Genomic DNA, 57,671 nt, shown 5'->3' on the forward strand with positions numbered 1-57,671 from the left:
TATAGTAAATCTTAGATAAAACCGATACAATATTTATAACCAATTCATTTAGTGAAATAAACGATGACCTATTCAATCGACTTTCGCAAACAAGTGTTACGAAGCATTACCGATGGCATGACCATTCGAGAAGCAGCTAACTTTTATCAGCTTAGCACAAGCTCGATTCATAGCTGGCAGCAGAGCTTAGTTCCTAAAACAACCAGAAATAAAGCACCGACTAAAATATCAAATGAAGCCTTACTGAAAGATGTTAAGCAGCATCCAGACGATTATATGTACGAGAGAGCACAGCGTTTAGGCTGTAGTAAGTCAGGCATAGAAGCCGCATTAAAACGCCTTAGCATCAGTCAAAAAAAAGACCTTAAAACATCCAAAAGCCTGTTTGATAAAAAGAGCTAAGTATCTCAATCATTTAAGTAATTATATGACTCAAGGCTATCCCATCGTTTATATGGATGAAAGCGGCTTTGAGGCTGAAACTATCAGACCTTACGGCTATGCACGGATAGGTAAACCCTGTGTCGACAGCTACAACTGGCAAGCAAAGAAGCGTACGAATGTCATCGGTGCTCTCTATAAAAAAATGCTGTTTGCGCTTGATTACTTTGAGACCAATATCAATAGTAATATATTTTATGACTGGTGTAAGTTCACACTTATTCCAAGTCTTAAAACCAAGAGCGTGATTGTCATGGATAACGCTCGGTTTCATAAAAGCAGACGTATCCAAAAACTACTCAACAGACATGGCCATCGTATTCTTTGGCTGCCGCCGTACAGCCCTGATCTGAACCCTATCGAGAAGAAGTGGGCACAGGCTAAGTTTCTACGCCAAGGGTGGATGGAGAATAATCTGCCTAAACTGTTTCAGGATATGGGCTGTTCCAGTTTTATTGTGGATTGACTATAGTACTTCAAGCTCAAATGCGACCATTCCGATTACTCTGCGTACCGTCACCAAGCGCATGGGGGTTGATAACTCAGTAGCGTCTTTTACCGTGCCTTTTGGTGCCACCATCAATATGGATGGTACAGCTATCATGCAAGGAACGGCGACCATTTTTATTGCCAATATTTACGGCATTAACTTGGGAGTTACTGAGTACTTAACCGTGATCCTGATGTCAGTATTGGCCTCTATCGGTACTGCCGGCGTGCCTGGCGTTGGTCTTATTATGTTGTCTATGGTCTTTGCACAAGTGGGCTTGCCTATCGAGGGTATCGGGCTTATTTTGGGTGTCGATCGTATCCTTGATATGCTGCGCACCGCTGTAAACGTCGGTGGTGACGCTGCGGTGACGACTATCGTTGCCAAATCAGAAGAGAAAATGGATGTGGCTATCTTTAACGACCCTGAAGCTGGCACTAAAGATGTGTTTGATGGTCATATCGATAAAGACAGCAAGCGTGAGTTTTCTGAAGTCTTTAGCGATGGCTTGATGGGTAGCGAATACGATGACATCAATCGTCATAAATAAGCTAAGGTAAACAAAAACCCAACCACCCCAGACCCTATTGTTAAACAGATCCCCGTAAGTTACACATAATATTCGGAGATCCGTTTAACGGGCTGGGGTTTTTATGTTTAAAGATAACGTTAAATACAATCAACCAATCACATATTTGGTAATCATTGCCAGACACACCAGCACAATCACAGGGCGAATGAGCTTGCTACCACCTTTGACCACCATATGTGAGCCAAAATACGCCCCTATTATCTGTCCAACCATCATGGCAAAGCCAACTTTCCAAAGCACATTGCCCCCCAAGATAAAAAATATCAACGAGCCGATATTGGTAGATAGATTCAACACCTTCGCTGCACCTGTGGCCTCAATAATTTGCCGGCCTCGTAGTGCCACATTGCCCAACGCAAAAAACATCCCCGTACCAGGACCGATATAACCATCATAAAAGCCTATCAAAGGCGCTGCCACTTTTTGCCACTTACCCTCACTGATTCTCGGTGCTGCCTCAACCTCTCCCAGTCTGGGCGCAAATAAGGTATAAATACCGATGGCAGCAATCAAAAAGGGAATAAGCTTTTCTAATAGATCAGGCGGTGACATCTGCACAGCAATCGTACCTAAGACTGAACCCAAAAAGGCGGCAATAATGGCAACTTTGATACGTGATGGTTTAATCACACCTTTTTTAATCATCGTAATAGACGCCGCTAGTGCTCCTGAAGCAGCTTGCAGTTTATTGGTGCCCAATGTCATGACAGGTGGGATATTGGCCAGCAACATCGCTGGAATGGTCAACAAACCACCACCACCTGCAATGGCATCAATAAAACCAGCCAGCGCCGCTACAGCGGTAAGCATTAAAATAATTTCTAAGGATAATTCCATGGCATTGCCTTCAGTTTTTTAGAATGCGCAATCATAATGCGCTTAAACGATACTGTCCAATCAAGATTGGGTATTTTGCTTTTTTAGAATGCCATAAATGCGATAGATTCAATATTTTTTACTTAATAAAATAGCGGGTATCGCTTAAAAAAGAGCCATAAAAAAAGGGCTACACAACAGTGTACCCCTTTCCAATTATCATGCATGGACATTGTTTTAAAGTGGTGCGGCACTCTCAGCCCAACTTTAAGACACGGCTACTGCTCAATCAATTCAGCCAAATCAGTCAGTTTCTGCAGCACCAGATCTGGCGCATGCCGCTCAAGCTGAGCTTTGGTCTGTGCACCGCTCAAGACCCCGATACATAAACCGCAATTGGCGTTTTTGCCTTCTTCGATATCGATACCACTATCGCCGGCTTTGAGTACTTGCGTTGGGTCTTTGATTCCAAACTTTGCCATAGCAAGCGTGATCATATCTGGCGCAGGACGCCCATGGCGCACGTCATCCGCTGTGATCAAAGCGTCGATCTCACGGCCCACAGACCAACCTAAAATAGCCAATATATTGTTGGCAGTATGTGAGTCATAACCCGTATTTAACACCACTTTTTTGCCACTAGCTTTTAAGGCATCAAACAAAGCCTGTATTCCATCAAAGGCAGACAACGTCTGTGCGCTATAGGCTGTCGCCATCTGGGTTTTAAATGTCTTAAATGCTGCCGCTGTCAGACGCTCGACATCGGCAGGAGCAAGGTTTAATTCGCTCAGTATGTCGTGGATCGCTTGCTGCTTTTCTTTACCCGCACCAATCGCTAAGCAAGTCGCAAGATCCACTTTTTTATCATCAGTAGTTAGCGTCTGATTGATAGCAGTGCACACGGTTTTGTAGACCAGATTGTCTTCATCCACCGTTGTGCCAGCCATATCAAAAACACACAGTTTAATATTATCGAACTTATCTTTGATACTCATCATGTCTGTACTCATTGTTTTGACTCCAATACCAAATCAATTAACTCTTCACCAAAGGCAAAGCCTGTCGAGGCGCCCGTGCCTCCTGTGACAGAGCCAACCACCACGCCCTTTTCTGGAGCGGCTTTAAACACCACATCGTCACCACTCGGATAGACACCCAGCCAGTGCTGAACGACATCCATGTCACCAATATTGAGCACTCTTTGGCACTCATTAATAATTAATTCATCAATGCGCACATCTCTAAAAGGCAGCTCTCTGTCGCTATAGTCATGGCTGTCGCCGATGATAAGAGAGCCATCAGCAGACTGCACCACGATCAGATGCACACCTGCCTGACGCTCAGCAGCTTGTACCTTGTCCAGCAGTGAGATAAGCCCTTTTGCTTCGGGCAATTGGGCAAACCCATCGTAGCGAGCAAAGCTCAGATCCGACATCACTGCGGCATTGAGCGTAAAGGCTTGTTTGGGCATGACACGCAGCATATTGAGCGTGCAAAGCTTGGCCTGCGCCTGTGCCAACGTTTCAGGATACAAGCTATACAAATCAGCCCCTGGACAGACCACGCAATGCTCTGCCGTCAGCGTACCGCGACTGGTATAGACCTTGGGCAGCGTAACTAACTGCACACTGGTCTGGTTATAAAAATCCACGCCATGGGCGTGCTGCAGCCACGTCGCCAACTTGCCAATGGCGGTCTTGGACTCGACTCTGAGCTCATGAGGGCTATATAGCACCCCCAGCCCTTGATGAAGATAAGGCGCCTGTTTTGCGATTTCAGCTTGGCTCAATAACTGACAATCGGCCCCCATCGGTGTCTTTAAAAATGCCTCAGCCACGTCCATCGCTTCTGGACGCTGAATGAGCATGTGCAGGCCGCTATGCTCTATATCGATACCCGCTTTGGGCGCAATATCTGCCCAGACATCACGGGTATACCTCGCTCGCTGCCAGTGTGCGCCTCTTTTTTGGCCACTGACGGTGATAAAACCGAAGTTACGCACTGACGCATCTTTATTTTGTGCCTCGCGTTCAACCAGTGCCACGCTGAGTCCTTTTTTGACAGCGGCGTAAGCGCTGGCGAGGCCAATAATGCCGCCCCCGACGACGACGACATCGTATTTTTTTTCAGATAATTTGCCTGTTGACTGCACCTTAGCGACTCCTAAATATGAATGGGTATTAACAGTAAAATGAATGACCCGCCCAAAGCCCGAAGGTTAATAAAGGCTTGTTTTGGGTTCAGGCTCTAAACGGCAGAAACTCTTTGCTTAAAAAATGCCTAACTGGTCTGATCGTGAAAAAACGCCCTGTGCTTATCCAATAACTCGGCGGTGAGTGGCTCTGCATAGGTTTTGACAGTGTTTATTTGATTGTCGGGTGCGACCGTTTCACCCTCATAGACGACTGTTGGATATATCTCTAGCAGCTGCGGCCGTGCTTGCTTGACGATAATTTCGGCCATCTTCATGGCGTTTGGATTGCTGTCTGCGCCTTTATCGAGGACCGCCACAGCTTCACTGAGCGTATAGCTGCCTTCGCTTGGGTCGATGTAGTCGATAGGTAGCCCTGCCGCCTTGTGAGCCACAGCTTGATGCCGCATACCAAAGCCAATGGGCACCTCACCTGCCATGACTTTTTTGAGCGGGCCGGAGCCTGATAGCTCCAAGTTTGGCCCAGCGTTTTGCCGGATGCGATTCATAATGGCCTGCCCTTTATCCGCCATGCCATATGTCGCCGTGATATCTTGTACAAACAGCCAGCCCGTCGATGAGCCATTTGGATCTACCATGGCAATTTTGTTTTTGTAGATGGGTTTTGCCAAATCTTTGACACTGGTCGGCTGGGGAAGCTGCTGCGTGGCCATCTCTTGCGTATTTAGAATAATCGCCCCAGCAAAGCTTAAAATCGGTGCGTAGTAATTAGGGACGGCCTCTTTGGGATTAAGAGTAAAGTCGATCTCTTGAAACATCGAATGGCGAGCTTGCGCACTCTCTAAATAAAACGCACTCATGGTGACCAGATCTGCTTCTGTATTTTTGCCTTCTGCCAATAGACGCCCGCCCAGCTCCCCTGTGCCAAAGGACTGAAGGATATATTGACCTTCGTACCCTGCTGCGTCCAACACCGTTTGCATGACTTCCACGGCTTCTTGGTCGGCATTGCTATAAATAACGACCTCCTCTGCGCTGGCGTTATCGCTTGAGGACGCTGAGCTACAGCCTGCCAGTACCATCCCGCACATCAGGCTTATCGTCAGTTTTTTTAATAAAAACATTGTGTTTCCTATTGGTTTGATTGATTTTTAAAGAATTTTTATTTTTTTAACGATCTTGTTTTTAGCGATAAGGGCGCTCACGCTTATGTCGCCAACACTTGGTTGGGCGCTTTTTTGTGGCCATAAAGACGTCTGCTATATAAGTGGCGCATCAGAGCAAACAACGACAGCGCACAGATATTGGTCAGCAATATCATGAGTGATAAGATAAAAATCTCATCAAAGCGGGCAAAATGCTGCAGCTCAACGATTTTGGTGGTGAGTACCATGGTTTTGGCCCCAGAGATAAAGATCACGGCACTAATCGTCACCATAGCACTGATAAAGTAAAACGAGGCGACCTCAATTAACGTAAAAAAGGAATTGGGTAGCACGATGCGGCGCAACGACGTCAACCACGAATCCCCCAATAAGCTGGCTGTGGTCTCCCAGCCTAGGTTCATTTTGGCCAATGCGTTTTTACTCATCAAATAAGGCGTCGCAAAATAATGAATGATGTTACTTATCACGATAATAAAAATGGTATTGGCGATTGCCGTGCCCGAAAACACCATCAGATAAGCGATACCCACGACCATCCCTGGCACCGTATTGGTCACCAGCGCCGCACTTTCGATACCAAACTTACCGACCTTAAATAGGCGGGTGCGCTCGCCTAATAAGGCTGAAAAATAGGTAATCAAGGTGCCAAAGACCGCCGTCAAAACCGCAACGATAAGCGAGTTTTTGTAGACTCGCATCAGGTTGGTCGATGTCAAGACCTGACTCACCGTGTCAGTGCTAAACTGCATTTGATAGGGCCATACCTTGACCCATGGAATGATGAATATCACGGCAAACACCGTCAGCAAACACAATAAGATAGCGCTCGACGATACTGCCAAGATACGGTCTTTAATCGGTGTCGCTGGCAAGTCGATAGGCTCGGCCGTATCATAGCGAACGTTAAAGCGTGCGACATACCAGAGCAGTAGGATGCTGAGCGCTGAAGGGATAAGCATAAACAAAGCAACCACTGCCCCTTTTTCAAACGATGGTGACGCCCCTAGTATGTGAGTATAAAGCTCGATTGCGATGACTTTGTACTGCCCGCCGATAGACGCTGGGATACCAAAATCAGTAAAGGCTAAAAAGAAACACTGAATCAGCGCCGCAGCAAAAGTGCCAATCAGTGGACGCATGACGGTCATATCAAACTGGCGCAAAGGCGAGTCGCCCATCAGCTCTGAGACGATCACAAACTTTTTATCCAAATACTGAAAAGTGTTATTGAGTAATAAGAAGGCAATCGGCAAGGTATAAATGGTGTAGCCAAGCCACATTCCCTGAAAACCATAGATGTTTTCAAACAGCTGAAAACCGAGTATTTGAGTTAATAAACCTTGTTTGCCAAAGGTATAGATAATGGCAAAGCCGTAAGTCACGGTCGGCAACAACATCGGCAACAAGGCGGCAAGCTTGATGGTCTTTTTAAACCCTATGGGCAAGTGCGTCCAGTGCACGGTATAAGCTAAGACAAAAGCAAGAGTTGTAGCGCTAAACGCACTGATTGTCGCCACAAAAAAACTATTGAACAACACCTGCTGAAAACCGTCACTACTCACCATGCTTTGATAGTTATCCAAACCAATGCCATCGCCCACATTTAAGGACAGCATCAGCATTTTGGCCAAGGGTACAAATAGAAAAACGACAAACAGTATCGTCACAAAGAGCCAAACGGCTTTTATTTGGGGCGGGTTATTAAGCGTCATAAACATCCAAAACCATCAAATGATTCACGTTTTATTTGATAAAAATGCCAGTCCGTACGGCTATCAGAGCTTTAGCCACGCTATTACTTATCGGTGGCGCTCCATGCTCAAAGCTTAAACATCGGCTTTTAACGGCTGGCTGGTGGCGATATCTGCTGATGTTTTCTGATCCAAAGAGCCAAGAGCACGGGCAGGCGCAGTGTGTTGGGGCGCAGCAGCGGCATACCGTTCATGGTTTTGGGTTTGCGTGTATTTGCTCAGTGGGTCCACTGGCGCATGACCATCTGCAAACAGGCTTAGGATGTTGCGGCGTTTGATATTGAGCTGATTGAGAATGAAGTTGGTGACAAAGCCATTGGCGGGGTTGCAGATGATGTCAGTTGGCTTGGCAAACTGTGCCACCTTGCCATCTGACAACAACAAAATACGATCAGATAGCGTCATGGCTTCTTCTGGGTCGTGGGTCACGATGAGGGTGGTCAGCTCATAGCGCAGCGCAATCTCACGAATACGCTGTTTGATGGTTTCTTTGATCACGCCATCGAGGGCAGAGAGCGGCTCATCGAGTAGCAATATTTTAGGTTTGGTGACCAGCGTACGTGCCAGGGCCACACGCTGCTTTTGACCGCCAGAGAGCTGGCTAATGCGCTTGTTGAGATGAGCTCGGATATCGAGCAGATCGATCAGCTCATCGACTTCTTGCGCTGTGCTAAGATGAGGATTATTACGTAGGCCGTATTCGATGTTTTGTTTGACATTGAGATTGGGAAATAAAGCATAGTCTTGAAAGACAATATTAAACCCACGGTGCTTCATCGGCACTCGGGTAATATCTTCGCCATTGTAGGCGATCCTGCCGCCACTGATATCCGTCAGGCCCAAAATCATGTGCAACAAGGTGGTCTTGCCGCAACCTGATGGCCCCAATATCGAGACGATCTCTCCTTTATTGATTTTTAGTGATATATCTTCAAAGATTACTTTATCATCGTACTTCTTGGTCACTTGCCTGAGCTCTAACATATCCACTCACCTAATCGCATAAAAGTTTTAGTACTTATCTTGGATAGGTCAGCAGTGTAGTCGTTAGTTATGACGTTTTGATGAAGGTAATATGACAAGACGATGACTCTGCTGTCGCTATAAACACGTACAGCCAGCATCAGCAGTTTGGTAGTAACACATAAAACCCAACCATAGCGACTCAATTTACCAAAAATATCTACATAGCTTTTAGGAGATACTATCTTGTCATGGTTATATATTCTATGATGTTACTGGTAAAGTGTTTTAAAATATAAAACATACCAAACATATCAATGGCGATTCGCACTCGCTATGATAAGATAAAACACCTGACAGCAATAATAGCGTCTTCAAGGAAGAAGGCTTCTTGACCATAAACAATACATTGGTCACTAAAATGCCATCATTCATATTATGATGCCTCTGGCTTTAGTACTACAGACCAGAGGTGGATTAGCAGAGTTGGATGCTTTTAGCTTTTATATTGATTGAATTGTGAGAAACCGATGCAGTCTGTTGTTATCGTTATGATGCGTTAAAGCAGTCGCTCGAGTTTACCGTGTACTTAGTAAATGAGGATAAATATGGCAATGCGACGGATTAAAGCGTTTTTTGAACTCGAGGCATCTGGCGGTATCGTCTTAGCGCTGGCTGCTATTGCAGCAATGATTATTGCTAACACACCATTAAACACATGGTATGCAGGTTTTATTCACGCTCCAGTCGCCATTCAAGTAGGCGATTTTGTCCTCGCTAAAGACGCACGGCATTGGATCAATGATGGTCTGATGGCGGTTTTCTTTTTTTTGGTTGGTCTTGAACTAAAACGTGAAGTGCTAATTGGTGAACTCTCCAATATTAAACAAATCATTTTGCCTGCTGCTGCCGCTGTCGGTGGCATGATCGCACCAGCGATTGTTTATTTACTCTTTAACTATCATGAGCCTCAGTATATGAAAGGCTGGGCGATTCCAGCGGCTACTGATATTGCTTTTGCCCTTGGTATTTTGAGTCTACTTGGCAGCCGCGTACCAAATGCATTGAAAGTATTTTTGGTCTCTATTGCTATCTTTGATGATATTGGCGCTATCGTTATTATCGCTTTGTTTTATACCAGTGATCTATCGATGCTGTCTCTCGCTGCAGCGGCCATTTGCTTACCGATTTTATATGCATTAAACCGACGTAACGTCACCAGTATCGCACCCTACTTATTGGTCGGTATCATTATGTGGCTTGCCGTACTGCAGTCTGGCGTTCATGCCACTTTAGCCGGTGTGGTTCTGGCTTTATTTATACCACTTTTTGATCGTACTGATCCTGAGCACTCGCCATTAGAAGAGCTTGAGCATGACCTTCAAGACACGGTGTCTTATGGTATCTTGCCCCTCTTTGCCTTTGCCAATGCTGGTATATCGCTTAAAGGTGCCGGTTTTGAAGAGTTGTTTCATTCAGTACCCCTAGGTATTGCTGCAGGATTATTTATCGGTAAGCAGGTGGGCATCATGCTCATGTGTTGGCTCATCTTTAAGATGGGTCTATCCACCATGCCTAGAGGCATGAACTTTAAGCAAATCTATGGTGCAGCACTGCTATGTGGTGTGGGTTTTACCATGAGCTTATTTATTGGTGGTCTGGCATTTGGTGGCGATACACCGTTATTCGATGAGCGTTTGGGTATTATTATGGGCTCAATCGTCTCTGGTGTGGCAGGTTATCTCATGCTTAAAGCCACGCTAAAAGAAGAGGTGAGCAGTCCTTCAGTGGATCTAACGGGCAAAACATCGTAGAGGGTTAAGCGTTGAGACGCATATTAGTCAAAAGGGATGACTATGTCACGAACTGAGCAGCGATATATACGTAGCGGTGTCCTTAGCCTATCTATTATGGGAGGGGTGGTTTTGCTCTCAGGCTGTGCGACGCTCTCAAAGCAAGAGTGCCTAGTCGGTAATTGGCAAGCTATCGGCTACAATGATGGCGTTGCAGGGTATCATTCAGAACGTCTCGCTGCCCATACAAAAGCTTGCGCCAAAGCCAACATCACACCTGACTACTCAGCGTGGGAGCGTGGTCGTCAGTTAGGGCTGCAGCAGTACTGCACTACCAATAATGCTTATAACTTAGGCAGGCGTGGCCGCAAATTAAATAATGTCTGTCCGATGACAGCCGTAAACTCTCTACAAATCGCAAACCAGCAGGGGCTAGATTATTATACGCTGGAGCGGCAGATAGAGGATGACAATAGACGACTTGATGAGTACCAAGAGGAGCTCGACAGGCTCAAAGATGGTGAGATGCTAGACTTTGATAGTGAAAAAGAAGCCCGCAAACGCTTACTATATTTATCCTCTGAGCAATACGACATAAAACGCCGAATCAAGCGTATACAAAGGCAGCTTGACGCTTTAAATCAGACAGACAGACCTTATAGATGAATCTATCTAAGCAGCGGTTTCTACTAAAGGTTAGGGCCTCTAAGTAAGCTCTAATCATAAGAGCACTGAATCAATATGGATAACGATAACAGCAGTCCTATAAACCCTTTAACAGATACGTCTTATCAGCGCCATGGTCGTACCACTGCTATCGACGACCATGATGAGCTGCAAGTGCTGCGCCGAATCAAGCGTTATTTACTGCCTAAGGATTTTGTGATCTCACAGACCTTATTGAATGAGATAGTCAACGGTTATGATATCGGCGATCCCGTCACCGACAACCTGATTACCGATGGTGTACGCTTTGCCAAACCGCTACAGCAAGCCGTTATCAATGGCGATATCAATAATACGCTGGCGGATAACGCCGATTTTATGTCGCTTGTGGCCCAATTTAGTCATCATCCTGACTGGTTCGATCCCAAGCTTGCACAGATTGGGGCGACTGCCTATCGGCGCTATCCACTGATGCTCATCTGGCTACTGCGTAATGTGGCTTTGATGGCGGGCTATAGTATCCCTGCGCTCTCCTTGCCTCTGATTCAAACTGGCGCCTTGAAAAATGATGCGCTGCCGCGTCTAATGCGTACCTATGCTTATATCTTGGCGGTATCTGAGCACCCACAGCTTCAGACTTCTAGCCAGCACCCACCCCTCACGCAAGTACTGGCTATCGGCTCTGAAGGTTGGCGACAATCCATAAAAGTACGCCAAATTCATACCCTAGTGCGGCAAAACTTGCTTAGAGGCAAGCTCAAAGACTCCACAGATGAGGTTATACAAGGCACACAACACCATAACCCTGATGGCAGCTGGAATAGCGCTTATTGGGGCATCCCTATTAACCAAACCGACATGATTGCCACACACCTACAGTTTTCACTGCTGATCATGCGTGGCCTGCGCTTACTTGGTGCCCGTATCAGTAGCGAGGAGGCTAAAGGTATCTTGCATTTGTGGAATATGGCCAGCTATTGGATGGGGGTTGATTTAGATCGTCTTCCAAAAAACGAAGCCGCCTGTTGGGAATGGCTCTACACTTATTTAGCCATACAGCAACTTGACTTTAAGATGGGGCGACCGCTGGCCAAAGCCTTGCACGATTTGCCACGTCAGCTTATGGGTGAAGACAATCGCCGAGGGCGTTTTGTAGAAATGGTCAATGCCAGTGTCACCCGCACCTTGGTTGGCGACGATATTGGCGATGGCTTACAGCTGCCCAAGTCTAAGTTACGTTTTGGCATCTTGTCCTCTGTTCCCATCTTATTTGCGCTCGATACAGCACGGCATCACAACCAGACTGTGGCAGATAAACTAGAGGCGTTTCGTGCCAAGCGCCAAGATAATATGAACTGGTGGTTAAAACGCAACGATGATTATTACAAATAATCGTATATAGCCAGCCGTGTATAAATACTAGCGATATTTGACTAAAGCAATCACCCTAACGATCCAAATACAAACCTGACTCTTGCAAACGATAATACCACTCAAACTGCCGATCAAAGCCTGTCTCTAGTAAGCTTGCGATGACCTTACCCGTCAACCCCCAAACCGTCTCACCATCTACTTGCCAGCTGGGCGTCACCAGCGTTGCGGTCTGGTCTTGCATCGTATACTCAATCACATACTCAACAGTGGGCTGAGTCAGGAGCGCCTCAAAGTCTGCCCAAAAAATACGAGATATCTCCCCCAGCTCAGGCACTAAAGCCAAATCTGGGGCGATAAGTGCCACAATAGGGCGTACACTCATGCCACTTTTGGATATTTGAATGGGCAGTTGTCCCAGCAGCTGTACTTTGTTTGGTGGTAGCGCAGTTTCTTCACAGGCCTCACGTAAGGCGGTGACGACATTATTACCATCACCGATCTCAAGCTTGCCACCAGCACAGGATACCTCGCCTGCATGGCTGGTCATGTGTGCAGCACGGCGAGTCAACAACAGCTTAGGGTGACGCTCATGAGTGATAGCCACCAGTATTGACGCATCAGCAATGGGCGTCTGATATAAGCTGTCCAACAAACGCACACTGTTGGACGTACCCTCAACAGAAGTACCGTAAAGCTTGGAGGACGCTGGTATTTCAAGCGTCGGTGTTGGTGGTGCTTGTAGCGTCTTTAACGTCTCACTCTGTACCCGTTCAGCCAATTGCCTGAGTGTCGGATAACGAATAAGCTTTGGCACCGCCACTGAAAACTCATCGAAATTTACAGCAGGCTGAGTTACCCTCATGATGACTACCCTATTATTTTATTTTTTAGATACCATGATCTTATCATGCAATACGATCTGGCGTGCTGACTTGCTGGGTTAATCGAACCAGTCATTGACGTTCTCACTTGGTACATCAGCACTTTTTAGTAAACACTGTGTTTTTATGATCAGCAAACAAGGTGTTGCTGTTATCAATGCTCAATACCGCGCATTTTATGTTATCTTAGGACAACTATAATTAGAATGTATCATAAGTTGGATTATCGACGCCTCATGATAGTCCTTAGATCAAATTCGCTTTTTACCTCATCAAAATAAGGCAGTTCATATGCGCTATTGCTTACAATGCGGTCACGAAGCTGAACGCAAAATCCCGCCAACTGATAATATGCTGCGTTTAGTCTGTCCTAATTGCAACTATATTCACTACGAAAATCCAAAAGTCATCTGTGGCTCTTTAGTGGTGCACAAAGACAGAGTGTTGCTATGTCGCCGTGCTATCGAACCTCAGTATGGGCTATGGACCATTCCAGCAGGGTTTATGGAAAATGGTGAAACCATGGCAGAAGGCGCTGCTCGTGAGTGCTTTGAAGAGGCTGATGCTGTCGTACTCAATCCGCATTTATACTGTATTTATGATTTGCCAGATATTGGTCAGATTTATAGCATTTACCTAACCGATCTAAAAGACGGTGCTTATGGCGTTGGCTCTGAAAGCCTAGATTGTGCACTGTTTAGCGAAGAAGACATTCCTTGGGATAGTCTTGCCTTTGAAGCCGTACGTCGCACGTTGACCAGTTATTTTGAGGATCGTCAGCAGTTCGATACGCTTGCCGACTTCCCTATTCATCAAGATATGATTGGTAAAGACTTGAGTATTAAACGCTTTTAACTCATATTCAAAACAGCAAAAGCCAAGCATGCGCTTGGCTTTTTTTATAATGACAGGGATACCTTTTCTCTCACCCCTATCCTAGCTTTTAATCTTACAGACTTCAAAGCCTAGTGCTGTTACCGTGTCTTCTTTATCAAAAGGTGCTAAAGTGGCACGCACATGCTGCTGGCCTTGTAAATACTGACGAGCCACACGCTTTAGATCATCGATGGTTACAGCCAAGATGGACGCTCGCATTTTGCGTTGCCAATCTGCACCACGCTGATGTAAATCTGCAAAACAAGCCTTGACTGCTTCGCCAGCAGGTGAGCCTGGCTTATCCATACCTGAGATAATCCCCAAGATGGCCTCTTCTAACTGCTCATCAGTCTGTGGCTCATTGAGCAGCCACTCGATACTGGCCTCAAAGTGGGCAAAAGTCTCTGCACAGTACGGATCGCGATAGCTAAAGAACTTAAAGGCGCAGGCGTTGGCATCGTAGCCAGCACCCCCACCATAAGCACCGCCACGCTCACGAATGGCACTATGCAAGTAGCCGTTACGCAAGTAAGGCGCAAGTACCATAAGTGCTGCAGTATCCGGATGATCTGCCGCAGGTACGGTGTATGCACTGGCGTTATGATAGACGTTGGTCGCAACCAACCATGCCATATCTTGCACGATGGGGTTATGTTCAAGCGCACGAGTGGCGTCTTTTTCCCCATTTAGAGCAGGGTCTAATGTTAAATCTGCAAACTCACTAGGCACATTGGACTCGACATCATCAGCGCTGATCGTTTGCTCTGACGCTTTACTGTCTTGCCAGCTACTGACAATTAAGTCACTCAAACGCTCAGTTTGCTCAGCCTCACTGATAATCAGCGCATGTTTAGGTAAGCTGATGATACGCTGATGTAAGGCCATTAAGCTGGTCGCAAGCTCGTCCCACTGCGTGTCATCCTCACTGGCATGAGATAAAAAATCCTTGAGCGCATTTAGCGCAGGTAACCCACTACGCACATATTCTAAATGCGCTTGACGGCTCATACCACGACTGGCGGTTTGCATGGCGTAGGCATGTCCTGCACTTGCAAGACGTGATTGCCAGCTGGCGGCACGTGACTGCAAAATCTCCTTGATGCGATCGTGTTCAGTAAAGACACTGTGCTCCATCACTTCTTTGAGCAAATCAATCGCTTCTGGTTTACGGTTGAGCGCCCGGGTCGCTACCACAAAGTAGCTGCTTATGGTTTGGCTATCGTCGATACTCGTGCGCTGCGAGATACGTGCAGTCACACCCGATGAGTGCGCTGCCTGCTTGGCTTGTAGTTCATAAGCTGTCAACGAGTCCGTACCCAGCTCTGAAAACAAGCTCAAATAAATCGGCAATAATGGATGGTTGATTACCTCGTTTGCTGGCAGCGTCTCGGCATTGCCTGCGCCAATCGCATCCGTTAACGGTACGATGACTTGATAATAATAGAGACCATTGGTGCCCGCTTCATACTCAAATAAGGTACTGCTCTGCCCATTTAAAGTAATCTGCTTTTGCGTCCCTTCTTTAAAGCTAATGTCTGTCGGCACGTCTTCTAAACCAACTTTTGGCAATAAGCTTAAATCATCAGGAGCTGCTTGCCGTGCTGCTAGATCAAGCGCTTGTTTGCGCAAGATGTCTTTATCATCAGCCGTAAGATCCATAGCGATGGTATCGAGGCGAGTCTGCTCAGCCGCCGCCAGACGCGCTGACTTTTCACTATCAGGCGTTAAAGTCACTCGCACACGGTGATTGTTATCCAATAAGTGCGTTTTTATCAAATTGGGCAACCACTGCTCGTCTTTAACCTGCTCACGCAACCAAGCCAGATGCTCATCGACCTCCCACACATCGATGGGATTACCATCATGAATGGCGGTACTAAAACCCTCAAGCATTAGATTTAGCCCGTAGGGTATACTGTCGCCGCCGATATGGCGCTGATCAATCTCTATTTGATGCAGTATCGTCTCGATAGTGTCATCATCGATAGGCTGGCTGGCCACTTGCGCCAGCAAGTCCATGATGCCTTGCTCTACCGCTTCAGCGTGCTCAGGGTTTGAGCCTCGCAGACCAGTATAAAACACCATCTCATAATGGCTGTCATCCAGCCCAAGCAATGGGCTTGGCGCTTTGCCCAGTGGATGACTGTCTAAGTACGCCCGTAGTGGAGAGCCGGCATGCTCGACCAACACGCCCTCTAATAGACGGAGCGCCAGACGCTGCTTGGGATCGGTAATCGATGGCAATAACCAAGCAACCACATGATGGGTTTGATCAGGGCCCGCTTCATCAGCGGTATAGGTATCGGTAGCACTAATCGGCGCAGACAGACGCTGCTCTGGACGTGACACATGTTTTTTGCCCGCTGTAAATCGGCTCAACACATCATCATGTAACTTCGCTTGTGTCTGGGCCACGGGGATATTACCAAAGCTCATGATCACACTGTTTGACGGATGGTAATGGCTCTGATGAAACTCAACCAGCTCCGTATGCGTTAAGTCAGGGATATCAGCAGGGTCACCGCCTGAGTTATAATGATAGGTCGTGGTCGGAAACAAATGATGGGCGACCGTATGATACAACTGATCAATCTCACCACTCATCGCTCCCTTCATTTCATTGAAAACAATGCCCTTAAACTGCGGCTTATCGTTTTCGTCCAGCTCCACTCGAATACCTTCTTGGGCAAAATCTAGCGGATGAATGTTGGGAAAGAATGCCGCATCCAGATAAACATCGAGCAAGTTAAAATAATCATTCTTGTTTTGTGTCGCATAAGGATAAGCGGTCCAGTCAGCGGCAGTCATCGCATTCATAAACGTATTTAATGAGCGCTTAATCATCGAAAAGAACGGATCACGCACAGGAAACTTCTCAGAACCACACAGGGCCACATGCTCTAAAATATGGGCTTCACCTTTAGAGTCCATAGGCTGCGTACGAAACCCTACTAAGAACGCATTTTCATCACTAGGATGTGCTAAATGGTAATGCATGGCACCAGTTTTGACATGCTGGCTGATCAGCACATCCATGGACAACGCCTCAATATGGCGATGTTCGAGCAGCTCAAATGCTGGATGCAGGGTCAAATCAGCGGTAAATGGCGTGTCAGTCATAGTTGTCCTTATCAATTATTTTTGAATATCAATATATTTGTCTAATGCGATTAGATGGGGCTAATCGCATAATAAGTCAAGGCAGTGCAGATGGCTAACGACATCAATAAAAAAACAAAATTAATAATCAGCAAGTGTCTATTATCTTAACAAAGCTTATCCATAGTGCTACTATGGAGTTATCAGCGATTGTTTTACTTGAATGACTACTTAATACCTGGCACACGAGGATTTACTCATGAATTACAAGCACGTTTTATTAGTCACTGACTTACTTTCTGATGCGGATATCGTCGCCCAAAGAGCCAAACGTGTTATCCTTGGGTTCCCTGAGGCCAAGTTGTCGGTACTGCATATTGTCGAAGACGACTTGGTACATTTTGGCCGCAAGCCAGTTACTGAGACCACACTGACCGACGATGACCCAAGTGGCCAATGGCAAGAAACCAGAGAAAAACTTGCCCGATTCATTGAGCGCAATGATCTTAAAACAACACACTCAGAGGTCACAGCAGCCATCTCCAACGATAAAGATATTGTCAAATACTGCCGCGAACAAAACGTTGATTTGTTGATTATTGGCCGCCACGAACGCCAAGGTATCGCTGCGTGGTTGATTAAGGCGACAGCAGACAGCATTTTGCCCAACGTTCCCTGTGATAGTTTGGTCGTCAAGCTTAACGAGCCTGTATTAGAGTAGCGCCTCTGACTTGTCTTGAGTGGATACGCCCAACCACACCTACTGTTTATTAAAAGGAGTACCTTATGAGCTATAAACACATATTACTGGTCACTGACTTATTATCCGATGCTGATATCGTGGCACAAAGTGCCAAACGTGTTATCGCAGGCTCCCCTAATGCCAAGCTTTCAGTACTACACATCGTTGAAGACGATATGGTGCGTTTTGGCTATGAACTGGTCCCTGCCTCTAGCCTATCGGGCGAAAGAGATGGTGAACACTGGGTTGAGGCGCGCGCCAAATTAGCAGAGTTTCTCAATCGTAATGACCTACATGCCTACAAATCCGAGGTGACAGCAGCCATCTCTAATGACAAGGGCATTATCAATTACTGTAATCAAAACGACGTCGACCTGCTGGTAATTGGCCGCCATGAGCGCCGTGGTATCGCTGCGTGGTTGGTAGGTGCAACTGCAGACAATATTTTACCCAATGCCCCTTGTGACAGCTTAGTGGTCAAGCTTGACCATCCTGTATCGACCTAATTGGCTCTTAAGCGCTGCTGCAGTCTATAGCACACGACTTAACAATAAGTCTGAGTAGTGCTATTGTTAAAAGTAACCTACCATAGTCGATACACTCTAAAAAATATCATAGCGCTACTAAGATAAGCTTTGCACAGCCTCTGGGTACACAGCACGCAAGTAAAATTTATACCAGTAGCGCATTTAAGTCCATAACAGTTTTACATTCAGCTGAATATACGAGGAACACCTCATGAGCTATCAACATATCTTACTGGTTACCGACTTATTGTCTGATGCCGATATCGTGGCACAAAAAGCCAAGCGTATCGTCGAAAATCGTCCGGGCGCTAAGCTGTCAGTGCTGCATATCGTTAAAGACACCATGGTAGGCTTTGGCTATGAGCTGGTACCCGCTTCTAGTCTCTACGATGAGATCGACGATGTACGCTGCCAAGAAGCCCGAGCAAAGCTTGCGGCGTTTTTAGAGCGCAATCAGCTCCAGGCAGTAAAGTCTGAAGTGACCACCGCCATCTCTAGTAGTGAAGGTATCGTCAATTACTGTCATAAGCATGATGTTGATCTGTTGGTTATCGGACGTCATGAGCGCCACGGCATCTCAGCATGGATCAGCGGGGCAACGGCGGACAACATCTTACCCAATGTACCCTGTGACAGCTTAGTGGTTCGACTAGATAAACCTGTCGAAAAATAGCGCTTCGTTCTTAGGTTAAATAATATCTATAAAGGTCTGCCATATCGAGCTTTGATGACGAGCGGTATGCCAGACCAGCCACCAAGTCCTAGACAAATCTATCCCCGATACCTTGACCTGTCTGAGCTGACCACTGTCTAGCTCTGCTTGAATGACATGCTGGGACAGACAACCCAAACCAATATCAGTGCTCACCATGTTTTTTAGCGCTTCTGACTGCTGGATAGCGATGATCGTCTCAGTATCAGGTAGGTGTTGCAGTAGCTGCTCATCAATAATCTGCCGTGTTCCTGAACCTGCCTCACGTATCAGTAATGGTAGCTTGGCCAACTGCTGTGTCGTCAACTCATAGCACTCATCTCTTGCGTTATATCTAGCCGTATCAGTCAGCCACTTACTATCATGCTTAGCAAACACCATAAGCGTATCCGTACGCCATGCCCGTTGTTCGATAGCTTTTATATCCGTAGGTCTTGGCATACCTTCTACTAGCGCAATATCGATATTTAACTGCTCCACCTCATTGACCACCTCTTGCGTGTTGGCGATATAGAGATCAACATGTGCGTCAGGCAGAGTCTCATATAGCTTGGCAAGTAACGAGGGCAGTACGTAATTGCCGATTGTGGTACTGGCACCGATATGAATCTGGCCTGCTTGATGCTTATGATAATGCTCAAGCGTCAGTGACTGACCCAAGATCGCTTGTGCTTGCACATAGACAGGATAAGCATTGGGATGTGGGTTTAATCCACGACCTACCCGCTCAAACAACGGCATCTGTAGGCGGGCTTCTAGCTCAGTAAGCGCACTACTGACTGCTGACTGTGATAGATGCAACGCCTCACTAGCACGACTGGTGCTACCGGTTTGATAAATACTGACAAACACGGCTAGTTGTTTTAGGGTAATTTTGGGCAGTACTTGCATCAGTTTTTTCATTAGCTGTCATTACGTCCTAATCTCAATAACCCAAATTTTCGATAGTTTGTATCTTATTAATCTGTTTTTATTATAAATCAAGTTGGCTTATACTATTTACTCATAAGCTTATGCTTATATTTACCTTAGTAATCAGTAATAGGATGCAGCCACCATGCACGCTTTTGCTCAGTCAGTTAGCCACTATGTTCCCAACAATCGCCATCTGTCAGGCTTGCTCGTCGTGCTGATTGGTAGTTTATTTTGTCTATGGCTCAATATCAGTCTAGATACTTGGTCACAAGGACGGGTGGTCGGACTGTCGTCATTGACCTTAGCTATTATACTTGGCATGGTATTTGGTAATACCTTGTATCCTAACTATGCAGACCAACTACAGGCTGGTGTCGGCTTTGCGAAAGGGCAGATTTTGCGCCTTTCCATTATGCTTTATGGCTTTAAGTTGACCTTAACGCAAGTAACAAGTGTAGGTATGCCTGCCATCATGAGTGACGCCCTAGTATTGACCTCGACCTTTTTAATCACTTATTGGCTGGGCACAAAATGGCTCAAGGTCGATAAGCAAACCACGCTGTTGATTGGCTCAGGTGCTAGCATCTGCGGGGCTGCAGCAGTCATTGCAGCAGAGCCTGTGGTCAAGGCTGAAGCACACAAAGTAACGATTGCAGTAGCTACCGTAGTGGTCTTTGGCACCATGGCCATGCTGCTCTATCCCTTCTTATACCATCTTGGTTGGTTGCAGCCATGGCTCAATGCTCAGCAATACGGTATCTATACTGGCTCGACCGTCCACGAGGTAGCACAAGTGGTGGTCGCAGGCAATGCCATTAATGGGAGTGTGGGCGACACCGCTGTAGTCACTAAGATGATTCGAGTCATGATGTTGGCACCATTTCTATTGATATTGTCTTTTGCCTTGACCAAAGGTGCCACCGATGAAAAACAAACCCTACTCACCCGTGCCAAGCAAGTAAAGGTGCCTTGGTTTGCTTTCATCTTTATCATTATCGTCCTACTGCATACTTGGGTACCGATGTCTGAGGACTTTGAGCAAACCATGGTCTTGATTGATGATGTGCTCTTGACCATGGCGATGTTTGCTTTAGGTCTGACCACACATATGAGCGCCATCAAGCAAGCAGGCATTAAACCTTTGATTCTTGGTGCCATTATGTTTGGCTGGCTGCTCGTTGGCGGTGGCCTGATTAATATCGGGGTCAGTTTGATGTAGTTATTATCAGATATTCATTTCAAAAAACAAAACGTCTACGCTATGTCTCATACTAGGGCGTGTCCTTACTTTAAAAATGGAGATAAAAGTGAGATAAACTGCCGTAAAACAAGGAAAATAACGCAGATAATATCGGGATATTACCTAGCTACTTAACGCTGTTTGGCCAGATTTAGCCATTTTTAGCCCATTCAGGTACAGTCAGTTGAAAACAAAACTGTCATAAGTTCAAAAGCGCTACTGGGATGAATTTTGTGCAGCCCCTGTGTATACAGCACGCAAGGAAAATTTATACCAGTAGCGCTATAACGTTTTTAAATTGAATCTACTATATCTTTCGATTGAATTAAGGACACACCCTAGCGTAGACGCTTTAAGTTATAATACAGCTGCTGGGCTACAGCTTACTACCCATACTCTACACAAGCACATGCAAAGTGTGAAAGCTTAACCCTCAAATTTTAAGCCAAAAAAAACGAACCCTAAGGTTCGCTTTTTAAACATCTATTTATCTAACTTTTATCTATAAAAAGATAAATTAGATAGCAACGATGTTATGTGCTTGTGGGCCTTTTTGGCCTTGAGTTACAGTGAACTCAACTTCTTGGCCTTCAGCCAAGGTTTTGAAACCTGAGCCTGAGATTTCGCTGTAATGAGCAAAAACGTCTGCGCCGTTTTCTGGAGCGATGAAACCAAAGCCTTTAGCTTCGTTGAACCACTTAACTGTACCTTTTTGAACGTCTGACATAGTCATAACCCTGATATTTAATTTATTTGTGGTCTAATGGACCGATAACGCTTGCAAATAGCTACTGAACGATAAATATTAAAACGAAGGATTATAACTAATACTACGAGGTAATGATTTGGTGCAGAACTGATCTTAAGCTTGGGCGTATTATAGGAAGATATTCACATTAGTGCAAGCCTTTAATAGAGCTTTATGTAAATAAACAACATTTATCGTCTTTTTAGGTAGATTACGGTAGCTTTTATCTCTACCTAATCTCCACTCCTAAATAAAGTTGGCATTTAGGCATTGGGTAGACGGAACAGTATGATAGCAACCACAGTGCACGCTGCTGCTATGATCCAAGCGACCCAAATCATGTCAGCTGGCAACTGTAAAAACATCATTGTGGTCGAAATGGCCATCATAATGGTCGCTAGCCATTTGGCATAATACGGCACGGCACGGCGCTCTTCCCAATCCCGCACATACTTACCAAAATATTTATGATTAATCAGCCAAAAGTGAAAACGCCGTGAGCTACGTGCCCAGCACCCTGCCGCCAGTAGTATAAAAGGGGCTGTCGGCATCACAGGTAGCAACATACCGATAATACCAAGCACAAAAAATATCCAGCCAAGTGTCACAAACGTCCAACGCACTGTTGGACTGTTAGACTGATTGGTCTTAGGCCTGTAATAAAAAGATTTTTTGTTTTTGGTCATGATGGTCGTTTCAGTAGACAGTAGCGTTTTGACAGCGGGATAAGTCTTTAAGAATGCAATATTGTGAAATGCGGTGCAAGACTATTTTTATGACATTATTACAATGAATTAATAAGTTTGGTTAATAATGGGGTATAGTCAGCTGAATGTAAAACTGTTATGGATTTAAATACGCTACTGGTATAAATTTTACTTGCGTGCTGCGTTCCCAGAGGCTGCGCAAAATTCATCCCAGTAGCGCTATGACATTTTTAGAGTGTATCGACTATACGTTGAGATAGAAATCTGTCATCAAACGGGTGTAAAAAGATCGCTACAGTCACGCTGCAGCGACCCCTAGTGTCCCTAATTCGTTTACAGGGTACAAAGCGGCTCTAAAGTTGGTTTATAGACGTAATTGTACATTTGTCCATTAGGGTAAGCCTCTTGTAGCTCAGGCGCACTGAAGCTTTGATTCAATGTTAAGTTTTGTTTAGGCGTTAATTTGACGACTTTGATTTGCGAAAACTCTGGATTGTTTTCATGCTGAAGCCCTACTGCGGTACGGTTGGGTCTTAGCTTATACTGCTCTACCCCTACTTGCTCAAAGTTGCCATCTGTATAGCATTTGAAGCGATAGTTGTATGTCATACCATCACGAAAGTTAATCACAGCGGCCTGACCGTCCATCCCTGCAGTCATTGCCCAATAGCCATCGTATATCTCTTGTGGCAGTTGGTAGTTATTATCCGTGCCACCGTTTGGCATCGATGGTGACATGCCAGTGCTGGCACAGCCTGATAAAAACAATGTGCTGCTTAGTATGGCAGCGGAAATCTTTAGATAATGGCTCATGGTTCGTCCTTTAGTTATGAGTGAGTTGAATCGTTACAACAGTGATTTATCTTATCATTTTAGATGTGGTGGTATAGATATCTTTACTTACAGCCTACTGATTAAGTCTGATGTAACAACATTAACCACTCCAATAAAAAAAACGCCATCATAAAACATGACAGCGTTCTTTGCGGACCTAGCGAATTATGCGTTAATTACAACGCTTTAAGCTCCTCCATCTGCCCCGCCATGGTAGCCAACTGCCCTTCTAACTCTTCAAGCTTCACCTTCTCAGCCTCAACCACTTGTGCTGGCGCTTTACTGACAAAGCCTTCGTTAGAGAGCTTACGACTGATGCCTTCCGCTTGCTTTTGTAGTTTCTCATAGGCTTTACCCAGACGCTTCAGCTCAGCGGTCGGATCGATGAGACCTTTCATCGGCACAAGGACACGCAAGCGCCCAACCATGCTTGATGACGATAACGGCACGGCATCGCCTTCTGCCAAAATCGTTAAGCTCTCGACCTTCGCCAACGCCTTAAACTGATTTTGAATGCGATCTAAGCGCTCGACTTGTTCGCTCGTGATATTCTCTAGCAGCACCGGCAAGCGTACTGCATTACCCAGCTTCATCTCACCTCTGATGTTACGCACACTAGCGATAAGGTCTTGCAGCCAATCCATGTCCGCCTCAACTTGCTCACTGATTTTGGCAGGATTGACCTGAGGATAGTCAGCGATGACGATGCTATCGGTGTTTTTACGCTCCAACAGCGGCGCAACAGTCTGCCAAATCTCTTCGGTCAGATACGGCATAATCGGATGACTAAAGCGCATGGCCGTCTCAAGCACATGCAAGAGCACGTAGCGGATTTGTGCTTTGCGCTCATCTGATACCGAGTCATCATTGAGGCTGGCTTTAGCAAGCTCGACATACCAGTCGCAATACTCGTTCCAAATAAACTCATAAATATCATGACTCACCATATCCAGGCGATACTGGGCAAAATGCTGATGGATATTGGCAATGGTGGAGTTCAGACGGCTCACGATCCATTTTTCTGGTAGCTCCCATACCTCGGTATTGACACCTTGGTCTATTGGCAGCGCATTTCCTTCTTTGTCGACACAGTTCATCAGTACAAAGCGGCTGGCGTTCCAGATTTTATTACAAAAGTTGCGATAGCCTTCGACACGCTTGAGGTCAAAGTTAATATCACGGCCAGTACTGGCAAGCGATGTAAAGGTAAAGCGCAGTGCATCGGTACCAAAGGCAGGAATGCCCTCAGGGAACTCTTTACGGGTTTGTTTCTCAATTTTGGCAGCATCTTTTGGGTTCATCATGTTACTGGTACGTTTTTCGACCAAGCTTTCAAGATCGATACCATCGATGATGTCGATAGGGTCTAACACGTTACCCTTGGATTTGGACATCTTTTGCCCATTGCCATCACGCACCAGACCATGCACATAGACGGTCTTAAATGGTACTTGCGGACTCCCATCATCGTTTTTGACAAAGTGCAACGTCATCATGATCATGCGTGCAACCCAAAAGAAAATAATGTCAAAACCGGTGACCAATACGCTAGTCGGGTGAAAGGTCTCAAGCACACGAGGATCAGCATTGGGATCTGCCCAATCAAGCGTACTAAAGGTCCACAGACCTGAGCTAAACCAAGTATCGAGTACGTCATCATCTTGGCGCAGCTTAATATCGTCACTGAGGTTATACTTACTGCGCACTTCCGCTTCATCACGGGCAACATAGATGCCACCCGCCTCGTCATACCATGCCGGAATACGATGTCCCCACCACAGCTGGCGACTGATACACCAATCCTGCAAGTCGCTCATCCAAGCCATATACATGTTTTTGTACTGAGCAGGGACAAACTCGATACGACCCTCTTCTACTGCGTCAATCGCCGGTTTGGCAAGCTGCTCAACTGCCACGTACCATTGATCCGTCAACCATGGCTCAACGATGGTCCCACCACGCTCGGCACGTGGCGCTTTTAGGGCGTAGTCTTCAATATCCTCTAGCCAGCCTTGTGCGCTTGCTTGCTCAACTATCAGTTTGCGTGCGGCAAAACGCTCTAAGCCGACATACTCATCTGGTGTGCTCTCAAACTCCGGCTCACGGGTTTGCAGGTCAGGGTAGACTTCCATGTTGGCTAAAATATGAGCGTGCTCATCAAAGATATTGATCAGTGGCAGCTCATGGCGGCGCCCAAGCTCATAGTCGTTAAAGTCGTGCGCTGGGGTGATTTTTACACAGCCTGTGCCAAAGTCGCTCTCGACATAGTCATCAGCGACGATAGGCACGACACGACTGGTTATCGGTAACGTAATGGTCTTACCAATGAGGTGAGCATAACGCTCATCTTTTGGGTTGACTGCCACAGCCGTATCACCAAGCAAGGTCTCAGGACGGGTGGTGGCGACGATGAGATGGTCTTTACCCTCTTGAGTGGTGACGTCGGTATCGGTGAAATAATAGCGGAAATGCCACAGCGAGCCTTTTTCGTCATGGTTTTCGACCTCTAAGTCAGATAGCGCCGTTTGGAACTTTGGATCCCAGTTGACCAAACGCTTGCCACGGTAGATAAGCCCTTCGTCAAACAAACGTACAAAGACTTCTTTGACCGCATTAGAGAGCCCTTTATCCATGGTAAAACGCTCACGTGACCAGTCCACAGAGCTGCCCAGACGGCGAATCTGACGGGTAATATTGTCACCTGACTCCTCTTTCCATTCCCAGACTTTATCAATAAAATCTTCACGGCTCATATCACGACGCTTGAGGCCTTGCGCTTCCAGTCGACGCTCAACGACCATTTGTGTAGCGATACCGGCATGATCGGTACCTGGCTGCCATAAAGTATTGTCCCCATCCATACGGTGATAACGGGTCAACGCATCCATAATGGCATTGTTAAAACCATGTCCCATATGCAAGCTACCCGTCACGTTTGGCGGCGGCAAGGCAATAGAGAACGACTCGTCTTTATCAAAAGTCGGCTGAAAATAGCCATTTTCCTCCCACTCTCGGTACATGCCGGCCTCAACCTCACTCGGGTTGTAGGCATTTTCTAATTGGCTAAGGGCCGCTTGAATAGATTGGGTCAGATTGGTATTCGGGTTACTCATAGTGAATGGTCTTTTATTAATAAGGTAAACAAAAATGAAAAAAGGATAGAATAAATAATGGATTAGGTGATTTTAACGCAGATGGCAAGATTTTGTTAGATGTTAAGGCAATTTATCAAGCGTGTGGCGTACCTATTAAAACAATTAATAACATCAGACGACCAAATGCTAAATATAATAGACTATAGGCAAACTAAGGCGCGCACACCGACGATATACCCACGGTATAACAACCCATTATAAAGTTGTACCCCCGCCTATCGAAACCCTTATCCTCTAAACAGCGAGTTTAACGTGTCTCAACATATTAAAAATAACGATTCAGCCGATACCGAGTTTTTAGAAGACAAGCGGGATCAGATCGACAGCCAAGACAGTAATGATACTCAAAACGGGCATGTGGTCGTTGTGCCTGATGAGATTGAGAATATACATGAAGATGAACCCACAAGCGAGGTAACTGAAAACCTAGATGACGAAGACTTAGAAGAGTTTAGCGAGGAGGACAAAGAGAGCATCAAAAAAGTCGCCAGTGATGACAATGCCAGTCAGGCAAAAAGCTACGCCAGCATCTTAGTCGAGCAAGTCATGCATGCCAAAGAAACCTTTGATCGCTCTCTTGGCTCGTTATTTACCAGTGCCTTTACCGCAGGTCTGGAGATTGGTATTAGCTTTTTTATGATTCTTGCTGCCTTTGCCCTACTCAGCGGCCTATTGCCTAGTCAATATGCGATCGTTTTATCCTCTTTGCTCTATCCTATCGGCTTTGTCATCGTCGTGATCGGTCAGTCATTACTGTACACAGAACAAACCTCCCTATTAAGCCTGCCTGTACTTAATAAAATTGAGCCTTTAAGTAAGCTGTTGCGCTTATGGGGCATCGTCATCGCCGGTAATCTCATTGGTGGCTGTCTATTTGCTGCCTTGATGATCGGCCTTGGTATTCAGATGCAGTTATTTAGTGCGGCTGATGTAGATACCTATGCTCAGCATGTTTTAGGTTTTAAGTGGTGGATCATATTTGGTAGCGCCGTGCTGGCAGGTTGGATGATGGGGGTAGCAGCCTGGCTAGTGACATCAGCTCGTGATACGCTCAGTCGTATCTTATTGGTGGCACTGATCACAGGTAGTATTGGGTTTTTAGGCTTACACCACAGTATCGTTGGCAATATTGAAGTATTTGCCGCTTTAATGTACGGTCATACCGTCACTATATTGGATTACTTAATCTTCTTAGTGGTGGTATTGGTAGGTAATACGGTCGGTGGCGTGGTGTTTGTCGCTGTCTTAAAAAATAGAACTTTTTTATTTCAAGTTGAAAAGGTCAAAGAGCAAGCAGAGGATGAAAAGGGCAATAAAATAGTACAAATCAATACTCGTCAGTATTAATGTGTTCTATGCCTCTCTGTACTAATCACCGCCGTGCCATAGGCAATGGCTTCGACCATACTGCCTAACTGATTGACATTGGTGACCTCAAAACGTATGCCATAAATATAATTACAGCCTTTAAGATGTGCTTGAGTACGCATACGCACCATTGCCTCACGGCGGGCTCGATCCAACAAGGTTTCATAGGTGATTAAATTAAGACCAAATAAACTCATGACCCGAGCAATTACCATCTTAAAGTAATCTTGAGCAATAACCACGCTGCCGAGTACCAGCTCACCTTCACTATTCGGTGCTATATTTGGGCGGTAAAAGCGCTCAGTTGACACAATGATGTGGTCAAGCTCTTTTTCTGAGCGCAGTAGACGCGCCAAGTGTTGACGCTCGTGACGTGCCCCAAAGTACCAACCCACCACAAACAATATAATGAGCGGCGCATAGTTGATGAGCATTTGAGTGGTAGAGTTGTTCATGACACGTCTCTTCTCATAAAAAAGCATTCATGCTTTTGAGCGCTTAACCAAAAGGATTAAAGCGTGGTAAATCATCAGTAGACACAGGCTGAGATTGACTTGATGGAGGCTGATTATCAGCAGCTGGGGTTTGGTAGGTCTGCTGTTGCACAGGCACTGCCTTGACCGCGGTACCATATACAAACAACTCTGAAGCACCTTGAGCGATACTCGAGGTCGAAAAACGTAACCCCACAACAGCATCAGCGCCCATGGCTTCTGCTTTGAGCACCATGCGATCTATCGCTTCTTGGCGTGACTCCTCTAGCAGCTCGGTATAAGCGGTTAGCTCACCACCGACGATGTTTTTTAGACCTGCAAACAAGTCCTTACCGACGTGTTTTGAGCGTACGGTACTGCCATAAACCACATCCAAACGCTCAGTGATTTGATGTCCTGGTAGATGCTCAAGATTGGAAAGTTGCACGGTCATGATTTTACCTTTTATAAACACAGCCACTTTTAAAATGAAGACACGCCCTAGTCATTGGTGTGGAACAATAAAAACAGCTCAGTCAAATTGCCTTCGATACTATTGGCCATTTGCGCCATTTTGTCTTCGTCATTACGCATGGCTCTAAGCTCTGGGTCCTCATCATCGATACCGCTTAGCACGATCATCGGTAGCGTCAGTACCGCAACATCTTCGCTAGTGTCCTCGTCTTCAAACCAATTACTGGCCTCGTCACCATACATAGCATCTACAAAACCAATCGACCACGCAACGATATCTGACTCATCTGAAAAGTCGACCGCCACTTCTTCGTTGCCAGCATCTTCACCAAATGGCAGCTCGATAGGTGTCTCGTTTTTTATCTCGGCCATGATAGCGTCACGCCAACGACGAATGCCATCGATGACGTTGTCTGGCACTTCACTGGTATGACCTTCAAACAAAGCGTCTATCCAGTTTGGTAAGGGGCGTCCAATGACAGTAGCCGTCAAAAAACCATGGGTAGCGACACTGTCGAGCACATACTCACTTTCTTGGTTGTCTAAATAATCCAATAGCTCGTCGAAGCTTAAGGGGTTGTTCATAACGTATTTCCTTAGATCGATAGACGGCGTCATGCCTAGTCATTTGTAAAATGGTAGTACGAACCTCATACTTTTTATCAACACCAATAGGCTATTTGCAGCTTAACACAACTGGGCGATGACAATACATGGTCAGCAACATATTGTCATACCCTAATCACAGCTTACGAGCAGGCTTATCAATAGATGGCAGGTTGATGACTGAGACTAGCATCACATCGCTTTGAGCCTTAAACTTAAAGGCGGTCCGTCTTATTTCACTCGTCATCCCACTCATCATCGAAGTCATCATCAAAGTCGTCGTCATCATCACCTAAGTCGTCTAAATCATCTTTTAAAGCTTTTGCTAGACGCTTTTCTTCTAATAGGTTATCAATGAGGCGGCGCTTTTCTAAACTGCTTAAGCGTGTACGAACACTACTCTCAGCTTCTTCGACCATCTTTGCGTCATCATCATCACCAAAATCATCATCAAAATCATCATCGATATCAGAATCACTCATGACAAACTCCTATATATGGGGCAATAAATTTAAAATGCATGGTTATAACTATGCCTTATAAAGTCTCTAACGTGCCTTGTCAATCCTTTTTGCTCAAATGAGCATTTTAGTCTGATTTTTTGCGGTCATGAATGCTCAATTGCGTTATAAAAGCCTATTCACTGCCAGTCATAAGCACGGCATTACGCACCTCTGCCAAGCGCTGTATCATGGAGTCATTTGCGCCATCAAAGATAGCACACTCACGTTCGTATACAGTTGTAGGACGCTTCAAGCTCTGCACTTGTACATGATTACCAATTTGTTTTAGTCCAGCGTTTGGTAATAAAATCAGCATTTGCTCTTTTTTGCCCACACGCTTTAACAGCTGCGCCATGGCATCTGCTTGAGCTTCGTCACTCACGCCAGCCTTGGCGGGTAGCGCAAAGCGTGACAACTCAATGTGCTTATCATGAATAATCTTGTTTAGCATCAGATACAGCTTGCCCAACATGACACCTGCCAGTGCTACTTTGGCATGACTGTTGTCCGCTTTTAGAATGGCACAAGCCCCCTTTTCATCAAAGCTTGGCGTGTTTGTAGCGCTGACACCAAGCAATAGCGGCTGCTTGAGTAACTCTGTCATCGCTTGATTCAATAACTGGGTACAGAGGGCAAGATATGGCATACGCATCTCAGGAGCGAGGCGCTCCAACATATTAAACTCGTCATGGAACATAATCTGCACGCTAACACTATCCATAGGACGCATGGCTGATAATTTAGCTCCCGAGTTGGGGAGTTTACTGACGTTAGCCTGGTTCGGGTTCACGCTTGCCGCTTCGAGATGATCAGTATGGCTGACAGACGTATCACTGCTGGGGTCAACGTCCTGCTTTGGTGACGCTGTATTACTGTCTGCGCCAGTCTGCTGCCCATCAGCCGTGGCGCTCGCTGCTTGCTGCTGCCCTCTTAGATAAGCATTGACCTCGTCTTGAATACCAGCCGTATTTATTGGCTTTTTCACTTGCGTCTGAACGGTTTCATCATGATCCTCGGTGGCTAAGTCAGTAGCGCCATCAGTACCTGAGCCCTGCTGTGCTGTATGACTTTCATTGGCCATCCGGCCATACGCCAGCTGACCCGACTGTAATTGACGCTCACGATGTAAGTCCTGAATATCATGACTTAGCGCATTAATCTGCTCCTTGGTCGGACGCGCCACATAACCATACAAGAGCCATAAAAATAAATGTAGAATCAACGAACCTATGACAAACGGCCACTGCATAGCGACAATCTCACCTTTGCTAATGTCCTTCAAGGTGATGGCCACACTGCCAATAACAGCATCGCCTTTGGTCGCCATTTGGCGAATGGTCTCGCCCTGCTGCATAGGTGCATTACCTACGGGGACCAGCAGCTCATCATTATTGTCTTTAATTAAGATACGTGCCACGTCTTGCTCGCTGGTATAACGATTGGCAATGACACTAAGACTAACGCGGTCCTTATTTTCTAAAGACAAGCGCGCCTCATCGATGAGCTGAGCGACCATTTGCTGGCCTTTTTGCTCACGGATTTTGGTCAGTTGTTGATCAGTACTAATGACCAGTAATAGTGTCTGCAAACAAAAACTGACCAGAATGATAATGGCAAACAACCCTTGCCGTGGCGCTAAATACGTCATGATATGTTAAACTTTTTTGAATGAAGGAAATTAAAAAATGAGACTGTCGCTCATTTTCCAGAAAATGTAGCCGAATAGTAATCTTTACTATATCACCATATCTATCGCCATAGGTTTGGCTAAGATGATATTTTTATATTATCCGCCAAGACTGCTTATTATCCAGCGGTTTTACTTTGCGTGCCATGTATAGGCGACAGGCGGTAAAACTGTTATTATTCCTAATCTTATCTGAGCATACAAGGGACAATTGAGCCATGCCAAAAAATACGCCTTATTCGTTACCAAAAGACAGCAAAGCATGGCAGCAAGCCGTTGATTCTGTTGCCTCATTGCTGCCCGATGGTACCAATTTGCACGATTTTGATACACTACAGTCATTGCCCGTATTCGCATTGATTGTTGTATTGCCAGCGCATGTACCAACGCTCGACATTCATCAATATATACAGTCTTGGGTTGATGAACAGCCAAACTGGCATTTGGTGACAGTAGCAGAAGACACTGAAGCGACTTTCGTCGATATTGCTGTGCCTGATATCGCCAATGACACTGACCCTACTGCCAATACTGGCTCGGTACCTTATCAGCCCTTTGTACCAGCGCAAGTATTTCGCTATTTATTAGTGCCTGTGACCGACACCATGATGCACCCTGCCAAAAAGACAGCGGCGGCGCATATCATTGATGATCAGCTCACCACTCGCCTGCGTCGGGATTTGGCAGAAAACTATAGAGCTCAAGGGGATGAGAGCCCCATTCTAGATAGCTCTAAACTGGTCGATTGTCATATTTTATCTGTCGGTCACATGCTGCGTACACACAAGCTTGCCTGCTTTGATATGGACTCAACCTTGATTGAGCAGGAGGTCATCGTTGAGCTGGCAAAAACCGCTGGCATCGGTGAGCAAGTTGAAGCCATTACGGAGTCTGCGATGCGTGGTGAGATAGACTTTGATGAATCATTTGCTCAGCGTGTCGCACTCTTAGAGGGCATCCCCACCTCAGTTTTGGATGATATCTGTACTCGTCTAACCCTATCTACTGGTGCTCGTACAATTATCAGTGCCTTAAAGACCTTGGGTTATCATACCGTACTCGTCTCTGGGGGCTTTACTTATTTTGCCAACTATATCGCCGATCAGCTCGGTATCGATGAAGTCCATGCCAACCACCTAGACATCGATGAAGGTGAAGTGACAGGTCATATACAGCTGCCGATCGTCAATGGCGAAAAAAAGGCCGCTATCGCTGCTCACGCTGCCGAGCGTATGGGTATTGAGATGTCGCAAGTGGTCTGTGTGGGTGACGGTGCCAACGACTTGCCGATGATGGCTATTGCTGATCTGGGGGTGGCCTATCATGCCAAACCTATCGTCGAGGCTCGTGCTGATGCAGCGGTTAATGTCACCGGTCTTGAAGGGGTTCTCTATGCTCTAGGCTATCCAGCGCTTACCCCAGTTCAGTAGCACAGCAACACTTATACCAGTAGCACGGTGATATTGGGTATCGATTTATTTCGAACTCATTCTGCCGGCTTTGTTCAATTAAGGAATCTCCATGACGACATCACAATCACCACGGCCAGATGTGTCGTCTTCAGGCATCGTAGCTGAGCAACACGCTGCTGCGCAAAAAAAGGCAGCAGCAGACAGTAAAAAACAGCTCGTAGGTGTTTATATAAAAGGCATGGCCATGGGTGCAGCTGATATCGTCCCTGGCGTCTCAGGTGGTACTATTGCTCTCATCTCTGGCATTTATGAGCGTCTGATCAATGCTATTGGCAGTATCGGTCCCAGCCTTTGGCAAGTGTTTCGTCAGGATGGAGGTATAAAGGGTGTGGTGGCCATGTGGCGGCAAGTGGATGCGACATTTTTGTTATGCTTGCTACTAGGTATTGTTACTAGCTTTGCGACCTTAGCGGGTATCATCAAACATCTACTAGACAATCAGCCGCTACTGATTTGGTCGTTCTTTTTTGGCTTAGTCGTTGCCACGGTTTTGCTATTACTGAGCGAGATTAAACGCTGGAATGTTGCACGAGCGGTACTGTTTATCACCGGCATCATCACGGCTGTTACCATCAGTAGCTTGCCACTACTCACCACAGCGCCTAGCCTGCCTTATTTGTTCTTTGCAGGCGCTATTGCCATCTGTGCGATGATATTACCTGGTGTCTCAGGGTCCTTTATCTTATTGTTATTGGGCGCTTATAATGCTGTCTTAGATGCTGTTGATACGATGAATTTGAGCGTGATCTTCACGGTTATGGCAGGCATGGCCACGGGACTGTTATTGTTTACACGGGCACTAAAATGGTTGTTGTCACATTACTATCAGGGCACATTGGCGCTGTTGACTGGTTTTATCGCAGGCTCGCTCGTCAAGGTATGGCCGTGGAAAGTCGATACTTTAGGGACGCTCAATAGCGAAGCCGTTTATAATGTCGCACCGTGGCACTACCCAGAAGGTGCGCACTGGCTGGTAACCCTAAGCCTGATGTTACTCGGTGCGGTTTTGGTATCAGCACTGTCGTGGTGGGGACATCACAGCAAACGTCCAAAGGGTACAGCGGACTAAAACCTTTGCAAGCCTGATAGCCTGTAGCGCTTGAATATAAGTAACCCAATTAGACGTCAACTGTTGTCGCAAAGCCGCCGTCGCCCTCTTTAGCTTTGCTCGTTTTGCTTTCATAATGAAGTCATTGAAACTCACCTTATGAATAGCGAGATGAATGATGTTTTCAACTGTATTTTCTACTATCGGCACAGACATCTGGGGCAGCAGTGCACTGCTTGGCGGTATTATATTATTAGCCGTTAGTGCTATTATCGCTGTCTCATCACAGCGCTGGCTGCTGTGGTATGTCGTTGGTGGTATTGCGTACTTTATAGCGGTGGAGATGACTCATAACCTTATATTGAGCTGGTTTGCTTTTTCAGACTGGCACAGCTATGTTGCGGCTTTGGCCATCAGTTGGTTACCACTGGCAACTTGGGTGCTGTATCGAGCGCTGCGTTATGATGATGTCAGTGATGCCTTGCAGCGAGAGCGTGAGCAGGCCAAAGCACGTTATATTGAACATACCCCTATTTATGACGATCATTATCAACCCCGTTTTTGATAGCAACCAAAGCCTACTGCTAAATTTTAGGTTTTCATCGTTTTAAAATGCGCTTAGTCTTAGCGCATTTTTTGACTCTAGTCGTCGATAGTCAGCAGTTTTTTTGAGTGCCATCTGCCGCATTGTTACATGATGCTTAACAGCACCTACGTAACTACTAAAGAGTTGAAAGTGACTAATGGTTTATAATTAACTGATAGGATTGTCGTGCAAATTACTATAAAGTAACGTCTATTTTCAGCTGCCCTTTTACTTTTCACCTCTAAACTTTATTCATTGTAGGAAACCCAATTATGTTCAATATCCCTGTATTAAATATCAAATCTGATCCATTAGACGTCCTGTTGGCAGTCGTTGGCTATCGTCTGTCCATGCTTGCTGATGGCGATAATGAAGAAGTACAAAGCCTGCTGGCTGATCGCCAAGTGACCATCGAATTTATGAGCGAAGAGTCTGACGTTGTTCGTCATTTCACGTTTGATAATGGTCAGTTTAGCCAAGACAGTGGCAGCGCTGAAAAAGCTGATTTGAGCATCAAGTTTAAAGACTCTATGACTGGTGTGAAGCTACTCACTAAAGGTAGCCTGCCGGCATTTATGACGGCTGTGCAAGAAGGCAACTTAAGCATAGAAGGTGATTATAGCCTGATGATGTGGTTCAACAAACTTGCCAAACATATCGTGCCTGAGGTTCCAGAGAAGTGTGAGCCTTATATCCAAAAAATGAAGCCTTATACTTATAAAGCCCAGCAGTTCGCTGAGCATTGGATCGGTGTGGCGAAGCACAAGCTGGGTAAATAACTTGCGATAAGGGTGTATTATTAAAGTCATAAAGTACACAAATGTGGCTTTTGACACTGTTTTTTTGTATTCTTAATCGCACTCTGATTTTCTAAAGAGGTTACGGTATACTAGGGTTACCGTAACCTTTTTTATGACTTATTTATCATCTAAAGCACTTATAACCTATCTGATTTTATTATCGTTTCATGCTTTTAAAAGGATTTAATTTATGACGGGACTGCTTTCTATATCAGAACCTACAGCTCAAACTACATCAGAGGCTGCAGCCAATCATACTGCTAATCATGACCAAGGCTCTTTTTCTACTGGCTTGCTAGACACAGATTTTTCAGCGACTAAAAAACAACCGTCAAACCGCAACTATAGCCGTGAACAAATCGAACAACTGTTTGATTTACCTTTGATGGATCTATTACTACAAGCGCAAACCATCCACCGGCAACATTTTAACGCCAATGAGGTGCAGATTAGTACGTTGCTATCGATTAAAACAGGGAACTGCCCAGAAGACTGTGGTTATTGCTCACAGTCTGGTCATCATCGTGATAAGACCAAATTGCAGGCAGAAAAGCGACTGGAAGTAGATAAGGTGATCGCCGCTGCGAAGCGTGCCAAAGCAAGTGGTTCTTCACGATTTTGTATGGGTGCCGCTTGGAAGCACCCTAGTGCCAAAGATATGCCCTATGTACTCGAGCTGGTGAAGGAAGTTAAGGGTCTGGGGCTTGAGACCTGCATGACGCTTGGCACCCTTAATCCTGAACAAGCGACCCAACTGGCCGACGCAGGGCTTGATTATTATAACCACAATCTAGATACCTCACGGAACTACTACGAGCAGGTCGTCAGCACTCGTAGTTATGATGAGCGTCTTGATACGTTGGCACATGTCCGCAGCTCAGGCATCAATGTCTGTAGTGGCAATATCGTCGGTATGGGTGAAAGTCGTGATGACCGCATCGACTGGGTACTTGAGCTATTAAAAATGCCAAAAGCCCCAGAATCTATCCCAGTCAACCTACTCGTCCCGATTAAAGGTACTCCTCTTGGTGATAAAGTCTTGGCAGAAGGTCAGCTGCCTGTCTTAGAGTGGATTCGTACGATCGCCGTGACCCGTATTTGTTGCCCAACCAGTTATGTACGTCTATCTGCAGGGCGTGAAAGCCTGTCCGATGCTGAACAATCTTTGGCCTTCATGGCAGGTGCAAACTCATTCTTTTATGGTGATAAGCTGTTGACGACGGGCAATGCCAGTCAATCAAATGATGACAGACTGATGCGGGAGCTTGGATTAAGTGCACAATATGCTGCACCCAGAGCACCAAAGCAGCTGCCTGTCCTCGATGCTATGAGTGGACAGCAATCGCAAGTCATTCTTGCCAGCCATGACCAAGTAGTTTAATCAAGTCAGCTACCATTACGATAGATTCTGCGTTAAGCTTGCCAGCATTAAAATGAATAAACGTGAATTTTAAGCTATCAGTATTTATAACATATCAATGCTGATTACTAAAAATAGTAAAGAGAACCTACTATGGCCGATTATTTTAATTGGATTAAAGCTGCACATATCATCTCTATGGTCTGTTGGTTTGCAGCGATTTTTTATCTGCCACGCCTGTTTGTCTATCATGCGATGAGTGACGATCTGGTCAGCCAAGAGCGTTTCATCGTTATGGAGCGTAAGCTCTATCGTGGCATCATGACGCCCTCGATGATTGCGACATGGATCTTTGGTCTATGGATGCTCGGACTAGGGTGGGAGGTGTATAAAACGCAAGGCTGGTTACACGTTAAGCTGCTATTAGTGGTACTCCTATCCGCTTATCATGGTGCTTGCGGGTTTTATCGTAAAAAGCTCGTTAATGACCCACATTATAAAACTCATGTGTTTTGGCGCTGGTTTAATGAAGTTCCTGTATTTGCTTTGGTCATTATCGTTATTTTAGTAGTGGTTAAGCCATTCTAAAGTCCTCTGCTTTTGCTGCATAAAAAACAAAAGCGTCTGTCACTTATTAAGTGATAGACGCTTTTTTTGTGGTTTTAATTGTTAAAAATAATGTGCTTTTGAAAACTGAAATAAAACATAGAAGCGGGCACCTAAAAGGTAGGACGCATAATCTGATACACATTACTTAAATCATAGACTCGATAACGTGCAGGTTCACGGCGATTTTCCCCGGCATAACTGAGCATCAGCGCTTGTCTGGCTGTCTCATCGACCCAGCCGACAAACAAACCACTATGCTCAACACCGTTGTAGCCATGATTGATATAGTACAGCCAATCCCCCACTTCGATATCACTGCTATGAGCATAAGGCCCCTGTCTATAAGCGCCCTTGTGTACGGTGTCACGTGTGACCCCTGCTCGTTTAAACACTGCATCCAGATAATCCCAGCAGCCACCTTGAATAATAGCACGCTCATTAAGCGCCATCTTACGTGCGGTACTTATCACCTCACGTGCGGCGGTACTACTTTGGCTTTCAGCGTTACTTAGCAATGGTAGATATTCACTATCAACATTGTCATAACTGCCAGATAAGAATGCAGGTGATATCGCTGACGGCTGTCTATGTACTTTAGGATAGCGATAAGTGGTATTCGGTGTGGCCTTGTTAAAATTGGCTTGGGCATGACTTGCCGGGTTGATATGTGCGTGGTTGATGTGACCAGCCTGATTACGGCGTACTCGCTGAATCGTAGAGCGTGTACTGACTTTAGCACTGGGCACTGCTGGCTCAAACTGGGCTGATTTTTGTGCGATAAGCGCACTCATGCTATCGGCATGCACGTGACTTGCACCAGCGCCTAGCATTATTAGTAATAGACTAGCAAAGGCTTTGGTTAGAGTCGTGGGTCTAACAGAAGTCGGCACGATAGGTTGGGCACGATGCAAGGCAATAGTTGGCAGTGATAACATGACTCACTCCTTGTCCATACAGCAATGATTGCCGTTGTTATTGTTAGGATCTTAAGCCTTAGTTATAGTACATTTGACTGGGTGACTGCAAGTGTTATTGTCGATAAGGAACCACCCACCACCTTAGAGGTAGGAGGTTTCTGCGGAGATTGGTTAAATTATCGACAATAAACTGACACATGGAGTGTCTATAGATTTAAACGGTAGGATAACTCTAGATCATGGATCATTTTAGACCCTAGTATCAGTCGCCATTGATTTTAATATTGGCATGACGCTTATTTAAGGTTTGCCCTTCTAGTATGGCCTTAGTCGCCTGCGCTTCTTGTATATTATCAAAACCGCTGATATGGTACTTACGCATATTACTAGCATCTGTGATTTGTAGCTGCTCACCGTACAAAGTGACTTTATCACCCGCACTCATATGAATATGGGCACGTTTTCCTTGATCGTCATGGACCAGCTCACCGGCTCGTATCCAAAGCGTGCCACTACTTATTCGCCCACTTGCGGCTTGCTTGTGCTTTTGACGCTGACGATTAAAGATAAAGCTACCAATAATAAGTAAGGCAAGCGCACCAATAGCAAGGCGCTCTGGCAGTATACTCATCGCCATAGCGACAGCCACTGCTCCTATCAGTAGCGCCGAGCCGAACCAAAACATGCCATTACCATCTGTTTGGGGTTGACCCTTTAATGTGATTTTGGCGCCGTCATCTGTAAGCTTTAACATGCCTCTACATCCATTTGCCAGATTTTACCATCCAAGGGCAGTCTGCTGCAGATCGACAAGCTCAGCAATACCCTTTTCGGCTAATGTCAGCATTTTATCGGCTTGGTCTCGGGTGAAGGGCTTTTCTTCTGCGGTGCCCTGAATCTCGATATACTCGCCTTTTTGGGTCATCACTACATTTAAATCTGTGTCACAGCTGACGTCTTCTTCATAGTTTAAGTCCAAGTACGCTTCGCCGTTTTTGATACCGACAGACACTGCTGCGACAAGCCCAATCAAAGGATCCGCTTTAAGCTTTTTGGTTTTTTGCAGACTCTCTAAAGCATCAATAAGCGCAATGGCAGCGCCTGTGATACTAGCGGTACGTGTACCACCGTCAGCCTGCAGTACATCACAATCAAGATAAATGGTGTTTTCACCAAGTTTGCTAAGATCTATCATGGCACGTAAGCTACGGCCGATTAGGCGCTGGATTTCTTGAGTGCGACCCGACTGCTTACCTCGTGTGGCTTCACGTTGATTACGAGTATTGGTCGCTCGTGGCAACATGCCATATTCAGCAGTAATCCAACCTTTGCCTTTACCTTTTAACCAACGAGGTACACCAGATTCAATACTGGCGGTACACAAGACTTTGGTCTCACCGAAGCTGACCAACACTGAACCTTCGGCATGCTTGGTATAGTTGCGCTCAAAAGTAATCGAGCGAAGTTGATCTAGCTGGCGGTTATCATTGCGCATAAAGGTTCCTAGTACGAGTATTATAAAAAATAAGCCGCCAACGGGCGGGATTATTGAGATATCCTAACGTGACAGCGGCGTGATAGCAAGATTCATTCAAGCGATAACGCCGCTTATTTTGCCAACTCTGCTAGCGAGGTCTATTCTAAGCCTTCCATCTTGCGCAATTCCTTGCGTAAGATTTTACCCACGTTTGACTTTGGTAATTCATCGACGAACTGGATATGGCGTGGACGCTTATAGCCTGTTAGGTTTTTCTTACCAAAATCAAGCAACTCTTTTTCAGTCACATTGCCTTTTTTGACCACAAACAGCTTAGGATCTTCACCTCGTTCATCACTCGGTATACCAATAGCACCGCATTCTACTATGGCAGGATGTTCACTCATGGCTTCTTCTATCTCATTAGGATAAACATTGAAGCCTGAGACGATAATCATGTCTTTTTTGCGATCCACGATTTTGATAAAGCCTTTATCGTCCATGATACCGATATCACCTGTCTTAAGATAACCATGAGCAGTAAACGTTTTGGTCGTCTCCTCAGGGCGATTTTGGTAACCAAGCATGACTTGTGGGCCTTTGACACAAATCTCCCCACGCTCACCAATGGCCACTTCATTTTCATCATCATCGATCAATATCACATCGGTACTAGAGGCAGGAATACCGATTTTTCCTGTAAACTCAGCGATAGTCATCGGATTGAAGGCCACAACTGGTGAGGTCTCAGACAAGCCATAACCCTCCACGATAGGTAAGCCTGTAATTTTATGCCATTCTTTTGCGACGCTAGGCAGTACCGACATACCACCACCGATAGAAGCCTTTAGGTTAGAAAAATCCAAATCAGCAAAGCTGTCTTTATGTACCAAACCATTAAACAAGGTGTTTACCGCTGGGACAAAAGCTGGCTTGTATTTATCCATCTCTTTGATAAGACCATCTAGATCACGTGGATTGGGGATGAGCAAGCCTGCCAAACCTTGATACATACCGTACATGCCACAGACCATAAATGAGAACACATGATATAACGGCAAGGCGGTCAAAATAACATCTTCACTATTAATGTCATCTTCAAAAGCACTGTCGATAAGTACCTTTATTTGTAGCATGTTTGCCACTAGGTTGCCATGAGACAACATGGCTCCCTTGGCGACCCCAGTAGTACCGCCAGTATACTGCAGCAAAGCCACATCGCTTAACGTTAAATCTGGACGCTTATACTTACTGGCAGACACCGCACCCAAGGCTTGTTTAAAGCTGATGCTGTCTGGCAGATTATAAGAAGGAATCATTTTTTTGATATGACGAGCGACCAAATTGACGACTCTGCCTTTAATCGTTCCTAACATATCGCCAATTTTACAAACCACGACATGCTGCACCTGACCTTTGTCTTCTGCCTCTTGGTAAGTCTTGGCAAAGTTTTCAACGATAAATAGTGCTTTGGCACCACTGTCATGCAACTGATGTGAGAGCTCACGACTGGTATATAAAGGGTTGACGTTGACGAGTACCATCCCCGCTCTGATGATACCTAAGGCGACAATAGGGTACTGCAACAAGTTTGGCATCATCACCGCCACTTTGTCACCCTTGATCAGTCCTAACGACTGTAAATAGCTGGCGATTTGGCGACTGTACAAGTCTAGCTGCTTGTAGCTGATAGAGGCACCCATACAGATATAGGCAGGTTTTTGGCCATAACGACTGAAGTTACGCTCAAACACCTCAAGCAAAGACGTTTCATCGTCTGGCATATCAATGGTGGCATCAATACCATAACGCTCGTAGGCATCAAGCCAAGGTCTGTCACTTGGGATGGTAGGCATGGTAGGAAATGCCGCCATCTTTGACGTGTTATTATCGGTGTTGTTGCTATTGATGTTTTCGGTCATAACTTGTCCTAAATACTACAATAAAACGTGCAGAATCGATTAATGATGAAATGAGTGCTGGATCTATAAAGGGGGATGTATAGGCTTTAAGGACACTAAAGCTCGTCCATAATACTCAGTAACACATTACTATATAGGTCTGTACTATAGCAGTTTTGCCAAAAACTGACCATAAAAAACGATAAGACCATCTGTAAACGGCCTTATCATTATAAGTACATAAACGTACTATGGGCGCAAACTGTCGGCTTAGCCTTGTTTGCTCTCTTCTAGTTTACGCAAGTCTTTGTGTAGGATTTTACCAACATTTGACTTTGGTAATTCATCAAGAAACTCGACATAGCGAGGGCGCTTATAACCTGTCAGATGCGCTTTAGCATAATCAAGCACATCCTCAGCGGTAAGGCTATCGTCTTTACGTACCACAAATATCTTTGGTAGCTCACCGCTTTTTGTATCCTCTACACCGATGACACCGCACTCCAAAATCTTTGGATGCCCAGCCATGACCTCTTCAACTTCGTTTGGATAGACATTAAAACCTGATACCAAAATCATGTTCTTTTTGCGATCGACGATGGTCATATAACCTTTTTCGTCCATGATGCCGATATCACCGGTCAAGAAAAACCCGTCAGGCGTCATAACCTCAGCCGTGGCGTCTTCACGATTCCAATAACCCTTCATAACCTGAGGGCCTCGTACCGCAATCTCACCTCGCTCGCCAATAGCCACTTCATTGCCATTCTCATCCAACATCGCAATATCAGTGCCTGGCATCGGCAGTCCAATTGTGCCACTAAAGCTTGTGCTATTAATGGGGTTGGCTGTTGCGACAGGCGAAGTCTCTGATAAACCATAACCTTGGACGACGACATTGCCTGTCACCTCCAACCATTTTTCTGCTGTCGCACTCAGCACTGCCATACCGCCACCCATAGAGACACGGAGCTTACTGTGATCTAAGGTTTTAAATTCTTCGTTATTGGCAAGCGCATTAAATAGCGTGTTGACAGCAGGGAAAAGCGCAGGGGGGTTGTTTTTGTATGCCTTAATTAAACTGTCGAGATCACGAGGATTGGGCACCAACAGGCCAATACAACCACGAAGGATGCCAAACATACCGCAAAGGGTGAAGGAGAAGATATGATATAGGGGTAAAGCGGTCATAATAACGGGTTGCTCATTACTACGATCGAACTCATCAAACGCACTGCCCAAAAAGGTGTTGCACTGAATGAGGTTGGCCACTAAGTTTCTGTGAGTGAGCATCGCTCCTTTAGCCACACCTGTGGTACCACCTGTATATTGCAACACTGCAATATCATCGAGAATGATATTATTGGGGCGCTTGTATTTACCAGCCGAGCTTTGCTTGAGCATACTTTTAAAGCTGACACTCCCTGTGATATTGTAGTCTGGCACCATCTTTTTGACATGACGAACCACGGTATTGACCATAAAACCTTTAAGAGTACCCATCAAGTCGCCCATACCCGTAATGACGACATTATCAACCAATGGACGGCCAATATCTTGATAGGTTTTAGCAAAGTTTTCGACTAAGATGAGCGCTTTGGCATCAGAGTCTGTTAACTGATGCTCTAACTCTTTCGCCGTATATAATGGGTTAACGTTGACCAACGTCAATCCAGCACGCAGTACACCAATAACGGTAACAGGCAACTGTAGTACATTAGGCATCATTACCGCAACTTTATCACCTTTGACCAGCCCAAGTCCTTGTAAGTACGCAGCGACTTGACGACTGTACAAGTCAACTTCTTGAAAGGTGATTGAGGCACCCATACAGATAAAGGCGGTTTTATTGCGATGCTTAGCAAAGCTTTGCTCAAAAATATCGATCAGCGAGGTATCATCGGCAGGCATCTCAATATCATAAGTCAGTCCGAGCTCTTTATAAGTGTCTAACCAAATTTTATCTTCATGACGGACTACATCGACTTGATTATCCATAATCTTCTTTCTCCTAATAGGTGGGCGCAATCGGTGGTAAATACCCTTTGATTCTTAACATACACACTTTATACAGACTACTCAATATAAAAAACTGGCACTTAAGTTCGCAAAACCGCTTGACGACCATTAATCTTAATAATATCAAATGGATAGATACAAAAACTCAGCGTTCACTATTCTAAAGTTAAGAAGTGCACGGCTGTTCACTACAGGGTATTGTTGCTAGATTGTTTCTATATAGATAAGATGACTGGCTATTATGAAATGCTGGGCCATTGTGGCGTATTCAACATCCAGACCTTTGAGACCGCTCATACTGAGATAAAAAATCAGCACGTCATGAACTGTCGCCTAGCATGCGATACATCTTTTTAATTGTGCTGATTTGCTTTAGGATAGTGCTATCCTATATACCTTGATACTGATTAAAATATATAAGCGAAACCTGTTTTATGCCTGATATTATTGATAACAACCCTACTCTATCCGATGATGTTATGGGCACCCGCTCGGTCGCCGAGTTTACTGAGCAAGCCTATCTCAACTATGCCATGTACGTCATCATGGATCGAGCCTTGCCCAACATCGCTGACGGTCTCAAGCCCGTCCAGCGCCGCATCGTCTACGCCATGAGCGAGCTGGGTCTAAAAGCAAGTGCCAAACCCAAAAAATCTGCCCGTACTGTCGGTGATGTACTCGGTAAGTACCACCCACATGGTGACAGCGCCTGTTATGAGGCCATGGTACTCATGGCGCAGCCGTTTAGCTATCGCTATCCTCTGATTACCGGCCAAGGCAACTGGGGTAGCCCTGACGACCCCAAGTCCTTTGCTGCCATGCGTTATACCGAAGCCAAGATGTCTGCCTACGCCAATACTCTTTTGTTAGAGCTGGGTCAAGGCACAGTAGATTGGCAAGATAACTTTGATGGCTCACTACAAGAGCCTGTTACCTTACCAGCACGCCTGCCCAATATTTTACTCAATGGCACTACCGGCATTGCGGTCGGTATGGCGACCGACATCCCGCCGCACAATCTCAATGAGGTGGTTCGGGCAGCGATTCGTCTGCTAAAAAACCCTGAGCTGTCCGTCAAGCAGCTTACTCAGTCGATACCTGCGCCCGATCTACCAACGAATGCTGAAATCATCACCAGTAAAAAAGATCTGCAAGCCATGTACGAGAGTGGACGCGGCAGCTATAAAATGCGTGCAACCTTTCATATCGACCCAAAAGAGAAAAACCTCATCATCATCGATGCCCTGCCTTATCAAGTTTCGGGTAATAAAATCCAAGAGCAAATCGCCAAGCTGATGACAGACAAAAAGCTGCCTTGGGTCACTGATATCCATGATGAATCGGATCACGAAAACGCTTGTCGTATTGTGTTAGAGCTGCGCTCAAGCCGTGTCGATGTCGAGCGTGTGATGAGTCACCTGTTTGCCAGTACCGATCTTGAGAGCAACTACCGTGTCAATATGAATATGATTGGTTTAAACGGTAAACCACAAGTTAAAAATCTCAAAGAAACCTTGAGCGAGTGGCTTATCAGCCGCCGCTCGGTGGTCACACGCCGTCTACAGTATCGCCTTGATAAAATCGATAAGCGTTTGCATATTCTTGCAGGCTTATTGATTGCTTATCTAAATATCGATGAGGTGATTCGCATCATTCGTGAAGAAGATGACCCCAAAGCCTCACTTATGCAAGATTATGACCTGACGGATATCCAAGCCAATGCGATCTTGGACATTCGTCTGCGGCAGCTGGCAAAGCTTGAAGAGATCGAGCTGCGCCGTGAGCAAGATGAGCTGGCAGCAGAACGTGCCACTATTCAAGAGTACTTGGACAATCCAGACAGCTTGACCAAGCTGATGATCGATGAGCTGACTGCTGACATGAAAGAGCACGGCAATGAGCGCATGTCGCCCCTCATCGAGCGTGATGAGGCCCAAGCACTTAAAGAGTCTGACCTAGTCCCTAGCGAGCCGATTACTGCTGTGCTGTCAAAAGCCGGCTGGATTCGTGCTGCTAAAGGACATGATGTCGATGCCACGGGTATGACCTACCGTTCAGGTGATAGTTATCAAGCACACGCCCGTGGTAAGTCTAATGAAAAAATATACGTGCTCGATAGCACAGGGCGCAGCTATAGTGTCGATGCCCACACTCTGCCTTCCGCTCGTGGTCAAGGAGATCCGCTCACCAGCGTCCTCAAGCCGCCAGCTGGGGCCAGCTTTGAGCAGCTACTGACAGGCAACGATCGTCAGCGCATCATACTTGCCAGCTCACAAGGTTATGGCTTTATTAATATGCTCGGCAACTTAGACAGCAATCAAAAAGCGGGCAAAAAAATCATCAACCTACCGACTGATAGCCGCCTGTTGCCTGTTGCACGTATCGATGCAGCAATAGAGAGTCACACTAACACTGAAGACGGTGACAGTACCAATCAAGCCGCTCCTGATCATGTGGCCGTCGTGACTAATGCCGGTTATTTATTGATATTTGCGCTGGATGATTTGCCTGAGCAGGCACGTGGTAAAGGCAATAAGATGATTAATTTAAAAGGTAATGAAGAGGTGTTGGCTGTCACGCCGCTAAGCTTGCAGGACAGCTTAGTCATTACTGCTGGCAAACGTCATGTGACCTTAAAACCGATGGACTTGGCCAATTATACCGGCACGCGGGGTAATCGTGGTGGTCAGTTGCCGAGGGGCTTTCAGAATGTGACTGGGGTTGCGGTTGGTTAATTGGTCTGGTTTTTGCAGTTTAAAAGCTGGGCTAAAAGCCCAGCCTACGCTTGCTATTCAGGTTGTCATAGGAATTAAAAATGGTATTACGAAAAGATCTGAAAGATGTTCACGAAAATAGTGTTCTAAGCACTTTTAAGGATTATATGAAAGAAAAAGGTTCAGTTTTAAAAGTTGAGGATAGGCCTGATCCACCTGATGCTTTGGTTAAAATTGATAATAATAGAACTTGGATAGAAATTACAGACGTTTTCTTCAGTGATGATGTTGCTAAAAGTATTACATCTTATGCCGCTCATGATAAAACACATCAACCGTCTGAAGGTGGTCTAGTTATAGACCCTGATAAAATTACTTCTGAGCAAATCGAGTTAGTTATCAAGAAAAAATTGACTAAAGCTACAATGGTCAAATTAGCTAAACAACATGGAAGTGGAGTACTACTTGTTGGCTTATTCAATCCATTTTTTGACATAAACGATATAGAAGATCTCTTATCACCAGCTTTTAAGAGTCAATTACAAAGTCAACAAGTCTTTGATTCTATTTATCTATATGAAAATTGCGGCGAAAAAACACATAAATATAAGAAAATTAAGCTATCGTAGGCTGGGCTTTTAGCCCAGCAGACTATGCTAAAAAAATAACGTTTAAATCAAAAATTAATCATGTTCAATCTCAATTTCACTAACGCTTTCCCCACCCCAGTCTGACGAATAAAACCCTTTCTCCACATATTTTTGAAACGTCGAATATGGCCAATCAATAGAACGCTCCGCATAACCATGTTTCACCGCATTGTAATGAATGTAATCCATATGGCGCTGGTAATCTAATTCATCTCTAATTCTATGCTCCCAAAACCGCCTCTGCCAAATACCTCGCTCTCTTCTTCTTATTCTAGAATGGTTAATGACTTCACTATCAGACTTCTTGATTTGACGAGAAAAATGCGTTTTTATACTGGCGATAATGACAGCGTAATTGTCGCTATCCTCTGCTAAAGTAATGAGCATATGCACATGATCAAGCAACAATACCATCGCATTAAGTTGAAAATCGTGATTTTGTTTGGTCAGTCGATAGGCTTGGCGAAACTCATTGATATGCTTGGTGAGAAGCTCACTTTTGCGGTTTGATAGATTCATAGTCAGAAAGTAAGTGCCACCTTTAGCCTTATCTCTGATGTAAGTTCGCATGGATTATGCCTACAAGGTATTTAAAGAGTTTAAATGCTGGGCTAAAAGCCCAGCCTACAAATCATTCTATTCTTAGTCAATGTGCAAGTCCTAACTACGACAAATAGTCTGGTAGAGTACGTTCCACGCACCAATAAAAGCTAGAATTACCATACTATTTCGACGCCTTGTTCACGCAATGCCTTCTTATACAATATGACAGTTGGAATGAGATCTATCAATATACCAAAGCCAAACATAAGACATATACTTGATAGCGTCGGTATAAATACACCTAATTTATATAAAATAAACATTGTGCCATAGTAGCCAATGTTGACCCAAAGCGACTGAAAGAACATATAGTTCGTTTTACCTAAACCATATAAAGTCGCGTCTAAAATACTATTGTTGAATATGAAAACAAAATAGAATACTGACTGTATTCCAACGATATAGATTACTGTTTTTATGTCCTGCACATTCATGACATTAGCTAGAAAGCTATGCCAAAACGGAATAGTAATACACCAAAGGAGAACGAATGCTAACCCCAGCAAAAAATAGCCTTTTGTGTTTTTGGTAATATTATTTATGTCTGCACCAACGTCTCTTTTAACCAGCTCGGATAACGCTAATGCAGGCAGTAACAACCAGCCCCAAATAAAGCTATTAGCTACCCAATAATTACCTTGCTCCTCAACCATGTTAATCATTTTTATAATCATTACCATAAAGGCAATATTTCTGACTAGCGATTCTAATCCTGAAAATACACCTGTCGTCCACCACTCTTTCATCCATGTAAATGACATTTGATTGACTGATAAAAGCTTCAATCCATGTTGTCGTATAGAAATATAGGTAGCTAATAAAATAGCTATATTGACAATGGTATTCGTCCAAGCAATTCCGATAACACCCATATTCAGACTAAACTCAAAAGGTCCGAAAAACACACTATCTAACAATATAGACAGCGTCATTTGCACCGCTAACAAGCCGTAAATATACTTATCTTTGTTCAAACTAACGATAACGACTGTCATATATTTGACTAGCGTTGCAAACATGATGGCTATAGTTTCTAATCGAATATATTGAGTTGTTTCTTCAACAATCTGTCTAGATTGCTCCATAAAAATCACAATATTTTGTGAATAAACGAATAAAATCGTAGATAGACAAGCCATGATACCCAAGATAACGATAAACCCTGTTTGAACTTTATTTTCAAACTCGTTTTTATCAGATAAAGATTTACCGAGTAAATAAAACAAGGGTAAAATTAGTGCCTCTTGCGCTATCTCATAAATCAAACTTAGCCACAGTATTTGACTGGCAATATTAATTCCTGCGTCACTAGGCAAATCACCGAGAAAGTTTACTCTGACGGTTTGATAAAGTGACGGAAATACCATCATCGAGATAAGAGCAATTAACAGTCTGATATTGATATTCTTGAACATAAGGCTGTATCAGAAATAGGACATTTGAAGTAGAGTACGTTATAAATACCCTTAGCAACAATAATTTTTAACAAATGCGCATGGAGCTCTCCCTACAAATAGCTAGAGTCCGAAAACCAAACCCTAACCCTGCCGTAACCCCAAAATCGGAATCACTATGTCTTCCTCATCGGTCAGATGTTGCGACAGTAATTTACTAGCATCCATTAACGTCTGATGCAATTGCTCGGCAAGCGCCTTATCTTCGACCTCACTTCTCGCCAGCTGATCATTTTTCGCTTGCAATTCATCAAGTAGCGCATCCAAACGCTCATGGTCGCGTCCTAATACCTCAAAAGCAGGCGCAAGCTTAGGATGCATAGCGATAAACTCTGGAAAAAATCCTGCATCCTCCACTCCGTGGTGCTGATGCAGCTTGAGGATATGCATACTGACACGCTTAAGCATCTGCGAGCGATACTCTGCCCAGTCAAAATCTCCTGATTGATAGGCCGTACTAATCTGTAGCAAGATACGCTGGCGTTTGCGTATGTTAGTATGTACCTTTATCCATCCTGATGTCTTATAGGCATAGTCTGCGCCAAACCATTGATCTGGTGGCAGTTTCTGGTACAAAAACAACCAGTCCGCCTCAAGCCGACTGTCAGGATGACGTGGGGTAACGCTAAACAGATCGTCCTCTGCAGCGTCTTTATTGACCCTATTATGACTAGCAATATCTCGAGAAGTGTTATTCATCAGATAATCCTTAGTAAATATCAAGCACTACTTGTATAAATAACCTGCTGCTTGCTGGCCGCCTCTGTAAAGAAGGTCTGCATCTTTTGTAATGGTCGCATCGGAAAAGGCAGATGTAGCGAAAGCAATAGCCGCTCAAACGCTACCATCTCATCAGCCAATAACTGAGCGGTATCAGGTGCTATATCCTGACTGTCATACAGAGTCTCAATCAGCTCATTGAGCTGCGGAAAATTGGTATTATTGTGAATCTGATACAAAACAGGTATCAGCTCATCAGAGATTTGATAACGGGTCTTACGAACGATGCCGTTTTTATAATACATATTTAAAGCCATATGCTGACCACCTTTTCATATATTTTTGCTCTAATTTTTTATTCTAATGCTCAGCCATCAAATTGCGAGCGTCTATTTTTACTTTAAAGACGCTTTGACTACTAAGCATGTTCATGCTGATATTCAGCATAGTCTATTTGTATAGTGCTCACCACTTTCGCCTGTCACCAAGCGTATTATTTACGTAGATGACTCACCGTCGCACCGATTGGGATTATGCCAGCGACAATGTCACTCATATAATCAGCACTACAATAAGCCGCCCGCTGCGCACTTGAGTAAACCAAGCACACGCCCCATAACTGTAAGTCAATCAATAGATTACGCCATTTAGTCTGTGCCAATCCATGCTATGCTAACCGTCAAGCAAGATAAATGGGATAATAATCAACAAAACTTAGGGCGTGTCCTTATTTTAAAAATGGCGATAAAAATGAGATAAACCGCCGTCAAACAAGGAAAATAGCGCAGATAATATCGAGATAGTAGTCAGCTATTTGACACCGTTTGGCCAGACTTAGCCATTTTTAGCCCATTTAGATGGCTATCGATTGAATTGAGGATACGCCCTAATGCAGAGATGGTATTTATTTTTATAGATAGCAAAAACAGTATTTAAAATAAGGATAATCATGTTTGTTATAGACAAAGCCAGTAATACCCAGATGCAGCCCAGGATACCGACGCCGAAGATCATGTTTTTTGATATCGATGATACTTTGAGCCGTGGCGGTATTATCGCTGAGCATAATAAAGCGACGCTTGAGCAGCTTGCTGATACTGATATCAAGCTTATCATTGCGACCGGACGCTCCAAAGCCATCATTCCAGATGATATTTTGGCGTTATTAGCAGACGATATATTGGATGCCATTATCTGTATGAATGGACAATACAGCTTTAATAAAGACGGCATTATCAGTCATTACCCGCTAACGGATGCGCAAACCGACAAGATAGTACATCTATGCCAACAAAGTGGACTCATCCATAAGTTTGACTCAGCGACTCATATTGCTTGGTCAGATGAAAACGAGCGCATACGTGAATACAATGCCAAAACCCCAACCTCTATCCTTGATCCAGAGTATCATCGCTCGTATCCCGTCTACCAATGCTCCGTGTTTTTTAATAATCAGTTCGATAAAATGCAAGATGTCGACTTTGCTAAATACAACCTAAAGCTGGTGCATTGGCACAACACGGGCGCCGACATCTTGCCCATCGAGGCCTCAAAAGCTCGTGGCATTAACGATGTCTGCCAGTATTATGGTGTCGATGTCGATGACTGCATGGCATTTGGCGATGGTATGAATGACTTGGAAATGTTTGACTTGGTCGGTTATGCCGTCGCTATGGGCGACTCGCAGCCGGCCCTTATAGAGCGAGCAGATTATGTCACTGGTACCATCGAGGAGCATGGCATCCAAATGATGCTTGAGCACTTATCTATAGAGGCAACATCGTCAGCACAATAAATATCAATGCTCAAAAAAGCCCTTATCAACGACTGATAAGGGCTTTTAGTTTTAGAACGTTAGTCGTAGCGATAAAGGCAGGTTATCGAGCTGGATAAAACGTCTCTGCGCCAGGCCCGACAGGCAAGCCCAGTACGAATACCCAAATAGAGAACAAAATCGTCCAACCAATCAAAAATGCCATCGAGTATGGTAGCATCATCGCCATTAAGGTTCCGACCCCAGTGTCTTTTTTATAGCGCATGGCCACGGCCAATATAAGACCAAAGTAGCTCATCATCGGCGTGATAATATTGGTGGTTGAGTCGCCGATACGATATGCCGCCTGAATCATCTCTGGCGCATAGCCTGTGAGCATCAGCATGGGCACAAAGATCGGTGCCGTCACGGCCCACTGTGCCGATGCCGAGCCGAGCATAAGATTGACCAGACCACAAATCAGGATAAAACCAACCAACAGTAAGGGCCCAGTGAGACCAATATCACTTAAGAAGGTTGCGCCAGAGACTGCCATCACCGAACCAAGATTCGACCACTTAAAAAACGCCGTAAACTGTGCGGCAAAGAACACCAAAACGATATAAATGCTTAACGAGCTCATTGAGTTACTCATGGCATCGACGACGTCTTGGTTGCTCTTGATACTGCCGGTGATCTTACCGTAGATATAACCTGGGATCGCAAAGAACACAAAGATAAAGACCACGATACCCTTTAAAAATGGCGACCCTGATACCAGACCCGTCTCTGGGTTACGTAAGATACCGTCTGCAGGGATGATGGTCCAAGCCAGCAACAAACAGAACACCAGCATGCTGATACCTGCCCACAGCAGTCCTTTCTTTTCTAACGAAGACACTTTTTCGATTTGTGTTTCGAGTACCGAAGCATCATCAGCATCTTTGGGGTTATACTCTCCTAAACTTGGTTCGACGATTTTTTCGGTGACGAAGTAACCCAGACCACTGATCAAAAAGGTACTGGCGATCATAAAGTACCAGTTGGCTTCTGCCCCAACGATATACGCCGGATCGATGATACGTGCCGCTTCTTGGGTAATCCCTGATAATAAAGGATCTACTGTCCCTAATAGTAGGTTGGCACTATAACCGCCCGACACCCCAGCAAACGCAGCCGCTAGACCTGCCAACGGGTGTCTACCGAGGGAGTGGAAAATCACCGCTGCTAGTGGAATCAAAACCACATAACCAAGCTCTGCTGCCGTGTTTGACATGATACCGGCAAACACGATGGTGAAGGTGACCATCTTTTTGGGCGCATTCATGACCAGACCACGTAGCGCCGCTGAGATCATGCCAGAGTGTTCGGCGATACCAACACCGAGCAAGGCAACCAAAACTGTACCAAGGGGCACAAAGCCCGTGAAGTTGGTGACGAGATTTTCAACGATGCGAGCCAAGCCCTCACCGTTTAGTAGGTTGACCACCTCGATCATGCCATCAGCACTACGTCCGCTGGTGCCTTCTGGCCGTGGGTCAATTACTGACACATCAAAGTACGACATGATCGCTGAAAGCACCAATAACAGCACAGACATCCAAACGAATAAAATAACAGGATGTGGCAATAGATTACCGAGCCACTCTACCCCTCTTAAAAACTTTTGCATGCGCGAGTCTTGCTCTGCAGCATCAAAGTTATTGTGTGGCGGTTTGCCATTTGGAGAATCACTTCCTTGCATAGCCCTTTGCTCCATTCAAAATTTAGGTAGTACTTAAGTGCTTAAAGTATGTAAAAACATCTAAAGTCTATGAAAACATTCACAAAAGACAGCGATTGAAACACAGTTAACAATCAGAAACAAATGATTTTACTTTATCAAACTTTTTTTTTGCTGTTTTAAGTATCCTATAAGCCATGATTATCTCATAAAAACAATTGGCACCTGTGCGGTCAATATCTAAAAGCAGCCTTGTTTAAAAGTAGTTTGCTAACACCACCATATGGGCTGTGAAGTGAGCTTGCTATAGGCTTACCCCATTGATAAAACAAGTAAGCCAGTGGACTTCTGACCAGTAAGCCAAAAAAAGCGCCAGATTAGAATGTTCTAATCTAGCGCTATTCAAACAACCTAACCACGTGAGATGCCTGTCTAATGTGCCACTATCAATGCCCACGCACATATCGTTATTAGCAGCTGGCTATCGACGCTTACCTCTGATCAGACTATAAGCCCAGCTGCCAATCTTATAAAACCCAATGATCATTAACACAAGCACTAGCGCTGCCAACACATAGGCCAACCAGTTAGGTAAAGGGCTGAGCCAGCCGATAGTAAAGGCCATACCCATATAAGTCTCTACTGGCCAATTGACGATCGGCGTTGGTGAGCCCGCATTAAACAAAGCCATAAAAATGACGATACCAATGATAGCGGTGATAACGCCTGCACGTTTATGATTATTCATAACACTCCCAAATAAATATAACTGGGTAAACTATACAAGGTGTTAACCATTAAATCACCATTTGCTATGAGTATAATTGTATAATTACACTCAATATGTGTATATCATACATTCATCTTTTGTTATTGTTCTTCAGTTAGGAGAAGGTTTTGTCTCATACGTTATCCCAAACTTTGTCTCGCCTATTGACATCCACTCATAGCGCTCCAAACACTACCACTGCTCGTAGCAGCCATATATTACCAAAAGCGCTACTGGCTGTATCTGTCGGCCTAGCACTTACTAGCTGTAGCAACTCCGATACCGCTACGACGGATGCGGCTGTCAGCAATCAAACCCTCAACCTGTACAACTGGTCTGAGTATATGCCGCAAGAGATTCTGGATGGCTTCGAAGCAGAAACCGGTATCTCGGTCAATTACACCACATTTGACTCCAACGAAGCCATGTATGCCAAACTCAAGCTGCTTGATGACTCAAGTCAGTACGACTTAGCGATTCCATCGACGTACTATGTCGAAAAAATGGCAAACGAAGGTCTATTGCAAGAGCTGGATAAATCCAAAATAAGCAACTTTAACAACTTAGATACGTCGTTTACCAACACCAAAGTCGACCCTGAAAATAAATACTCCATCCCTTATCTATGGGGCAGCACTGGTCTGGCCATCAATGGTGATGTCATTGACCCTGCGACCGTCAATAGCTGGAACGACCTGTGGCGTCCTGAGTATAAAGATCAGGTAATGCTCACCAATGATGTACGTGAAGTGTTTGGCATGGCACTACTCACCCTTGGTTATTCAGGCAACAGTAGTGACCCGGATGAGATCAAAGCCGCTTACGACAAGCTCACCACCTTGATGCCAAACGTCAAGACCTTTAACTCTGATGCCACACGCATGCCTTATATCGAAGGCGAAACCAACCTAGGTATGACATGGAATGGTGAGTCTATTATTGCCAATAATGAAGGCTTGACCAGCTTGGTTTATAAATATCCAAGCGAAGGGGCGTTACTGTGGATGGACAACTTTGTCATCCCCAAAAATGCCAAACAAGTCGATGCCGCGCACCAGTTTATTGACTATATATTACGTCCTGAAAACGCTAAGATCGTCAGCGAAGAGATCGGTTATGCGTCACCCAATAGCGCCGTTCTTGAACTCTTAGATGAAGACACGCGTAACAACCCGACTATCTATCCTACGCAAGAGATATTGGCCAAAGCTGAGTTTCAAGAAGATGTGGGTGATGAAGCCTTGCAGCTTTATCAACAGTATTGGGATAAGCTAAAAACAGGGCGTTAATACAGCAGCACATATCGTTTCAAAAGACGCTGACCATAATATCAGCGTCTTTTTTATTGTGACCTCAAGCGTCTTATCCTATAAGCCTAAGTCAGTATCACCATACTCTTTGATTCTGCGGCGCTCACGACGCTGATAGCGCAACCCAGAAGCCGAAAACCACTGCGAATTGGTCGCCTGTAGTAAGTCGCTTAAGCGTTGCAATTGCGCTTGTAGCGTTTGAGTCAGCCAAAAATACCCTTGCCACTCAAATGCTAAGTCTTGTACACAAGGATAGTCCGTCACCACAATATGAGTGATCGGACGAAATGCTTGATCAGTTGGGCTGCGTAGTACGGCAGCGATATGCTGCATGGCTTCCGTCAGCTCTTGTTGGTAGTGGGTCAGCAATACATGATTATTATCATCAATCTCAATACTGGCAAGGCGTGGTGCAGCACTTAACAATAAGTCAATCGTGCCGATAATATTGCGGTGAGTGCGTTGAATGCTCTCAATCGTTTCTTTATCAATACCAGACTCGCTTGTCGTTGCGGCCATATGAGGACGCACTGCCAGCAGGCGCTTATTGATTTCCTTTAACTCTCGAATTAAATCTTTATTGACCGGCACATCTGGCATGTTACTACTGGAAGGATAGGTAATCTCTGGGAAGCTGGTGGATTTATCACTTTCAGAGGGCTTATATTTAGGGGTGTCTGCCTCAATATGCTCACTAACGCCTGCATACAGCTTACTACAAGCATCAAGATTGCTGGCCAATAAAAAACGCCACATCAAAGTAGACTTTAGTGGCAATACTAGAGTGACCGCCACTGCTACTCCGGCGCCTATCAAGATATTAAAGGCTCGATACAGACCATCTGTCGCCACATCACTGTGATCAGGACTAGAGACAATCATGAGCATGGTAATACCTGTCAGCAGACCGATATAGCCAAGCTGCTTAATTGCGATATAACCAATGATCCCACTGATAATGCCAATCAATAGATAATACAGCCACATCCAGTTCCCTAAATCTTGACTGAGCCATAAAAACCCCAGTCCTACCACCACGCCCAGCAGCGTCCCTAAGATGCGCTCCTTGGCCTTGGTATAAATCGCGCCCTGATACTGCAGCAACCCTAAAATAACGAACACGGTGATGGTTGCCCATTCACCATAAGGTATGTGAAAAAGACTGTTCAGCAACAGTGCCGCTAAAACAGCGATGCCCAAGCGTATCGCATGCAGGATATCGGCATGTAAATAACGAGCATAAGGCTCAACAAAGGGTGCGGTAAATCGATGCCAAAGTTTTGGTTTCACACAAAGTTACTCTTTTTATAATACAGGTTTAAAAATAACAGGATATATCAAGACAAAATAAGTCATAAAAAATAACGTCTTTTACCTATTAAAAGATAAAAGACGTTAAAGGTCAAAACATGCTAACACATAACCAGAAAAAATCCTCTGCAAGCTGGCTTTAGCTTTTGTTATGTGTTGAGAGTGATTATATGTGGCCTATACTTCATACCCTTTAAACATAACGTGGCGCTACTTGTTATACTGCTAAAAAATCCAAGATCCCCTCAGCTGCTTCTCGGCCTTCCCAAATAGCGGTCACCACCAGATCAGAGCCACGCACCATATCACCGCCAGCAAATATCTTAGGATTGTTGGTTTGAAATTTAAAGGTTTGCTCCTCTAAAGCAATGACACGACCTGAGCTGTCCATCTCAATTTGCTGCATCTCAAACCACTCGGCAGGGCTAGGCCGGAAGCCAAATGCCATAATCACCGCTTCACACTCGATGATTTCTTCAGAGTTTGCGATGGGCTCAGGGCGACGACGGCCTCGATTATCAGGTGCGCCTAACTGTGTGGTAACGACTTTGACCCCCTGAACCTTACCATTTAGACCGATAATCTCAATGGGCTGACGATTGAATAAAAACTCTACGCCCTCCTCACGAGCATTGACGACTTCACGGCGTGAGCCTGGCATGTTTTCTTCATCACGGCGATAGGCACAGACCACTTGCTCAGCGCCTTGACGAATACTGGTTCG

At 45.1% G+C, this 57,671-nt stretch carries 54 protein-coding genes (1 of these 54 running past the window's edge); 22 read left to right on the forward strand and 32 right to left on the reverse strand.

Annotation, left to right across the window (positions count from 1 at the left end):
- Positions 1-63 precede the first annotated feature (63 nt).
- Genes J3492_RS13220 through J3492_RS08330 form a run of 3 tightly spaced genes read left to right on the forward strand, consistent with a single transcriptional unit; the run spans position 64 to position 1,481 of the window.
- Positions 64-402, forward strand: a complete 339-nt coding sequence (locus tag J3492_RS13220; protein WP_243453171.1) for an IS630 transposase-related protein — start codon at positions 64-66, stop codon at positions 400-402.
- Complete coding sequence (locus J3492_RS13225; protein ID WP_243453170.1) at positions 386-907, forward strand: IS630 family transposase; 522 nt, start codon at positions 386-388, stop codon at positions 905-907. The genes J3492_RS13220 and J3492_RS13225 overlap by 17 nt, the downstream gene beginning before the upstream one ends.
- Positions 897-1,481 (forward strand): dicarboxylate/amino acid:cation symporter, encoded by a 585-nt coding sequence (locus J3492_RS08330; protein WP_243453178.1) that lies wholly within the window; start codon positions 897-899, stop codon positions 1,479-1,481. Before J3492_RS13225 ends, J3492_RS08330 begins: the two co-directional genes overlap by 11 nt.
- Before the next feature lie 129 nt (positions 1,482-1,610).
- Here the strand turns inward: J3492_RS08330 and J3492_RS08335 are convergent, their stop codons facing one another.
- From J3492_RS08335 to J3492_RS08360, 6 genes are all read right to left on the reverse strand, one after another.
- Positions 1,611-2,360 carry a TSUP family transporter gene (locus J3492_RS08335; RefSeq protein WP_207991540.1) on the reverse strand — a complete coding sequence of 250 codons (750 nt, stop codon included), beginning with the start codon at positions 2,358-2,360 and terminating at the stop codon, positions 1,611-1,613.
- Between the two features lie 257 nt (positions 2,361-2,617).
- On the reverse strand, positions 2,618-3,349 hold the full coding sequence (locus J3492_RS08340; protein ID WP_207991542.1) for an HAD family hydrolase: 732 nt from the start codon (positions 3,347-3,349) through the stop codon (positions 2,618-2,620).
- Entirely contained in the window at positions 3,346-4,491 is a 1,146-nt protein-coding gene (locus tag J3492_RS08345; RefSeq protein ID WP_207991544.1) for a TIGR03364 family FAD-dependent oxidoreductase, read from the reverse strand. Before J3492_RS08345 ends, J3492_RS08340 begins: the two co-directional genes overlap by 4 nt.
- Before the next feature lie 128 nt (positions 4,492-4,619).
- A complete protein-coding gene (locus tag J3492_RS08350) occupies positions 4,620-5,615 on the reverse strand; it encodes an ABC transporter substrate-binding protein (RefSeq protein ID WP_207991550.1) in 996 nt (331 codons plus the stop codon).
- 83 nt (positions 5,616-5,698) lie between these two features.
- A complete protein-coding gene (locus J3492_RS08355; RefSeq protein WP_207991552.1) occupies positions 5,699-7,369 on the reverse strand; it encodes an ABC transporter permease subunit in 1,671 nt (556 codons plus the stop codon).
- A 114-nt stretch (positions 7,370-7,483) separates the two neighbouring features.
- Positions 7,484-8,392 (reverse strand): ABC transporter ATP-binding protein, encoded by a 909-nt coding sequence (locus J3492_RS08360; protein WP_207991554.1) that lies wholly within the window; start codon positions 8,390-8,392, stop codon positions 7,484-7,486.
- Positions 8,393-8,979: 587 nt separating this feature from the next.
- On the opposite strand from J3492_RS08360, the gene nhaA reads away from it, so the two are divergent.
- The 3 genes from nhaA to J3492_RS08375 all read left to right on the forward strand — a co-directional run bounded on the left by nhaA (position 8,980) and on the right by J3492_RS08375 (position 12,222).
- Positions 8,980-10,185, forward strand: a complete 1,206-nt coding sequence (gene nhaA, locus J3492_RS08365) for a Na+/H+ antiporter NhaA (RefSeq protein WP_207991556.1) — start codon at positions 8,980-8,982, stop codon at positions 10,183-10,185.
- A gap of 42 nt (positions 10,186-10,227) precedes the next feature.
- Complete coding sequence (locus tag J3492_RS08370; RefSeq protein WP_207991558.1) at positions 10,228-10,830, forward strand: DUF2799 domain-containing protein; 603 nt, start codon at positions 10,228-10,230, stop codon at positions 10,828-10,830.
- 75 nt (positions 10,831-10,905) lie between these two features.
- Complete coding sequence (locus tag J3492_RS08375; RefSeq protein WP_207991560.1) at positions 10,906-12,222, forward strand: oxygenase MpaB family protein; 1,317 nt, start codon at positions 10,906-10,908, stop codon at positions 12,220-12,222.
- A gap of 55 nt (positions 12,223-12,277) precedes the next feature.
- Here the strand turns inward: J3492_RS08375 and J3492_RS08380 are convergent, their stop codons facing one another.
- Positions 12,278-13,066, reverse strand: coding sequence for an NUDIX hydrolase (locus J3492_RS08380; RefSeq protein WP_207991562.1), 789 nt, complete (start codon positions 13,064-13,066; stop codon positions 12,278-12,280).
- Between the two features lie 310 nt (positions 13,067-13,376).
- Between J3492_RS08380 and J3492_RS08385 the strand changes: the two genes are divergently transcribed.
- On the forward strand, positions 13,377-13,940 hold the full coding sequence (locus tag J3492_RS08385) for an NUDIX hydrolase (protein ID WP_207991564.1): 564 nt from the start codon (positions 13,377-13,379) through the stop codon (positions 13,938-13,940).
- 81 nt (positions 13,941-14,021) lie between these two features.
- Here the strand turns inward: J3492_RS08385 and J3492_RS08390 are convergent, their stop codons facing one another.
- Positions 14,022-17,081 (reverse strand): insulinase family protein, encoded by a 3,060-nt coding sequence (locus tag J3492_RS08390; protein WP_207991571.1) that lies wholly within the window; start codon positions 17,079-17,081, stop codon positions 14,022-14,024.
- Positions 17,082-17,319: 238 nt separating this feature from the next.
- On the opposite strand from J3492_RS08390, the gene J3492_RS08395 reads away from it, so the two are divergent.
- The 3 genes from J3492_RS08395 (at position 17,320) to J3492_RS08405 (ending at position 19,002) form a co-directional block, all read left to right on the forward strand.
- Positions 17,320-17,781 carry a universal stress protein gene (locus J3492_RS08395; RefSeq protein WP_207991573.1) on the forward strand — a complete coding sequence of 154 codons (462 nt, stop codon included), beginning with the start codon at positions 17,320-17,322 and terminating at the stop codon, positions 17,779-17,781.
- A 65-nt stretch (positions 17,782-17,846) separates the two neighbouring features.
- Positions 17,847-18,308: a universal stress protein gene (locus J3492_RS08400; protein ID WP_207991575.1), complete on the forward strand. Its 462-nt coding sequence runs from the start codon at positions 17,847-17,849 to the stop codon at positions 18,306-18,308.
- Between the two features lie 232 nt (positions 18,309-18,540).
- The gene (locus J3492_RS08405) at positions 18,541-19,002 is read left to right on the forward strand and encodes a universal stress protein (protein ID WP_207991577.1); all 462 of its coding nucleotides are present in this window, start codon (positions 18,541-18,543) and stop codon (positions 19,000-19,002) included.
- Positions 19,003-19,017: 15 nt separating this feature from the next.
- On the opposite strand, the gene J3492_RS08410 is transcribed toward J3492_RS08405, so the two are convergent.
- Positions 19,018-19,944: a LysR substrate-binding domain-containing protein gene (locus J3492_RS08410; protein ID WP_207991579.1), complete on the reverse strand. Its 927-nt coding sequence runs from the start codon at positions 19,942-19,944 to the stop codon at positions 19,018-19,020.
- Positions 19,945-20,098: 154 nt separating this feature from the next.
- Here J3492_RS08410 and J3492_RS08415 point away from each other — a divergent pair, with 154 nt between their 5' ends.
- Positions 20,099-21,175: a YeiH family protein gene (locus J3492_RS08415; RefSeq protein WP_207991581.1), complete on the forward strand. Its 1,077-nt coding sequence runs from the start codon at positions 20,099-20,101 to the stop codon at positions 21,173-21,175.
- Positions 21,176-21,713: 538 nt separating this feature from the next.
- Here the strand turns inward: J3492_RS08415 and cspE are convergent.
- The 4 genes from cspE to J3492_RS08435 all read right to left on the reverse strand — a co-directional run bounded on the left by cspE (position 21,714) and on the right by J3492_RS08435 (position 26,598).
- Positions 21,714-21,923 (reverse strand): transcription antiterminator/RNA stability regulator CspE, encoded by a 210-nt coding sequence (gene cspE / locus J3492_RS08420; protein ID WP_025644841.1) that lies wholly within the window; start codon positions 21,921-21,923, stop codon positions 21,714-21,716.
- Positions 21,924-22,207: 284 nt separating this feature from the next.
- A complete protein-coding gene (locus tag J3492_RS08425; protein WP_207991583.1) occupies positions 22,208-22,630 on the reverse strand; it encodes a YbaN family protein in 423 nt (140 codons plus the stop codon).
- Positions 22,631-22,984: 354 nt separating this feature from the next.
- Complete coding sequence (locus J3492_RS08430) at positions 22,985-23,464, reverse strand: hypothetical protein (protein WP_207991585.1); 480 nt, start codon at positions 23,462-23,464, stop codon at positions 22,985-22,987.
- 197 nt (positions 23,465-23,661) lie between these two features.
- Positions 23,662-26,598, reverse strand: a complete 2,937-nt coding sequence (locus J3492_RS08435) for a valine--tRNA ligase (RefSeq protein ID WP_207991588.1) — start codon at positions 26,596-26,598, stop codon at positions 23,662-23,664.
- A 294-nt stretch (positions 26,599-26,892) separates the two neighbouring features.
- On the opposite strand from J3492_RS08435, the gene J3492_RS08440 reads away from it, so the two are divergent.
- Positions 26,893-27,987 carry a formate/nitrite transporter family protein gene (locus tag J3492_RS08440; RefSeq protein ID WP_207991589.1) on the forward strand — a complete coding sequence of 365 codons (1,095 nt, stop codon included), beginning with the start codon at positions 26,893-26,895 and terminating at the stop codon, positions 27,985-27,987.
- Here the strand turns inward: J3492_RS08440 and J3492_RS08445 are convergent.
- From J3492_RS08445 to J3492_RS08465, 5 genes are all read right to left on the reverse strand, one after another.
- Positions 27,984-28,463 (reverse strand): YbjQ family protein, encoded by a 480-nt coding sequence (locus J3492_RS08445; protein WP_207991590.1) that lies wholly within the window; start codon positions 28,461-28,463, stop codon positions 27,984-27,986. The two genes, J3492_RS08440 and J3492_RS08445, sit on opposite strands and share 4 nt — an antisense overlap.
- Positions 28,464-28,506: 43 nt before the next feature.
- On the reverse strand, positions 28,507-28,935 hold the full coding sequence (locus J3492_RS08450; protein WP_207991592.1) for a YbjQ family protein: 429 nt from the start codon (positions 28,933-28,935) through the stop codon (positions 28,507-28,509).
- Between the two features lie 47 nt (positions 28,936-28,982).
- A complete protein-coding gene (locus tag J3492_RS08455) occupies positions 28,983-29,540 on the reverse strand; it encodes a YecA/YgfB family protein (RefSeq protein ID WP_207991594.1) in 558 nt (185 codons plus the stop codon).
- 257 nt (positions 29,541-29,797) lie between these two features.
- Positions 29,798-30,043, reverse strand: a complete 246-nt coding sequence (locus J3492_RS08460) for a PA3496 family putative envelope integrity protein (protein WP_207991600.1) — start codon at positions 30,041-30,043, stop codon at positions 29,798-29,800.
- 154 nt (positions 30,044-30,197) lie between these two features.
- On the reverse strand, positions 30,198-31,712 hold the full coding sequence (locus J3492_RS08465) for a hypothetical protein (RefSeq protein ID WP_207991602.1): 1,515 nt from the start codon (positions 31,710-31,712) through the stop codon (positions 30,198-30,200).
- A gap of 257 nt (positions 31,713-31,969) precedes the next feature.
- Here J3492_RS08465 and serB point away from each other — a divergent pair, with 257 nt between their 5' ends.
- The 6 genes from serB to hemJ all read left to right on the forward strand — a co-directional run bounded on the left by serB (position 31,970) and on the right by hemJ (position 37,605).
- Entirely contained in the window at positions 31,970-33,181 is a 1,212-nt protein-coding gene (gene serB / locus J3492_RS08470) for a phosphoserine phosphatase SerB (RefSeq protein ID WP_207991604.1), read from the forward strand.
- Positions 33,182-33,272: 91 nt separating this feature from the next.
- Entirely contained in the window at positions 33,273-34,292 is a 1,020-nt protein-coding gene (locus tag J3492_RS08475) for a DUF368 domain-containing protein (protein WP_207991606.1), read from the forward strand.
- Positions 34,293-34,446: 154 nt separating this feature from the next.
- Positions 34,447-34,836 carry an AciT family ciprofloxacin tolerance protein gene (gene aciT / locus J3492_RS08480; RefSeq protein WP_243453179.1) on the forward strand — a complete coding sequence of 130 codons (390 nt, stop codon included), beginning with the start codon at positions 34,447-34,449 and terminating at the stop codon, positions 34,834-34,836.
- A gap of 293 nt (positions 34,837-35,129) precedes the next feature.
- On the forward strand, positions 35,130-35,636 hold the full coding sequence (locus J3492_RS08485; RefSeq protein WP_207991615.1) for an SCP2 sterol-binding domain-containing protein: 507 nt from the start codon (positions 35,130-35,132) through the stop codon (positions 35,634-35,636).
- A 211-nt stretch (positions 35,637-35,847) separates the two neighbouring features.
- Positions 35,848-37,038, forward strand: a complete 1,191-nt coding sequence (bioB, locus tag J3492_RS08490; RefSeq protein WP_207991617.1) for a biotin synthase BioB — start codon at positions 35,848-35,850, stop codon at positions 37,036-37,038.
- 132 nt (positions 37,039-37,170) lie between these two features.
- Positions 37,171-37,605: a protoporphyrinogen oxidase HemJ gene (hemJ, locus tag J3492_RS08495; protein ID WP_201573730.1), complete on the forward strand. Its 435-nt coding sequence runs from the start codon at positions 37,171-37,173 to the stop codon at positions 37,603-37,605.
- 131 nt (positions 37,606-37,736) lie between these two features.
- Here the strand turns inward: hemJ and J3492_RS08500 are convergent, their stop codons facing one another.
- The 5 genes from J3492_RS08500 to J3492_RS08520 form a co-directional block, all read right to left on the reverse strand.
- On the reverse strand, positions 37,737-38,561 hold the full coding sequence (locus tag J3492_RS08500) for a hypothetical protein (protein ID WP_243453180.1): 825 nt from the start codon (positions 38,559-38,561) through the stop codon (positions 37,737-37,739).
- Positions 38,562-38,805: 244 nt separating this feature from the next.
- Positions 38,806-39,297: a hypothetical protein gene (locus J3492_RS08505; protein WP_207991619.1), complete on the reverse strand. Its 492-nt coding sequence runs from the start codon at positions 39,295-39,297 to the stop codon at positions 38,806-38,808.
- 24 nt (positions 39,298-39,321) lie between these two features.
- On the reverse strand, positions 39,322-40,038 hold the full coding sequence (rph, locus tag J3492_RS08510) for a ribonuclease PH (RefSeq protein ID WP_207991621.1): 717 nt from the start codon (positions 40,036-40,038) through the stop codon (positions 39,322-39,324).
- 140 nt (positions 40,039-40,178) lie between these two features.
- Complete coding sequence (locus tag J3492_RS08515; protein ID WP_207991627.1) at positions 40,179-41,942, reverse strand: AMP-binding protein; 1,764 nt, start codon at positions 41,940-41,942, stop codon at positions 40,179-40,181.
- 249 nt (positions 41,943-42,191) lie between these two features.
- Positions 42,192-43,919: an AMP-binding protein gene (locus J3492_RS08520; RefSeq protein ID WP_207991633.1), complete on the reverse strand. Its 1,728-nt coding sequence runs from the start codon at positions 43,917-43,919 to the stop codon at positions 42,192-42,194.
- Between the two features lie 455 nt (positions 43,920-44,374).
- Here J3492_RS08520 and parC point away from each other — a divergent pair, with 455 nt between their 5' ends.
- Both parC and J3492_RS08530 read left to right on the forward strand, forming a co-directional pair.
- Complete coding sequence (gene parC / locus J3492_RS08525; protein WP_207991634.1) at positions 44,375-46,675, forward strand: DNA topoisomerase IV subunit A; 2,301 nt, start codon at positions 44,375-44,377, stop codon at positions 46,673-46,675.
- 80 nt (positions 46,676-46,755) lie between these two features.
- Positions 46,756-47,283: a hypothetical protein gene (locus J3492_RS08530; RefSeq protein WP_207991635.1), complete on the forward strand. Its 528-nt coding sequence runs from the start codon at positions 46,756-46,758 to the stop codon at positions 47,281-47,283.
- A gap of 54 nt (positions 47,284-47,337) precedes the next feature.
- Here the strand turns inward: J3492_RS08530 and J3492_RS08535 are convergent, their stop codons facing one another.
- From J3492_RS08535 to J3492_RS08555, 5 genes are all read right to left on the reverse strand, one after another.
- Entirely contained in the window at positions 47,338-47,874 is a 537-nt protein-coding gene (locus J3492_RS08535; RefSeq protein ID WP_207991636.1) for an REP-associated tyrosine transposase, read from the reverse strand.
- Between the two features lie 146 nt (positions 47,875-48,020).
- Positions 48,021-49,322, reverse strand: coding sequence for an MATE family Na+-driven efflux transporter (locus tag J3492_RS08540; protein WP_207991637.1), 1,302 nt, complete (start codon positions 49,320-49,322; stop codon positions 48,021-48,023).
- A 123-nt stretch (positions 49,323-49,445) separates the two neighbouring features.
- The gene (locus tag J3492_RS08545) at positions 49,446-50,060 is read right to left on the reverse strand and encodes a hemerythrin domain-containing protein (protein ID WP_207991638.1); all 615 of its coding nucleotides are present in this window, start codon (positions 50,058-50,060) and stop codon (positions 49,446-49,448) included.
- A 20-nt stretch (positions 50,061-50,080) separates the two neighbouring features.
- Positions 50,081-50,398: a hypothetical protein gene (locus J3492_RS08550; RefSeq protein WP_207991639.1), complete on the reverse strand. Its 318-nt coding sequence runs from the start codon at positions 50,396-50,398 to the stop codon at positions 50,081-50,083.
- A gap of 176 nt (positions 50,399-50,574) precedes the next feature.
- A complete protein-coding gene (locus J3492_RS08555) occupies positions 50,575-50,742 on the reverse strand; it encodes a hypothetical protein (RefSeq protein ID WP_207991640.1) in 168 nt (55 codons plus the stop codon).
- A gap of 288 nt (positions 50,743-51,030) precedes the next feature.
- Between J3492_RS08555 and J3492_RS08560 the strand changes: the two genes are divergently transcribed.
- A complete protein-coding gene (locus J3492_RS08560) occupies positions 51,031-51,876 on the forward strand; it encodes a Cof-type HAD-IIB family hydrolase (RefSeq protein ID WP_243453181.1) in 846 nt (281 codons plus the stop codon).
- A gap of 82 nt (positions 51,877-51,958) precedes the next feature.
- Here the strand turns inward: J3492_RS08560 and J3492_RS08565 are convergent, their stop codons facing one another.
- A complete protein-coding gene (locus J3492_RS08565; protein ID WP_207991641.1) occupies positions 51,959-53,578 on the reverse strand; it encodes an AbgT family transporter in 1,620 nt (539 codons plus the stop codon).
- Between the two features lie 460 nt (positions 53,579-54,038).
- Positions 54,039-54,305, reverse strand: a complete 267-nt coding sequence (locus J3492_RS08570; protein WP_207991642.1) for a hypothetical protein — start codon at positions 54,303-54,305, stop codon at positions 54,039-54,041.
- Positions 54,306-54,454: 149 nt separating this feature from the next.
- Between J3492_RS08570 and J3492_RS08575 the strand changes: the two genes are divergently transcribed.
- Complete coding sequence (locus J3492_RS08575) at positions 54,455-55,615, forward strand: ABC transporter substrate-binding protein (protein ID WP_243453182.1); 1,161 nt, start codon at positions 54,455-54,457, stop codon at positions 55,613-55,615.
- Between the two features lie 78 nt (positions 55,616-55,693).
- Here the strand turns inward: J3492_RS08575 and J3492_RS08580 are convergent, their stop codons facing one another.
- Both J3492_RS08580 and J3492_RS08585 read right to left on the reverse strand, forming a co-directional pair.
- Entirely contained in the window at positions 55,694-56,926 is a 1,233-nt protein-coding gene (locus J3492_RS08580) for an FUSC family protein (RefSeq protein WP_207991643.1), read from the reverse strand.
- Between the two features lie 238 nt (positions 56,927-57,164).
- Positions 57,165-57,671, reverse strand: partial view of an FAD-dependent oxidoreductase gene (locus tag J3492_RS08585; protein WP_207991644.1) — the 3' portion only. 915 nt of this gene lie beyond the right edge of the window; 507 of the gene's 1,422 nt are visible here — the last part of the coding sequence; the start codon falls outside the window, past its right edge — the gene reads right to left on this strand; it ends in the stop codon at positions 57,165-57,167.

This window comes from Psychrobacter coccoides (genome assembly GCF_017498085.1).
Lineage (GTDB): Bacteria > Pseudomonadota > Gammaproteobacteria > Pseudomonadales > Moraxellaceae > Psychrobacter > Psychrobacter coccoides.

Bases quoted from the DNA above. Each gene is read 5' to 3' on its own strand.
- J3492_RS13220 (WP_243453171.1), top strand. From the start codon at position 64: ATGACCTATTCAATCGACTTTCGCAAACAAGTGTTACGAAGCATTACC.
- J3492_RS08335 (WP_207991540.1), bottom strand. From the start codon at position 2,360: ATGGAATTATCCTTAGAAATTATTTTAATGCTTACCGCTGTAGCGGCG.
- J3492_RS08340 (WP_207991542.1), bottom strand. From the start codon at position 3,349: ATGAGTACAGACATGATGAGTATCAAAGATAAGTTCGATAATATTAAA.
- J3492_RS08350 (WP_207991550.1), bottom strand. From the start codon at position 5,615: ATGTTTTTATTAAAAAAACTGACGATAAGCCTGATGTGCGGGATGGTA.
- J3492_RS08355 (WP_207991552.1), bottom strand. From the start codon at position 7,369: ATGACGCTTAATAACCCGCCCCAAATAAAAGCCGTTTGGCTCTTTGTG.
- J3492_RS08360 (WP_207991554.1), bottom strand. From the start codon at position 8,392: ATGTTAGAGCTCAGGCAAGTGACCAAGAAGTACGATGATAAAGTAATC.
- nhaA (WP_207991556.1), top strand. From the start codon at position 8,980: ATGGCAATGCGACGGATTAAAGCGTTTTTTGAACTCGAGGCATCTGGC.
- J3492_RS08370 (WP_207991558.1), top strand. From the start codon at position 10,228: ATGTCACGAACTGAGCAGCGATATATACGTAGCGGTGTCCTTAGCCTA.
- J3492_RS08375 (WP_207991560.1), top strand. From the start codon at position 10,906: ATGGATAACGATAACAGCAGTCCTATAAACCCTTTAACAGATACGTCT.
- J3492_RS08380 (WP_207991562.1), bottom strand. From the start codon at position 13,066: ATGAGGGTAACTCAGCCTGCTGTAAATTTCGATGAGTTTTCAGTGGCG.
- J3492_RS08385 (WP_207991564.1), top strand. From the start codon at position 13,377: ATGCGCTATTGCTTACAATGCGGTCACGAAGCTGAACGCAAAATCCCG.
- J3492_RS08390 (WP_207991571.1), bottom strand. From the start codon at position 17,081: ATGACTGACACGCCATTTACCGCTGATTTGACCCTGCATCCAGCATTT.
- J3492_RS08395 (WP_207991573.1), top strand. From the start codon at position 17,320: ATGAATTACAAGCACGTTTTATTAGTCACTGACTTACTTTCTGATGCG.
- J3492_RS08400 (WP_207991575.1), top strand. From the start codon at position 17,847: ATGAGCTATAAACACATATTACTGGTCACTGACTTATTATCCGATGCT.
- J3492_RS08405 (WP_207991577.1), top strand. From the start codon at position 18,541: ATGAGCTATCAACATATCTTACTGGTTACCGACTTATTGTCTGATGCC.
- J3492_RS08410 (WP_207991579.1), bottom strand. From the start codon at position 19,944: ATGAAAAAACTGATGCAAGTACTGCCCAAAATTACCCTAAAACAACTA.
- J3492_RS08415 (WP_207991581.1), top strand. From the start codon at position 20,099: ATGCACGCTTTTGCTCAGTCAGTTAGCCACTATGTTCCCAACAATCGC.
- cspE (WP_025644841.1), bottom strand. From the start codon at position 21,923: ATGTCAGACGTTCAAAAAGGTACAGTTAAGTGGTTCAACGAAGCTAAA.
- J3492_RS08425 (WP_207991583.1), bottom strand. From the start codon at position 22,630: ATGACCAAAAACAAAAAATCTTTTTATTACAGGCCTAAGACCAATCAG.
- J3492_RS08430 (WP_207991585.1), bottom strand. From the start codon at position 23,464: ATGAGCCATTATCTAAAGATTTCCGCTGCCATACTAAGCAGCACATTG.
- J3492_RS08435 (WP_207991588.1), bottom strand. From the start codon at position 26,598: ATGAGTAACCCGAATACCAATCTGACCCAATCTATTCAAGCGGCCCTT.
- J3492_RS08445 (WP_207991590.1), bottom strand. From the start codon at position 28,463: ATGAACAACTCTACCACTCAAATGCTCATCAACTATGCGCCGCTCATT.
- J3492_RS08450 (WP_207991592.1), bottom strand. From the start codon at position 28,935: ATGACCGTGCAACTTTCCAATCTTGAGCATCTACCAGGACATCAAATC.
- J3492_RS08455 (WP_207991594.1), bottom strand. From the start codon at position 29,540: ATGAACAACCCCTTAAGCTTCGACGAGCTATTGGATTATTTAGACAAC.
- J3492_RS08460 (WP_207991600.1), bottom strand. From the start codon at position 30,043: ATGAGTGATTCTGATATCGATGATGATTTTGATGATGATTTTGGTGAT.
- J3492_RS08465 (WP_207991602.1), bottom strand. From the start codon at position 31,712: ATGACGTATTTAGCGCCACGGCAAGGGTTGTTTGCCATTATCATTCTG.
- serB (WP_207991604.1), top strand. From the start codon at position 31,970: ATGCCAAAAAATACGCCTTATTCGTTACCAAAAGACAGCAAAGCATGG.
- J3492_RS08475 (WP_207991606.1), top strand. From the start codon at position 33,273: ATGACGACATCACAATCACCACGGCCAGATGTGTCGTCTTCAGGCATC.
- aciT (WP_243453179.1), top strand. From the start codon at position 34,447: ATGATGTTTTCAACTGTATTTTCTACTATCGGCACAGACATCTGGGGC.
- J3492_RS08485 (WP_207991615.1), top strand. From the start codon at position 35,130: ATGTTCAATATCCCTGTATTAAATATCAAATCTGATCCATTAGACGTC.
- bioB (WP_207991617.1), top strand. From the start codon at position 35,848: ATGACGGGACTGCTTTCTATATCAGAACCTACAGCTCAAACTACATCA.
- hemJ (WP_201573730.1), top strand. From the start codon at position 37,171: ATGGCCGATTATTTTAATTGGATTAAAGCTGCACATATCATCTCTATG.
- J3492_RS08500 (WP_243453180.1), bottom strand. From the start codon at position 38,561: ATGTTATCACTGCCAACTATTGCCTTGCATCGTGCCCAACCTATCGTG.
- J3492_RS08505 (WP_207991619.1), bottom strand. From the start codon at position 39,297: ATGTTAAAGCTTACAGATGACGGCGCCAAAATCACATTAAAGGGTCAA.
- rph (WP_207991621.1), bottom strand. From the start codon at position 40,038: ATGCGCAATGATAACCGCCAGCTAGATCAACTTCGCTCGATTACTTTT.
- J3492_RS08515 (WP_207991627.1), bottom strand. From the start codon at position 41,942: ATGACCGAAAACATCAATAGCAACAACACCGATAATAACACGTCAAAG.
- J3492_RS08520 (WP_207991633.1), bottom strand. From the start codon at position 43,919: ATGGATAATCAAGTCGATGTAGTCCGTCATGAAGATAAAATTTGGTTA.
- parC (WP_207991634.1), top strand. From the start codon at position 44,375: ATGCCTGATATTATTGATAACAACCCTACTCTATCCGATGATGTTATG.
- J3492_RS08530 (WP_207991635.1), top strand. From the start codon at position 46,756: ATGGTATTACGAAAAGATCTGAAAGATGTTCACGAAAATAGTGTTCTA.
- J3492_RS08535 (WP_207991636.1), bottom strand. From the start codon at position 47,874: ATGCGAACTTACATCAGAGATAAGGCTAAAGGTGGCACTTACTTTCTG.
- J3492_RS08540 (WP_207991637.1), bottom strand. From the start codon at position 49,322: ATGTTCAAGAATATCAATATCAGACTGTTAATTGCTCTTATCTCGATG.
- J3492_RS08545 (WP_207991638.1), bottom strand. From the start codon at position 50,060: ATGAATAACACTTCTCGAGATATTGCTAGTCATAATAGGGTCAATAAA.
- J3492_RS08550 (WP_207991639.1), bottom strand. From the start codon at position 50,398: ATGGCTTTAAATATGTATTATAAAAACGGCATCGTTCGTAAGACCCGT.
- J3492_RS08560 (WP_243453181.1), top strand. From the start codon at position 51,031: ATGTTTGTTATAGACAAAGCCAGTAATACCCAGATGCAGCCCAGGATA.
- J3492_RS08565 (WP_207991641.1), bottom strand. From the start codon at position 53,578: ATGCAAGGAAGTGATTCTCCAAATGGCAAACCGCCACACAATAACTTT.
- J3492_RS08570 (WP_207991642.1), bottom strand. From the start codon at position 54,305: ATGAATAATCATAAACGTGCAGGCGTTATCACCGCTATCATTGGTATC.